This is a genomic window from Clostridium guangxiense, from assembly GCF_021043395.1.
Lineage (GTDB): Bacteria > Bacillota > Clostridia > Clostridiales > Clostridiaceae > Clostridium_S > Clostridium_S guangxiense.
On record NZ_JAJNKE010000017.1, the window covers coordinates 1 to 57,671 of the forward strand.

The window sequence follows — 57,671 nt, forward strand, 5'->3', positions numbered from 1 at the left end:
TAATTATAACTTATCTAGGCTATTTTTCATACATTCTTATATGATCATTTTCCTACAATCTTATGTTAGCATTTATAATGAACTTCCCAATAATTCATGCTGTCGGTGTATATAGTTGGAAGTTCCATACTAAAGATGATGGTGAATGTATTATAAAAATATTATGGAAGGAAAAATATGTAGAAAAATATATTTTAGATGAATATAGTTTGTATGAAGTGCTTTGAGCTATAGATTAATTTATAATTTAAAATTCAATTTTTTATAAAGATTAATATCAAGAATATTAATTTGTTGCAAAGACTTACTTATAAAATTAAGATGTTATCCAAATTTAAATACATTGTAGTTTTTATTTTAATCTTATTAAAAATGCATAGCAAGATATAAATTAGGATTTAGTCATGTGGTAATATTTAAGATATACTTTCTCATTAAAGACAAGATACGTTAAATATAATAAATTTATTTTTGTGGAGTTGTCTTTTTATATGCTTGTGCGTCTTAATGAAAAAATTTTATCAAATTGAATGTAACTTTATGGTTATCAATACAAAAAAGGCGTATCTCATACAATATCTTATTTTAGTATATTATTAATCCACATTTTTGATTTATTGTGCATCATAACTATTAGAGAAATAGTTAAAGACTAATGTTTTTACATTAGTCTTTTTTATAAGGACAACTTTCTGCATCTGCTCCATCAGGACAATAACAATCACCAGTTAATGGACAGGACTCAACAACATCTTTTTTCTTAGGACACCAAAACATAATATTACCTCCTAAACGATTTTAAATGTATTTATAAAGTAAATTATATTCTATATAATAATACATATTGCATATTAATACAAACTTGTTTGGAACTATAGCTATAATGCATATACTATTTTAGGTGAGATCTTATTGGTTTGAACCTCAAAACAGTGATTTTTAACTCTTTTTATTTTCTTTGATCTACAATATTGCTTTTAGCTGTTTAAAATACGATAAAATGCAATTTGAAATAAAAATTGTATATTATGAACTACATTTTTATAAAACTTATATAAACAGACAATTTAGCTTAACAAAAATACGGTTTATAATATGATTTGTATCTATTTAGGGAAATGTATAGCAATACATATTTAAGGTGTTGGTAATACACAATATAGCTTCTTTATTGAGCAGATCATTAAATAAAATGTAAGTATAGTAACGATTAACTAAGATGCTCAAAAGAGAGGTAAATAGATATGTTGAATGACAATGATATAAATAGAATTGTTAATACAATTGTAACTAATATTAACCCAAATAAAATAATATTGTTTGGTTCTTATGCTTATGGAAAACCTAATGAGGACAGTGATTTAGACCTATTAATTATCAAGGATATGCTTATGGAAAAACATAAAAGAGGCAGAGAAATAAGAAAGTTTTTAAGGAGGATGAAAATTCCTATTGATTTATTGATATATACTAATAGTGAAATTGAAGTGTTAAAAAATCATAAATCTACATTTATATCTGAGATATTAGAGAATGGTAGGGTTTTGTACAATAAGCATAATTATTAAGATTTCAATTTAAAAATCATCATATTAGTCTAAAGTACAGCTTTCTTATATATGAATGCGAATTGTCAGAATATTCACCACATGGTCTAAAACATAAACCTATATATAGCATATAAAAGCTTTGATTTTAAATGGTAAATGTGATATAAAAATAACAATTATATGCAACGTGATACTATTAGTATATTAAGATTTAAGGGATATGTAATGTTAAAATTAAAGTTAATTACTGGTAAAACGTTATAGAACAGTTTAACTATATTTTTCTTCTTCTAATGTTTGTATAATGTAAAAAATACAAAAGAAGAAGGAGAAAATAAAAGTGGCATTAATATCAAAAGATAAAATAGATGAAGCGAGAAGTATAGACTTTAAAGAATTCTTAGAAAGAGAAGAAGGATTTAATTTCATTAAAGAAGGTACAAATTATTATAGGTGTAGAGAACATAGTTCACTAATTTTAAAATATAAAAATGGAATATTAACTTATTGTTGGACATCAATGCTACAAAAAGGTGATATTATACAATATGTTAAAGAAAACATTACAAATAATAACTTTAGAAAAGCTGTTGAGTATTTGTTAAATGGTTATTTTAAAGAGGCAAATTCTACAGAATATAAGCCTAAAATTATTAAAGGTGAAAAAAGTAATATAGAAATATGTTATGCCTGTAATATGAAAAGAGCATACGCCTATCTATGTAAAACAAGAGGAATAAATCCAAGCATTGTTAATGAACTAATAAGAAAGAAGCTTATTAGTCAGGATAATAGAAATAACTTGATTTTTAAATATCTTGATGAGAAAGGTACTGTTGTCGGAGCAGAACTGGTAGGAACTAATACTTTTAGGAGTTTTAAATCTGTTGAGAAGAATTCAGACGAAAACTATGGATTTAGTCTAAACAATGGTGATAGAATAGAAAAATTAATAGTTTTTGAAGCATCAATTGACCTTTTATCATTTCTTCAGATTAATTATGAGAGTATACAAGAGTCTCTGTTATTGGGGCTTGGTGGAGCTGAAAAAATCAAGAAAATTGATACCTATATAAAGCAGTATAAAGATATAAGAGAAATTATAATTTGTACAGATAATGATAGTGCTGGAGATAAGGCTTTTCATAAAATTAAAATGATTTATAGTAATAATTATAATATTGTAGATGGTAGAAGTTCGTTGAAAACTACCAATACAAAAGATTTCAATGAATTATTATTACAAAAGGCAATTTTGGCATAAGGAAAAGAAAATTAATAAAATGACTCAGTTCTAATAAGATAGACACTGGGTCTTTTTTATTTAAACAAAATAGCTTTTAAGCAGTAATAAAAAGTGATTGCCTATAAATTAATGCATTGGTAAATACCACTTTGTATTATTATAAGCATGTATTTATAAGCTGTTTTATTTTTTTCTTTTCTTATGCTTTTAAATTAATTTTTTATTATATAAAATGACTCAAACCTTATAGAGCATCTAAACTGTATAAACATTTTTAATTGAAATCTATAATTAAGTAAAAGTATCAATAATGATTTAACCGATGCGTTATAATACAAAAGTTTGAAATTATAAAAAACAAATATCTAAAGGTAATCGTTCGGTTTAGAAAGTTTGAGGAAGTTTATGAATAGTGATATTAAATATAATATAAAAAAAGCGCAAGAAACTATTGGAGTGGAAAACAGATATAAGCAATACTTTATTAATAATAAAGATAGTATAAGAGGCATGATGACTATTAATAGAGATGTTGATACTATAGATGAGGCTATAGAACTTATTAATAAAGTTGATTTTAGAAAAATTTTTGGATTAGATGTTTTATTAGAAGAGAGATTTATATGTGAATTTTTTTATATGGAGCATAAAATTTACATGGCTTTTAATTCAGAGTTTGAGGCAGATGAAGCAGTGAAAATAGAGGCTGAGAGATATTATGGTAGAGAAGTAAGTGTATCATCTTTTAATCGCTTTAATATGTTTGTTAGAGAAATTTTAATAAAGACTGAAAAAAGAGATGCATGGATAAGATACAATGATAGAAAAAATAAATATGTATATGTGATAGATAGCAAGATTAAAAATAATTATGTCATTTTTGATGTATTTGATTTGTATCAGATATTTATGCAGTGTGATATTAAGAGAGCTGTACAAGAATTATCTAATTTATTAGGAGTGAGAATTAAAAAAATTAATCAAAATAAAAAGAAATATGAAAAATGTAAGCAATTTATTATGAATTCTGAAACTAAAAATAGTTTCTCGGCAGTATATGAGCTTATAGGTGAGCATATTCCTAAATTAGTAGCGGTATTAGATGAAGGTATAGAGAAAATTTATTATCACTTAGAAAGTAAAGAAAATATGGTGTTCTCTTGTTCGATGCAATACCTTGCAGGTAGTATGAATAAAAGTAAAAGTACTATAAGCCCCATAATTAATACATTTGTTTTGCTTCATTTATTAGAGAAACAAGACATAAATAATGAAACATATTCAAAATGGAATAGAAATGATATAACGTATTTTTATATACCTCAATATAATGATGACTTGTTTGAAATTGCAAATAAATTGGCAGAAATAATGCTATATAGAGGAATGCGCATTACAGCAAGCTCTTTCTCATATAAAACATGTATAGAGAAATTTGGAGTGGAAGTAGCAAGTTCAATTTTTAAAGATAAAGTAATAAAAGCAAAATCAAATTAATATTGTTGGATTTTTTAATAGGTATCTCAAACTGAATAGAACACGTTAGTTATATTAAAAATGTTCATGATATGAGATGATTAAATTAATACTAAGTAAGAGGAGAAAATGAATTATATGGAAAAGAAACTTAATGATAAAAGATTAGAAATTAAAATAAAGCTAATATATGAATTTAATCTTGATAAAGAAATTGCAGATGAATTGATTAGAGATTATGGCATGAAAGTAGCAAATGTTATTATAAGTAAGCCATATATACTCGGTCGTTATTTAATTTCTATGAACTTAATAAAAGAGATAATAGAAAATAATAGTATAGATAAGAATGAGGATTATAAAAATATGATTATTATAGCGGCCGCAATCCTTTATGCAGTTGAGGATATAGTTCGTTTTGAAGGACATGTGTTTATTTATAAAAGTGATTTGAAAAGTAAATTTAAAGAATTAAATGAAGAGGTAGATGAGCAAAAATTAGAAAAGGCTTTAAATTTTTTAGAGACTAATAATGAAATTGTAAGAGAAACTGACAATGTTGGAAGGGAATGTGTATATCTTACAAGATTGTATAAGGCGGAAGTAGAACTTGCAGATATAATATTGGGTTTGGTGAAAAAAGGTAAATGTAAAAATAGTGCAACAGATAATGATAAAATTGAAAAATTTATTAGTATGTGTAATAGTTCGGTTATAAAGCTTAATAATAATCAAATTAAGGCTGTTCATACAGCTCTAAATAGTAGAATTAGTATAGTTTCAGGTATGGCTGGAACAGGGAAAAGTACAATTATAAAAACAATAATTGATGGATTTAAATATATGTTAAATTTATCAGAAAAACAGATATCTATTGTTTCTTATACGGGAAAATCTGTAAATGAAATAACTAAGAAAACAGGAATTAAAGGTAAAACTGTACATAGATTTTTGGGGATAGATTTGAATAATAAATATCATAGTATAAAAAAGGATGTACTTATTATTGATGAGTGTGGGCTAATTGGGCTTGAATTAATGACACAGTTGCTCTATAATGCTGTCAAAGAAAATCCAAATGTGAGAATTGTTATTATAGGAGATCCGTTCCAGCTTAGATCAATTGAAGCAGGATGTGTTTTAAAAGAATTACTAAAAAGTAAAGTTATCAAGGTGACGGAGTTAAAAGATGTTATTCGTCAAAGAAAAGATAGCTTGATAATTAATAATGCGTGTAAAGTAATCCATGGAATTCAGATAGATGGAAGAAAAAGTGGGATATGGCTTGATGAAAATGAGTTTCAGTTTTTAGAAGTAGGTAGAAGCAATATAAAGGCTAAAGTAATAGAAGTAGTAGATAAGTTACTTAGTAAAAGTATAAGTATTTGTGATATTCAGATTATATCCCCTACTAAAAAGGGCATCAATGGAATAGAGGAATTAAACAAGGAAATAGCCAATAGTGTTAATGGTATTTCTGGAAGAGATATTTATAAGTTTGGAATATTAGATATGGTAATGGTGACTGAGAATGATTATTCTAAAGAAGTATTTAATGGCCAAAAAGGAATTATTAAAAGAGTAGAAATAAATAATAATAGGATTGAGAATGTAACAGTTGATTTCAATGGTAAAGAAGCATTATTTGTAAATGATGAAATTTCATGTATAGAACTTGCATATGTTTTAACTGTACATAAAATGCAAGGAAGTGAGTCCAAAGTAGTAATAATTGTAGTAGATGAAGAACAGGAAATGATGTTGACAAGGGAATTATTGTATGTTGCAGTTACGCGTGGAATTGAACGTGTAATAATTATTGGAAACAAGAAAGCCTTTAATGAAGGGGTTAGAAGAGTAACAATGGAACGACAGTCATTGCTGGCAGAAAGAATAATAGAGATGAGTAATATAAATTAGAAAACACATTTAGAATAAGGTTATCTAATATTGATAGCCTTTGTTTTTGTGAATTTTTGCAGTATTGGACTGGTATACGATATGTGTAAAATAATGACACAGATAATAAGAAAAACTCTTTTTATGATGTATTTATGATATAATATAAAATGTATTTTTATAGTATTTTATGATAAAGGTGTGGTAAGCCACTATGAAAAATGAACTTAAATATAGTGCATCTTTAACAAGCGATGCATTTTTATACTATGAATTAAAGCAAGTGTTAAGATTAAAAAATGATGGCCTTTCAGATAGTGAAATAAGGAGTAAGATACTGGATGAAAATATCTTTCAGTATAAGTCAAAGGAGAGTTCTAAAAGGCTTGTTTCTTCGATTTTTAAAAGGGTAAAGGTATTGGATGATACACTTATAAAGATGCTTTTAGAAGAACCTATGGATACAGGTAAAATTATTAATTTATATGCAATTATGAAGACCAGTAGATTGTTTTATGATTTTATGAATGAAGTCGTAAGAGAAAAATTAGAATTTAATTATGAAATTTTAGAAAAGAAAGATATAAATATATTTTTTATAGGTAAAGCGGAACAAGATGAAATTGTTGCTGGATGGTCAGATACAACGACAAAGAAATTAAAACAAGTAATTTTAAAGATATTGTCAGAGACGGGATTATTAGAGGATATAAAAACTTGTAGACTTAATAGATTGATAATACCTACAGAGCTTAAGGCGTATATTATTGGAATAGGTGATAAGGAATATATTGAGGCTATGGGGGAACATGTACAGTAAGGAAGTGAAAAAGTTATGAATAAAGTATATGATAGACTTCAAAAGATTGTAGATAAAATAAAGTCAGAAAAGTTTATCAAGGGAAGTGGTCTTGGAAATGAAATTAGTTATTACATATTTGATTATGACCCTAAAGAAGAATTAGCAGTTAGACAATATATTAAGTATATTAAGAAAGAGCTAAATAAAGTAGATTCAAATAGAAAGGTTATTGAATTTGATTTATATAAGCTATTTATTGAGATTTTAAAAGAAGAAGATATTTTTGAACAAATTATTGACTTGGAAGAAAATGAAGGAAAAGATTATGTGATTAATGCAGTAACTCCATTTGTTACTGCTGAAATGTATGTCCAAAAGATAACAGAAAAATCTAAAGAATATGATGTTATCTTCTTAACAGGTATAGGAAAGATATATCCATTTATGCGTTCACATAATATTTTGAATAGCTTACAACAATTTTTAAGTAAAAAGCCAATAGTAGTATTTTATCCTGGGAAATATAGTGGACAGGATTTAACCTTATTTGGAAAATTTAAAGATGAAAACTATTATAGAGCATTTCCTTTAGTTTCAGATTAGTAAATTAATGGCGGGATGTCATAATCAACTCAAGTAGAGTTTTACATATATATGGAGGGGTTAGTATGAATGTTAGAGATATGTTTGTTAGAGACATTGAACGTGAAATTAGCGGAGTAGTTAAAGTAGCACAAACAGATGAAAATAAAATTTACCAAGAGTTAGATGAATATGTTGTTACGAAAGAAATATCAAGGCACTTGTCTAAATTTTATGATAATTACGGTAAAAGTATTGATGGTACTACAGATAAAATGGGGGTCTGGATTTCAGGATTTTTTGGGAGTGGTAAATCTCATTTACTTAAGATATTATCATATGCGTTAGATAATCAAAAGGTAAATGGAAAATATGCAATTGATTACTTCAATAATAAAGTAAACGACCCTATGTTACTTGCAGAAATGCAAAGGGATGCAAAGGTTGCTACAGAAACGATTCTTTTTAATATAGATTCTAAAAATCCAGTTAACAATAAAAGCAAAGAAGATGCTATTCTCAGAATATTTATAAAAGTATTTAATGAACATAGAGGGTTATGTGATGAAATTCCTGGAGTTGCAAATATGGAGCAACAATTAATGAAAGATGGAGTATATGAAGAATTTAAGCAGGAATTTTGTAAGTTAAGAGGTAAAGAGTGGTTACATAGAAGAAATGCATTCTTTTTAGATAGGGATTATGTAGCAAAGTCTATTTCAGCTGTCCTTAATATATCACTTGAGAGTGCTAATGAGTATGTAACAAAAGGTGTTACAGAGTACGAAGTCAGCATAGAAAAATTTGCTAAAGAGGTAAAAGAATATGTAGATAAAAAGGGAAATAACTTTCATTTGATTTTTCTTGTAGATGAAATTGGTCAGTATATTGGTGATAATTCTACATTGATGCTAAACCTTCAAACAGTCGCTGAGGACTTAGGCACATATTGTAACGGGAAAGTATGGATAATGGTAACTTCACAGGAAAGTATAGACTCATTATTTGATGTTAAAGGAAATGATTTTTCAAAAATACAAGGCAGGTTTGATACAAGATTAAGCTTATCATCAATCTCTGTTGATGAAGTAATCAAGAAACGTATTCTTGATAAAAAGCAAGATGTAATATATCTTCTAAAGGATTTATATAGAGAAAAAAGTGCTATACTTAAAAATCTTATAAGCTTTGATAGTGCAAGAAAAGATTTACTTGGTTATTCTGATGAAAAGGAATTTGCTGAGGTATATCCCTTTGTTCCTTATCAATTTAAGATTCTTCAAAATGTATTTGAAGAGGTAAGAAAGCATGGAAGCTCAGGAAAACATTTATCAGAAGGCGAAAGGTCAATGATTTCTGCCTATAAGGAATCTGTACTTAAATATGCTGATTATAGAGATGGAATTTTAATTCCTTTTCATGCTTTTTATGATACTATAGAAGAATTTTTAAATCCATCCATTTCAAGAGTTATAGAAAGAGCTTCGGAGAACCCAGCACTTAAAGAAAACCCTATTAATTTACAAATATTGAAAATATTATTCATGATTAAATATTTAAGTGATGAGATACCAGGCAATTTAGAAAATATTGCGACATTGATGGTAAATAGCATAGATGAAGATAAATTAGATTTAAAAGAAAAAATAAAGGAATCTTTAAGAAAACTTCAATCACAAACGCTTATTCAAAAGAATGGGGATAGTTATGTATTTCTTACCGATGATGAACAGGATATTAATAGGGAAATTAAGGAAGAAAAAATAGATGAAGATGCTCAAAAAAAAGAATTAGCAAGTTATATTTTTGGAGATTTATATGAAGAGACAAAATATAGATATTCAAAGGAATATTTATTTCCATTTAATAAAATTATGGATGATAAGCCATATAGTAATCAAACGAGTAATATGGGAATAAATATTCTTAGTCCATTATCAGATGACTTTTATAAGAGCGATAGTGAGCTTATTTCTATGTCATATTTAAATAAACAAATGATTATTAAACTTGGTGGTAGTGATAATTATATTAAAGAATTGATTGAAGTAATGCAAATAGAGTCTTATATTAAAAAGAAGAATGTAAGTTCTCTTACTGAAAATATACAAATTATTATTACAGCGAAGCAAGGAGAAATAAGATTAAGAAAATCAAGAATTAAAGAGCTATTAGAAGGTGCAATCTTACAAGCCATATTTTATGTTAATGGAGAAAAAGTTGATATAAAAGGTGCTTCTGCAAAGAATAAAATAAATTCTGGATTTAATGTACTTGTCAAAAGCGTGTTTAGTAAACTTGGATATATTAAATTTAATCTATCAAGTGAAAGTGAAATAGTATTATTGTTAAAAGATAACGTTGAACAATTAGGTTTTGATGCAGTAGAGCAATATAACAATGAATTAGCTGAGAAAGAAGTATTTGATTTTATATGTCTTCAAGAAGATAATCTTCAACAAATTAGAATGAAGATAATATTAAATAGATTTAAAGATACACCATATGGTTGGAATGAAATAGATATTTCTGGAGTAGTAGCAAAGTTATTTAAAGAGCAGAAGATAAAGTTAAGATTAAATGGAGAATTTTTAGAAATAGATAATCCTAATAAAATAGCTGATGCATTAACAAAAACAACAGAAATTGATAGAGTTATAATTAATAAAAAAATAAAGGTTGATGATACCCTTATTAGGATAGTTAAGAATATATGTTTAGATGTGTTTGGAAAAATTAATTTGCCTGATGATGAAGATGGATTAGCAAAATCTATTAAGGATAAGATAAATGAAAAAATCCATGAATTAAAATTATATATTAGCAAGTATGGGGATAAAAAATATCCAGGTAAAAGTTTGTTTGAAAAGGGTATTAAAGCATTTAATGAGATTATGGATAATAAAGACAACTTAAGTTTTTTTACAGCATTAAAAAACAGAGAAGATGAACTGCTTGATTGGGTAGAAGATGTTGCTTATGCTTATGCTTTCTTTGAAAATCAAATAAATATATTTGACAAAGGATTGGAAGTTTCTAATAGATGTCATGAAAATAAAGATTATCTTAATGAATATGTTGTACAAGAATTAAAAAGTTTGGATGATATTTTAAATAATCCTATACCATATAAGAAAATAAGAAATATTGTAGAGATAGCCGAAAATATAGAAAAAGGATTCAATATAATAATTGAAGAAAAGAAAGAAAATGCTGAGACAAAAATAAACACTGATTTTGAATATTGCTCATTAAAGTCAAGCCAATACGGGGTTAGTAATAGCACGGTAGAGAAAATTAAAACATTTTACGACAATTTACTTTTAAGAGTAAATGAATATGCTGATATATTTAAAATAGATGCATCTGTAACTCAAAGTAATAATAAAAAAGAGTATTATGAGAAACTTATAAATAAAGAGATAGAAGAATTTAAAAAGAAAGAAGAAGAGGAAACAAAAAAAGGTAATGTAGTAAATGAACCTCCAGCAGTAAAACATACACCAATACAAAAGCAAGTTGAAAAGATTAGAGTGTCAAAATTAGTTGATATTAGATTACTAAAAACTGAAAATGATGTTGAAATTTATATTAGAGAATTAAAAAATAAACTTAAAAAGATTATAGATGAAAATAAAGAAATTGAAATTGAATAGTTTATTTTAGTGTGAGGTTTAATATCTCCTACTAATTTATTTAATACAAAGAAGATAAATAGCATTAAATTTTATGTACATATTATAGGAGGCCAAGATGAATAAGGGCAAGTTGGAAAAATTTGCAGTTGATTCCAGAAGAGAATTAATTGCAAAAATAAAAATAAAAGCGATGCAGTATGGTATAGAAGAAGATAAAATTAAAAAATTTCAAGTTGTTAGTAATGATTCTATAATTATTAATGGTAAACCTTTAAGTAATGAAGAAAAAACGCAAAGAGAACAACTTTTACAAAAAATAAGTTATCTAAATGAAAAAGGAGAAGATGGGTACGAACAAATTGTAGAAGAAGTAACATATACTTGGTTTAATAGGTTTACGGCTCTTAGATTTATGGAGGTTAATAATTACCTTCCTACAAGAGTGAGAGCTTTATCTTCAGAAACTCCAGGAAATGTTGAGCCAGATTTAATTAAAGAAGCAAATAATGTAGACCTTCCAGTAGATAATCAAAAGATTTATGATATGAAATTAAATAATGATATTGAAGGACTATTTAAATATTTAATAATAGCTCAATGTAATGCTTTAAATAAATCTTTACCATTTATGTTTGAAAAAATAGGACATTATACAGAACTTTTATTCCCTGATGGATTATTAAATGATAATGCATTTATTAGAAATCTTACAAATACAGATATTATACCAGAAGAAGATTGGCAACAAGTTGAAATTATAGGCTGGTTGTATCAATATTATAATTCTGAGGAAAAAGATAGAGTTATTAAAGCAAAAAAGAAGTATAAAAAAGAGGAAATTCCTTTTGCAACTCAGCTATTTACGCCTGATTGGATAGTTAGATATATGGTTCAAAACACCTTGGGAAGGTATTGGATAGAGTCACATCCAGAGCATATTGATTTAAAGAAAAACTGGGAGTTCTATCTTGAAAATCCTAATTCAGAACCAGATTTTGAAGACAAGTTAGCACCGTATATAAATAAAGAACTAAAAGTTGAAGAAATAAAGTGCTTTGACCCTGCAATGGGTAGTGGGCACATACTTGTATATATGTTTGATGTTTTATATGAGATATATGAAAGATGTGGATATATGAGCAAAGAAATACCACAACTAATTATAGAGAATAATCTATATGGATTAGATATTGATGATAGAGCTTACCAACTTGCTTGTTTTGCAGTAATTATGAAAGGAATGAAGTACAATAATAGGTTGTTGAGAAGTATTCAGAGAGAAGCAGAAAGAACAGGTGGTGAAGGAATTAAACTTAATTTAGCTTCTATTCAGGAAACGAATAATTTAAATGATATGGATATAAAGTATATAGCAGGGAAGTCTTCAGGTGAGAATTATGATAAAGTAAAAGCCTTTATAGAACAGTTTAGAGATGCTAAGATTTATGGCTCATTGATAGAAGTAGAAGGATTTGATGAAGGATTTTTAAAGAATAGGTTAGATTATATAAAAAATAACCCTGTTGAAACGTTAGAAGATGAACCAATAAGGCTTAAAGTGAAAGAAATATTAGCTAAAATAATAAATCAAGCTAATATTATGATGAATATATATGACGTATTAGTTACAAATCCACCGTACATAGGGATAAAATACATGGATGATAATTTAAAAGAATTTGTTGGGAACAAATATACTCTTGCAAAATATGATTTGTTTTCCGTTTTTATGGAATACAGTTTTAATAAAACTAAAAAAACAGGGCAAGTGGGAATGATGACACCTTTTGTATGGATGTTTACTTTTTCATATAATGAATTAAGAAAATATATTATTGATAAAAAAGGCATAACATCTTTGGTTCAATTAGAATTTAACGCTTTTCCAGAAGCATGTGTGCAGGTATGCACTTTTACAATGAGAAATTATATTTTAGGAGGAACGGGAGAATATATAAGATTATCAAATTTTACTGGAAGTGATAATCAGCCTATAAAAACTTTAGAAGCAATTAAAAATCCAGCAGTGGATTATAGATATAGTGTTTATAATCAGCAATTTAAAAGAATTGAAGGAAATCCAATAGGATATTGGTTAAGTGAGAATGAAATAAAAGCATTTGAAGAAGGGATAAAATTAGAAGAAATAGGTGAACCAAAATCTGGACTAATGACAGGAAATAATGATGAATTTTTAAGACTTTGGTATGAAGTAGATTATAATAAAATAGGTTTTAACATGGAAAAGTTCGAGGATATAAATATTTATGCGAAAAAATGGTTTCCATATCATAAGGGTGGAGAATTTAGAAAGTGGTATGGTAATATTGAGTATTTAATAAATATGGAGAATGAAGGGTATGATATTAAACATTCAAAAAAGAATACTAATTATAGATTAAGGGATAAAAAACTGTATTTTAAAGAAGGATTAACTTGGTCAGATGTTAATTCAAGTTATTTTGGCGTAAGATACTCACCGAAGGGATTTCTTTTTGATATGAAAGGCTCCATGATATTTGTTGATAAAGACTATAATATTAAAGTCTTAATAGGTATATTATGTAGTAAAATAATTGCTGTATTAATTAAGGTATTAAATCCTACAATAAGTTTTCAAGTAAATGATATAAAAAGACTTCCAATTCTGAGATTAAAAGAAGATGTGGAAAAAGAAGTAGAAGAGTTAGTGAATAAAAATATTATGATAAGTAAAGATGATTGGGATTCATATGAAACATCATGGGATTTTAATTGTCATCCAATCATGAAAGCTTTTAACAGTTATAAGGAATGTAAATTAAGAAAATTAGTAGAAGTATGCCTTGGTAAGTTTGATTCAGACTTTAAGAATTTAAAGTTAAGTGAAGAAAGACTAAATGAGATATTTATAGAATTGTATGGATTGAAAAATGAAATAACACCAAATGTTGAAGATGAGTATATAACATTAAAAAGCAAATCTATAGAACAATTAATAAAAACATTTGTATCTTATGCAGTAGGGTGTATTTTTGGAAGATACTCTTTGAACCAAGATGGTCTCGTATATGCTGGAGGCAAGTTTGATACTTCAAAATATACTACATTTAAAGTTGATGAAGATAATATTATACCAATACTTTCAGATAGTTATTTTGAAGAAGACATAGTAACTAAATTTGTAGAATTTGTGAAGGTTACCTTTGGAGAAGAAACATTATCTGAAAATCTTGAATATATAGCAGAAACACTTGGAAAGAAGAGTAATGAAACTGCTAAAGAAACTATAAGAAGGTATTTCTTAACTGACTTCTATAAAGAACACTTGCAAACATATAAAAATAGACCAATATATTGGATGTTTACATCAGGAAAGCAAAGAGCTTTCAATTGTTTAATTTATATGCATAGATATGATAAAACTACTTTATCAAGAATTAGGACAGATTATTTACATGAACTACAAGATAGATTGGATACAGAGAAAAAGGCTTTAGTTGATGTTGTAGAGAGTAACTATTCTACTAAGGAAAAGCGTGAGGCAAAGAAAAAGCTTAATTCAATTGATAAGCAGATAGAAGAACTTAAGAAGTACGATGAAGTTCTTCACCATATGGCTGATATGCAGATTGAAATAGATTTAGATGATGGGGTAAAAGCTAATTATGAGAAGTTTAAAGGATTATTAGCAAAGATTAAATAATAGGCTATTTGTACCTACTATCTTAAATGATGGTAGGTATTTAACTTTGTTTAAAAAATAAAAAAATGATAATAATATTAATGTTACATTTACTATTGAGCATGAATATATTATAATGTACAGAGAGAGTAAACAATATGTTTACGAGGAGGTTTGATTATGAGTTTTTTTGAATCAGTAGGAAATAATATATTGGAAATATTAGAAGAAAAGAATATGACACAAAAACAATTGGCAGATGATATAGGAATATCAAAGCAAGTTATGACTAAGATAGTTAAAGGCCAAAAGGCTATTAATGCACTTGAAATAAAGAAAATTGCAGAAGTATTGAATGTTACAGTTGATAGACTTGTAACAGAGAAAGAAGCAGAAGTAAAAGAGCCAGTATTGATGTTTATGGGAAGCATAAATGATAACAATAAGGAGCAGTTTAAATTCTTAAATTCTGTTATTGGAGAAATAATCAGAATGGAGGAAGCATTAGATGAGTGCTAATAAAAATATTCTTGGAACGCTTGAAAAAGAGGAAATTGAAGATGTCCAAAGAATAGTTAATAGTAAATTAGGAGAATACAAGAAAACTAATCAAATAATAAAGGAAGATATATTCAAAATCCTTGAAATGAATTGCAAGGTTATATATTATCCTATAGAAGATGATGAAATATGTGGGTTTGTATATAATTTTAAGAATCATAAATTTGTATATATAAATTCCTATATCCCTTATGAAAAACAAATCTTTACGGCCGCACATGAGCTTTATCATATATGGTATTCAGATATAAGGGCAGGCGAATTGCTAAAAAGTGTAGTTCTTGAAGAAACAATAAATTTTAGAGATATAAAAATTGAAGATTTAAAGGCAAACAGATTTGGTGCTGAATTTTTAGTTCCTAAAGACGTTTTATTAAATGAATTGCAAATTAGAAAAATTGGTAAAAATCTTATAGGCTTAAGGGAAATAATAGAGCTTATGGATGTTTTTTTAGTTCCATACAAAACTTTAGTAAGAAGATTGTATGAGATAGAATATTTAACTAAAGATAAGTGCCTTGAGCTATTGAAAGAAGAAGATAGAAAAGAAGATGCAGGAGTTATATTATGGCAGAAAAGACTAAAATTATGTAAAAGGAATAATGAAAGAACTAAGGAAATAAAATTTGATGATATGCTTGATATGGCTTTAAGACTTTATGAAAAAAAACAGATTACTTATGACAAATTAAAATATATATTATCTTTATCAAACTGTACTCCAGAGGAATTTAATATTAGAGAAGAGAAAATTATATTGCCTTCAGAGGAAGAAATACTAAAAATTCTGGAGGAGGAATAATGAAAATTAAAAAGTTAATTATTGATGCAGATATATGTATTAAGATTGGGTGGATTAAAAATATTCCATTAATTGAAATGCTTATTCCAGCAATTGCAGAGAAGGCTTATATGCATAGATATGTGTATGAAGACGAAATTTTAACTCCTAAAAATGCAAAAATGCAAATTAATAATTTGATAAACGTAGGAATCATAGAAATTTTAGATGAAGAATGCTTAGGTGTTCTTGATAGAAAAATATATGAAGATACTAAAAATATTTTAAAATGGGCAATGATAGGTACGAAAGAAAAAGGCAAGAATTGGGGAGAAGTTCTTTCTCTTTCAATGGCAAAAGTGTTTGGAATACCTTATTTTATGTCTGACGAGAGAGAGCTTCAAGGAATTATTGATAGTTACCTTAGTACAGGAAGCAACGATGATATAAAGGTGATTAGAGTTAAAGATTTAATTGTTTGGATAAAAGATAATCCTGAGTGTGGTTTAAACAGAAAGTTAGCTAAAGTTCTATGGATAGGAACAGGAAAGAATAAGAAAGAGTTTGATGATTTCATTTGGAATACGCAGGTATAAATAATAAATCCAGATGTTTTAAGGAGATGAAAACATTATGGTAGATATAGATATTCTTAATTTACTAAAAAGTGAATTTAATAAACCATTGAAAAATGGAGAAAAGAGAAAAATTGTTTTTTGGAATGATTATGAAAAAGAATTTGAAGATACAATTAGTGAAATTAATATAGATGGAGTTAAAATACATAAATTAACAAATACAAACAATTTTGCGACTAAGTATCTTATAGAGGAAGAAGATACTGAATCTAATTTTTTAATATATAATACTTCAAAAGTTGAAGATGATAGAAAAAACTGGCTCTTAGACATAGCTTTATATTCAGAACAATTTTATGCAGATAGGGCTTCTTTAATAATGAAGGAGCTTGAAATAGATGTTAATTTAAGAAATACATTTAATGAGTATAAAGATTTTTTTAATGCAATAGAAAGAAGAAAAAAAATTGGTAAATTTGAGTTTAATATTGATACAGAAGAAAAATTAGAATTAGCTATTATGGGAGCATTATGCAATTCAAAAACTATAGAATTTGAAGAGATATTAAAGATTATATTGATGGAGTCTTTAGACGAGGATGAAAATAAATACTATATTAATTTTCAAAAATACAATATTGATAAAGCTTTTTGGAAATATGCAAAGATAAAGTATGGCTTTGATAAGGAAAATAAGACATTAAAAAAGCTACTGATTTATTTAATATCAACAGTGTTAGGAAGCTACATAAGTGAAGATAAACTAAGAAGAATAAGTGAATTTATTGGAAAGAACAAACCTAATTGTGTTATTTTCATAGACCATTTTGAAAATCACAGAACTGATTCTGCTAAATATGATTTGCTTTCAGAGGTTTATGAGAAGGAAGTTAATGTTACACAAATCATAGAGGACTTAGATATTGAAGACTTTAAAGATATAGATATACTAAAAATCTTTGATAGGGCAATAATTAAATATATAGTGAATAGTTTGGAAAATAAGATTGAGGATTATGATAGATTTATTGAAATTATAAGAGGAAGAAGAACCAAGCATTTTTATGAGCAATATGAGGGCGTTTATGAAGCCTTATTTAATGTTGTTGAAATGTATAAATTTTACAAGAAGTATAATAGCGGGATACCTCAAAGGGATAATGAAAAGTTATTTAAAGATTATATAGAGGAATACTATAAAATGGATACATTTTATAGAAAATTCTATTATTACTATGATATACAGCCCGAAAGTAATACAATTAATAAACTTAAACAGTTAGCTGAAAATATATATGTAAATTGGTATTTAGCTGAAGTTGGTACCAATTGGACTTATGCAATAGATGATGAGATGAAAAATGATTGGAGAATACCTGGAGTAGTAAATCAAAGGGATTTCTATAATACATATGTTAATCCAATGGTTTCTAAAGGTGAAAGGATTTTTGTAATTATATCTGATGCACTTAGATATGAAGTGGGAAATGAAATAGCTGAAAGACTTAATGAAGAAGTAATAAATTCTACTAATATAAATGCCATGTTATCTACTGTACCTTCAATTACTAAATTAGGAATGGCTTCATTACTTCCACATAATACAATAAGTTTAAGGGAAGATGGAAGAGTATTTATAGATGGTAAAGATAGCAGTGGAATAGATAATAGAAATACAATTTTAAACGATAATTTTGAAAACAGTAAAGCTTTTGATTATCAAAAACTTCCTAAGAGTAGTACTGAATTTCTTGAAGGATTAAAAGGATATAAGCTTATATATATATATCATAATACTATTGATGCTACAGCAGATAAAGGTGCTACTGAAATACAAACTTTTGAAGTGGTTCAAAAGGCAATTGATGAAATATTAGATTTAATACGCAAAATCAAGGATTGGTTAGGCGGTATTAACGTTATAGTCACATCTGACCATGGTTTTATATATCAAAGAGGGGACTTAGAAGAAAGTGATAAAATAACAAAAGAAGCAGTCCATGCAATTGATAAAAACAGAAGAAGTTTTATAACTAAAGAAAGTAAAGAAAGTGATAGTCTAATAAAAGTAGACATGAATTATATATTAAAGGATAGTAAATTTAATGCATATATGCCGAAGTCTAATATAAGATTTAAAGTTCAAGGAGAGGGTGCTAAATTTGTCCATGGAGGAACTACACTTCAAGAAACTGTAGTTCCAGTAGTATTGTTCAAAAATATTAGAAGTTCATACAAAAATAGTATTAAGGCTGATAAGGTTAAAGTTAAGTTAACTAATGAAGTTAAAAAAATAACAAATAGTTTATTTACTCTGAATTTCTTCCAAACAGAAAGAATTAGCGGAAAGATAATACCTGTAACCTTAGATATTTATATGATAGATGAGAATAAGAATATTATTTCAAATATAGAAACAATATTGGCGGATTTAAAAAGTGATAGACCAGAAGAACGAATGTTTAAAATTAGGCTAACATTAAAAGCTATGAATTATGATAAAAATAAGAAATATTATTTGATAGTTAAAGATAAGGAATCAGGAGATATCTTAGAAGAAATACCTTTTATTATTAGTTTGGGAATAGCAAATGATTTCGATTTTTAAATGAACAATTAAGATGTAATTGGGGAGGATATAAATGGATTCTGAAAGATCAAGTATTGATTTAGATAAAAAGCTTAATGAAGTCTTTCCAGGCAGAGTTGTTAGAAAAGATTTGACAAAATCAATTAAAGAAGGGGCTAATGTTCCTGTATATGTACTTGAATATCTACTTGGAATGTATTGTGCCACTGATGATGAAGAAAGCATTAATGAAGGAGTGGAAAGGGTAAAAAATATACTTGCTCAAAATTATGTAAGACCAGATGAAGCGGAAAAAGTTAAGTCAAGAATTAGAGAACTTGGTCAATATACGATAATTGATAAGATTAATGTAAAGCTGAACGAAAAAATTGATATATATGAAGCGGAATTTTCTAATCTTGGACTAAAGGGCGTTCCTATATCGCCTAATTATGTTAAAGAATTTGATAAACTTCTTCAAGGTGGAATATGGTGTATTTTAAAAATGAATTATTATTTTGATGAAGAAGTAAGAAATTCAAATCCTTTTAGCATTTCAAATTTGAAACCTATTCAAATGCCTAATATGGATATTAATGAAATATTTGATGGAAGAGAAAGTTTTACAAAGGAAGAATGGATAGATGTATTAATACGTTCTACAGGAATGGAATGTACACAGCTTGATAATAGTGTAAAATGGCATTTACTTGAAAGGCTTGTTCCATTAGTTGAGAATAATTATAATGTTTGTGAACTTGGACCAAGAGGAACAGGTAAGTCACATATATATAAAGAAATATCTCCGAACAGTATTCTTGTTTCTGGAGGTCAAACTACTGTTGCTAATCTTTTTTATAATATGTCATCGAGGAAAATTGGTTTAGTAGGTCTTTGGGATGCAGTTGTTTTTGATGAAGTAGCTGGAATAAAATTTAAGGATAAAGACGGAATACAGATGATGAAAGATTATATGGCTTCAGGATCCTTTGCAAGGGGCAAGGAAGAAAAAACTGCTTCAGCTTCTATGGTATTTGAAGGTAATATTAATCAAAGCTTAGATTCACTTATTAAAACTTCTCACCTTTTTGCACCGTTTCCAGAAGAAATGGCTAATGATTCAGCCTTCTTCGATAGAATGCATTTTTATATACCAGGCTGGGAAATCCCTAAAATGCGACCAGAATTTTTAACTGATAATTATGGATTTATTGTTGATTACATGGCAGAATTTTTTAGGGAAATGAGAAAACGCTCATTTTCGGATGCTATAGATAAATACTTTAAGCTTGGAAACAATCTAAATCAGAGAGATGTTATAGCTGTAAGAAAGACAGTATCAGGCCTCATAAAGCTTATATATCCTAATGGTCAGTTTACAAAAGAAGATTTAGAAGAGATATTAAAATATGCACTTGTAGGAAGAAGGAGAGTAAAGGAACAGCTTAAAAAAATAGGTGGTATGGAGTTTTATGATGTTCATTTCTCGTATATTGATAAAGAAAAAATGAATGAAGAGTTTGTATCTGTTCCAGAACAAGGTGGGGGCAAACTTATACCAGAAGGTTTTGGAAAGTCAGGACATGTATATGTTGTAGGTCATAGTGCTTCAGGGATGATTGGGGTATTTAAACTTGAAAATCAAGTGGTAAGTGGAAGTGGAAAGTTTGAAAAGTCAGGAGTAGGTTCTAATAGAGATGTAAAGGAAAGTTTAGATACTGCTTTTAGATATTTTACATCAAATTCTAAAAGTATTAGTAGCTCTATAAGTACAAAAACAAAGGATTATCTTATGCATATTAGTGATTTACAAGGCATAGGGGTAACTGATGAAATTGCTATTGCTGAACTTATAGGATTATGCTCAGGAGCTTTAGAAAAACCTGTTCAAGAAAGTCTTGCTGTATTAGGTAATATGACAGTGGGAGGTACTATAAGTAAAATAGAAGACTTTGCTAACTGTCTACAAGTTTGCGTTGATGCAGGAGCAAAAAGGGTACTTATACCAGCATCTTCTGTTGCTGATTTTCAAACAGTGCCATCAGATTTACTAATAAAAGTACAACCTATATTTTATTCTGATCCAATTGATGCTGTGTTTAAGGCATTGGGAGTAAATTAAATAAGGACGAGACTGTTACGTTAATAGTATAGGTTCTAATATAATACATTATTTTGATTGTTGAATAATGCATTATAGATAGCTTATTTTATGCAACAGTCTTATTGCTTTTTAATTAAAATAGCTCTTTAATTAATGAAATATCATCTTTTGTAAGTGCATTTTGTTTAACAGTTGAGGTATTATTTTCACTTTGAGTTTCAATAATTAATTGCTTGTCTTTTAATATATCATCAATAATCTTTTCAATTTCACTTCTAAGATCTTGACATTTAGTATTTGTATCAGTCATTTGGGTTTTTACAAGTTCACATATAAAATTACTTATATTGGGCTTGCTTTTCAAGTAATTATATACATCAGAATAATATTCACAAAAGCTAATAGATATTTTATTAGTTGCCATATTTTATCTCCAAAATATTTAAAAATGACAGGCAATTAGAGAATTGACTATCTTGCTCTATTATGGCAAGAGGATACTGCTTAAGTATATATTGTTTCAATAATAGTGATCCACCGCCAATAAATACTAATTTTGTATTGTTGAAGGTTAAGCCTCTGCTTCGAGCATAGTTAAATATTTCAGTTACATGCTTATTAATTAATTTTTCAATAATTTCTTTACTTTCTACTTTTTTTATGCCACACATATAAAGATCACCATTGTTTTTAAATACTTCTTCTACATCTGCATCTGTTATAAGAACGCCATATATAGATGTTAATGTTTCTGCAATTTTGGAACGTAAAACATTAATTCCTAAGTTTGCAACGTTCATTGTGTCGAGTTCTGGAACTAATCTATTAAACGTACAAAAGTTTACATTTAAAGAACCTATGTCTACAATGGTTGCTTTTTTTGTTCGAAAATCATCTGTTCTAATATATAAAGGACCTGTAGCCTCGGGAAGAATAAGGAGTGAGTTTATTTTAAATGCATATGCTGTCCCATTTATTTTTATGGAAACTGTTTCTCCATTATTTTGAATGAATTTTTTGTAATTTTCTTTTAGTATATTATTTTTGTACACATTTAAGGGCGCATTTATAGCTAAATTTATATTAGGTAAACCATGCATTAAGGCGTTAGTCTTATCTATGAATTGGCATATCGTATTGTATATGGACAATTTATGTTGAATTGTAGTCTTTGTTATTTGAAAATCACAAGAAGTTTCTGACACCATGTCTCCTATCAAGTATGATTTGCCTTTGAATTCTATTATGTATGTGTTTTTCGTTATATCTACACCTAAATCATCAATTTCTTGAATTTTTGTTCTAAAAATAACTTTTTCTATTTTTTCTCCTATTTTTATTATTCCTTTTGTTGAAGATTTTCCTGAGTCTATAGCTATATTCGTTAATATTTCTTTCATCATTTGTTTCCTCCATATATTATTATATTTAAGTATTTTTATATAATATACAGTAGCAATAAGAAATATTACGAAAATATAGTATTAAACATGTTTGAGGAAGGCGAAGAAGTAGGAAAAAGTAAGAGTTACTACTTAGAATTACGATTAATTGTATTGCTTATGTTGGATGAGTAAATATGTAACTATTTATAGTTTAAAACATGAAAAGTTTATATATGTTTTAAACTAAGCTTTTTTATTCTTCATAAAGTCAATTAAACTCTATGAAATTTGCAGTTAAAGTCATAGAGTTTAATTTAGCTATTTAAAATTATTTTGCTGAGAAATTATCGCTCATGAATACAATTGGCGAGATATTATAATATTCACACAAAGTTTTTACTGTTGCAAAGCTTGGATTTGTGCGTTCGCCATTTTCTAATCGGTTAATGTAAGAAGTTGATAAGTTAGTATCATTTTCAACTTTTTTTAAAGTTAAGCCATTTTTAATGCGTAGTTTTTTGATTTTTTCACCAAATGTTATTTTAGACACGTCCTTTCTGATTAAATTCTTTTAGAATACCTAATTTTTAAGTTATTTATATATTATATGTGCTTGATTATAATTTTTTCAAACTATAAAGTTAAAGAGCTGTTGTAAATTATAATTTACAAATAGTTATATATAAAACTATAATTAATGAATTATAAAATTTTCAATATATATTATTTAACGAAAGTTGTAAAATATAATTTACAGCATAAGTAATTTAATGATAATGCAGGAATAAAAATTACATAATATCCAATTATTCCATAGTTTATTAAAAAAATATATTGAGAAAATATCATTAAACATAAATAAGAAAGGAAGAGTTTTAAATGAAACTTGCAAAAGAATTAAAGAATACTATGGAATGTGATTATTTGGATAAGGAAGGGGGATTGCGTAATCTGTTAACGATATTAAATAGAGATTATAAATTTTCTGATAATCAATTAGCACTAATTACTAAAATGGATTATAATGATATATATAAATTAAGAACTGGTAAGTTGCAGGACGTTTATCCACAAATTATAAAAAAGATATCACATAATTTAAATATTAATGTTGAACTTTTACTAAGCAATTCAGATTATTACAATAAAATGAAACATATATGCAGAGTTATTTTCGCTTCATCTGGTCAATTTGAATACATATGTGAATTTGCTGAAGGAGAACAGTTATGGAGAGACAATAAATGTGGCTTTTGTTTTATTAGAAAGGCAAAATATTTTAGATTAGACAATTGTGAAAATTTTTGTAAGGCATGTAACATAATGTCCTCGAATAAAAGTTGTGAAGCTGATTTTCTTGACAGTATAAAAGGATTAACAACTAAATTTTCTAACGTATATTTTGTAGTACAGTCTACACATCCAGAACTAAGAAGCCAGAAAACAGAACCTGGAAAAAAATCTAAAAAACTTATTACTGATATGGAAGTATATATAAAAATACAAAGAAATTTTATACCTATAATTGCAATTGAGACTAATGAGAATAACCATACCAGTTATTTTGCCAATCAGGATAATTTATACGACAATTACAAAAGAAAAAGAGAGTTTTTTAATAATTTAAAAGTTACTTTCTTGGAGATCCCTTATGTATATAATAAAGGAAGTTTGCCTTTAACTAATTTTAGACCAGAAGTTTTAGAAAATATAATTTTTAAAGAATTGAAAATTCATGGTTTAAACGCTTAAGGTTTTTGTGATGTTAAAGTTGTATATAAAGCTGGCAAAATTGGGTGTTGATATTTTTTAATATATCAATTAAAAAAATAGATATATAAAACAAACTGAATATTATTTTGAATTGAAGGAAACTATTGTATTAAATAATATATGTAATATTTAATACAATAGTTCCAAATGAATAAAATGTACAATGAATACAGAGCAGTTTTATATAAGATTAGCAATTTCATCAGTATCATTAAAATTTAAATGGGTATATTGTTCTAAAACCTCTAAGCTTATTCCAACATATCTTTGAATTTTACTTAGTGATACATTGTTTCTAATCATATTGGTTATAAAAGTATGTCTAAAACTATGACCTGTTATTTGTTTTCCAGTTTCGGAGAGAAGACCATAAGTGTATTTGTTTATTATTTTGTTATAGGGAGTTGTTGATATACTAAATACTTTGTCATTTAAGCTGTTAGAAAATGAGGAAATTCTAAAATGTTGTTCTAACGCCTTTACAGCATTATCGCTTATTCTAACTGTGTCAAAGTTACAGTTTTTAGGTCTCCAAATATTCATAGTTTTGTTAGAAAAATTAAAGTCGCTCCATTTTAAATATAAAACTTCACTCCTGCGAAGACCGTGATTTAGTATATGAATTAAAGCTATATCTCTATATTTATTTTTACTCTTATCGTTTTCAACTCTTTGTAAGATCAAGTTTTTTACTTCCTGTGATATAACCCCATTTCTAATTTCAGATATTTTTAATTTTTTTTCTCTTCGTTGATTTCCGAATTTATCGGTATTAAGTTTTTTGATTATATCCTCATTTATATAATCAAATCGGTGCATTATCCTAAGATAAGTTCTTAGGCAATTATATTTTCTACATGTAGAGCTGAAACAATAGTTTTTATTAAGATATTCTTTAAATAGTTCTAAATGAAAGTATCTTATATCGCTGACATATCTTATTTTATTACTTAGTTCTTGTTGTATAAATTTATAAAATATTTTAATATCAGTTGAATAGCTTACTATTGTTTGTTTAGCTTTACCCTCTACTTGTAAGCTTTTTATAAAAATATCTATACTTTGTTTTATCGTAATGCTAAAATTTTTAGTCAAAATTATTCCTCCTTATTAAAGCATAATTTTTATATTTTAACTATGCTTTAGAGGAGCAACATACATTAAATCGATAAAGTGTGTGTGTTCTCAAAAATAAAATAAAAATTTATAGTTTTCATAACTGCTTCTGTAGATAATTGTACTATTTAATTCTAACATATTGATGTAATAACATAAATACGAGTTAATTGGAATGTTTTACATGATAAGTAAAAAATGAATTATATAGTTACTGAGTAATAAGTATATTTTTATCTGAGAGATAATTTAGGCTGTATTTTTGATATAATTATCACGTTATAAGTTATTAGAGGTGATATAATTTGTTTTATGATAAAATTTTAAGAAAATGGATTGAAAGTGATAATGTAGAAGATTTGCTGAATAAATTTTTACCTAAATTTGTGTACTGTTCTTTAAGATTGGATAATATTAATACAACATTTGAAAATATTAAGATTAATAAGGTGGATAAAGCTGTTAAAAGTTACATGGATTTTTGCAGTAGTGTTTTAAAATTAGATTCTAATATAGAAGTTAATGCTAATGATGCTTTGCAGTCGGTTAGTCGTTTCTATTGTTCATCGTATTATTTTTTAGGTGGGCGAATATCAAGGATGTTAGTTAATCATGCTCTTATAGCTAATAATCTTCCACCAATTATATTTTTTTATAATGATAAAGAAGAGCATGATTTATCATTACATAACATTGAGAAAATGGTTGGATTTTTGGATAAGCAAGCATATAAAACATGGGTGAAGGATTATAATATGAAGTCAAAAACTTTAAATTATTTTTTGGATAAGTAATTAAAAAAGTAAAACGTTTAATTTTAGAAAAAATAGATCTATATAGAGGAATTTTTAAACAAATATAGAATAAATAATTTTAAGTATATAATTGGGGTGTTAATATATTATTGAAAAAGAAATATAGAATAATATATTTATGATTAGTACAATTATTGATTTATAGTAGATTTAAAAGAAGTTAGAGTGATAAAAAGGTGTCTGAAGGTGAAGAAGTGTGAAGTTTAATATGCTTGAAAATGCAATGGACTCTTTAAATGAAGCCATTGACTATTATAAAAATGGTATAGATAACAATGATGAAAGATGTTTTAAGTTTTGTATATTATTATTAAGTCATAGTGCAGAATTAATTTTGAAGGAAATATTGTATACTCAACATGAAATTTTGATATATGAAGATATTGATAGGGTTAAAAATGAAAATGATAAAACGGTAGGATTTAAATTGGCTTTACATAGAATTAAAAATATATACAAAGTTGATTTAGGTAGATACAATAACTATCTTCTTGAATTATCTGATGTAAGAAATAATATTCAACATTATAAGTTTTCTATATCGTCAGAAATGTGTACTAATATTATTACATCATCTTTCTCAGCTATCGAATATATAATATATAATGTATTACATAGAACATTTAATGATTTTGAGGATATAATTACTGAGGAACAGATTGAATTTTTGCATGATGATAAAAAGATGTATAACAAAAAGAAAAAAGATATAGCGCAAGATATATTAGACCATAATATGGTAAAGATTGGTGTAGAGTATATAAAAAATAAATTTATTTATATACCATGTCCGCATTGTTCGGAAGAGACTTTGGTAAATGAGGGTGATATTATTGAATGTAAGTTTTGTGGAAGAAAATTTAATTCAATTGAGGACATGTATAATGAAGACTTTAATTGTGTTATATCAACACATATGTGTAGGGAAATAGGGAGAAGAAAAGATGTTTTAAGAAATATTTATGAATGTGAAAATTGTAATAATGATACTCTTATTTATAGTGAAGTTTTGGGTGAGTGGATATGTCTATCTTGCGGAACTCATATCTCATCTATTACATGTGATGATTGTGGAGATGAAGTCCCAAATTGTGAGTATAACTATACATTTGCACAGTCATATACGGATACTGAAGATTATATGTACTTATGTAATAGTTGTGGTAAGAAACTAAAAGATAGCGAATATGGCTATTGTGAATATGAAATAAGGTAGTTGGAAATATTATTAATTATAAACAAAGGGTTTTTTAAACCCTTTGTTTATAATATTTTGTTTATATCTTTTACTAAACCAATGTCTTTAATTTTATTGTTAAGATCACTTGAGACCATATGAACATAAACTTTTGTAGTATTTAAGTCTTCATGACCTAAGATTTGTGCAATAGTCAAACTGTCAATATTTTCCATTGCTAAGTTTGTGGCAAATGCGTGACGGCATTTATGCAATGTATAGCCTTTGCCATCAAGATTGTTCTTTCTTATATATTTTCTAAAAATAGTTTCTGCTGTGGTTTCACTCATATGATTATATGCATTTGAAAACATAACATAATCATGCGTATCACATTTTCGCTCTGCTAATAGAGCTTGTAGGTATGTTGGCAGAGGGGGAAGAAGTGGTATTTGTCTACTTTTTTTACCTTTAGATTTTATAATGTTTATAGTTAAATCTTTGAAGCTAATATCTTTCCATCGTAAATTAATTAGTTCTTGTCTCCGCATACCTGTTAAAAACAGCAATAAAAACATGCATTTATCTCTTAAGATAAAATTACCACCAAATTTATCTATAGAGTTTAAAATTTTTTCAGTATCTTCCCTTGTAACGTATATAGGTAATTCTCTTGGAAGCTTTGGAGCCTTTATACTTGCCATATAGTTTCGAGAAATAAATTCTTCCTGATATAGATATTTAAAAAAACTACTAAGACAGTGTATTTTTCTTCGCATTGTAGCTGTTGCATAGTTTTTTTCAAATTTTAAATATTGAAAAAATTTTTTTAATAAGTTTTTGTTCATTTCATTAACTGTTGCTTTTATTCCTTGTTCCATGAGAAAATTTAAAAATATTTTAAAGTCCGAGCTGTAATTTGCTTTTGTATGTTTAGATATGTCCTTTTCTACAATTTGATTATTAATAAAATCATCAAATAATTCATCTAAAAAAAGTTCTTTCATTGGTTTATTTTCACTCCTTGCATTGAAATAAATAATTAGTATTTCTAATAGTTATAGACTTATGTAGTTTAGTTACAATAATTCTGTGCCTATAAAAATACAATAATTAATTATTGTACTATTGTTAGCAAACCCAAGATTTAACAAGGCCTACACCTCCCCCAAAAATGTGGATTTAGGTGCTGGAGTGAAAAATAAGCATAGTTCTCGGCTTATAGGTTTACTCGCCCATTGATAACACTAGGTTTGATGCCTGGTGTTTTTTATTTTTTAAATCATGATTTTTAAGTATTGGTTAATTTAAGTATGTATTCATATTGAAAGATAGTTTAAAATAGAGGATTAAAAAATGCTTTTTAGAAAGACGTGTAAAGAATGAATGTTTTCCCAAAATATGTTATTATATATTTGATAATATATTTTAGGAGTGATAGGAATGGAAGTCAGCTACATATTTACGATTGTATGCATATTTTTTATATTTGCTATGGCGTACTTTTTTGCTGAAAGGCCTAAAAACATGAATAGACTGGAAGTTGCTATTTTTTGTTTGTTCGGATTTTTTACCTATGGTTTACTTGATATATTTTGTTTTTCAGAAGAGAATGGCCTTGTTGCAATATTTGGATTAGTTAGTTTAGCATTTTTATTTTCTGGTATTTTTTTAATATCAGAAAAAAAATTATTTCCAGAAATATGGTCAATATGCAGCATATGCTTTTTAGGAACTGCAATTTATGCTGTATTGAGTTTTTTAAATTTTAAATAAAGCTTTGTTTTAAATAAATATAAAAAATTAACAATCAAAACTAAAATTAAGGAGTGAAACGTAATACAAATGGCTAATATTATGGAACCTATAAAGGTTAAAAATGTGGAATTTAAAAATAGAATTGTAATGGCTCCTATGGTACGTTTTGGATGGCCATCTTTAAATGGAATTATGGGACAAAAGCTTGTAAATCATTATAAGGAGGCAGCTGATAAAGAGATAGCGCTTATTATAACACAGGCACTTTCGGTGTCAGAGGAAAGAAATGGAAGAGGCAGACCTGGAGTCTTTTTAGATGCTCATATAGATTATTTAAAAGAAATACATGAAGAATGTATTAAAAATGATACTAGATTATTTGCACAGTTATCTTATCCTACTTCTGGTTATGGTTCAAATGATTATATCGATGTAAATAAATTGCCCAAAGAAAAATTAATTGATATAAGAGATTTATTTATAAGAGCAGCTGAAAGATGTGAAAAGGCGGGGCTTGAAGGAATAGAGCTTCACGGAGCTCATAAGTTTTTTCTAAATATGATTACGTCTCATATATCTAATAAACGTGAAGATAGATACGGTGGAGACTTAAATGGAAGAATAGCTTTGGTGAAAGAAATTGTTGAAAGTATAAAAAGCTATGTAAAGGATGACTTTATAGTATCATATAGAATGGGTTGGAATGAAAATTTGGATGCAGATATAAATACTGCAAAAGCTATAGAGAGTATTGGAATAGATATGCTGCATAGTTCTAGTGGGATAACTGACAGAAAAGACATAAAAGTTCCAGAGGATTTTCCTTATAATGAAATAGTTTATGTAGGAACTCAGCTTAAGAAAAACTTAAGTATACCCGTTATTGTAGTAAATAATATAAGAACTTTAAATAGAGGTAATTACTTGGTCGAAGAGAATTTATGTGATTTTGTGGCCTATGGCAAACCGTTTTTAGCAGATGTAAACTTTGTTAAAAAATCTCTAAGAAATTCAAACTATGAAGCTTGCTTCAAATGCAATGAGTGTAAATGGTTTATAGATGGAGATAAATGCCCATCACAAGTAAAACTTAATAGAAGCAAATAGTCACTAAAATAAAATTCAAGCTGTACATGATAAATGAAAATTTATTATGTGCAGTTTTTTATTATATAAATTTCCATAAACTCCATTGACAGAATATAATAAATGTTTTATCATATATTTATTAATACCAATAATTATTATCAAGTAATAAAAATTTTCTGATATGGAATATATAATAAATAGAATTAAGGAGGAGTAATTTATGGAAAGATTGGTTGGAAAAAATGCACCTGGTTTTAAGCTTAATGCAGTTTTGGGAGATGGAAGTGATTTTAAGGAGATTAAGCTTAGCGATTATAAAGGAAAGTGGTTAGTAATGTTTTTCTATCCACTAGATTTTACTTTTGTATGCCCGACAGAGATAACTGGGTTTAGTAATCGATATGGTGAATTTAAAGCAGCTAATGCTGAAATTTTAGCTGTAAGTTGTGATAGTGAATATTCTCATCAGGCATGGATAAAACAGGAGATTGAAAAGGGAGGGCTAGGAAAAATTAATTTTCCAATAGCTTCTGATAAAACATATAATACGGCTAAAAATTATGGCGTATTTATAGAAGAAGAAGGTGTATCCCTAAGAGGTCTATTTATTATAGATCCTGAAGGAGTTATAAGATGCTCAATAATTCATGATTTGAATGTTGGAAGAAGCGTAAGTGAAACTTTAAGAGTGCTTAAAGCTTTTCAAACTGGAGGTATGTGCGCAGTAGATTGGGGAGAAGGGGATGCAAACCTTTAATACTAAATTTTTTATATGTAAGCTTAAAAGTTAAAATATCAATGTTATTGTAAATATTTTTAAAGGCTATGTTTTAAATAAGTATAAAAATGAAAATCTATTTAAAACATAGCTTTTTAAAGTATATTGTACAATATAAATATTTTGTTTAAATAAATTATAGCATATATATATAAGTTAAAGCATAGTTATAATTTTATAATAAAAAATTAGTATAGTTACTTGTGGCTTATACATATGTATTAACAGGTTCATTAATTTCATTGTACATAGAGGATATAGTATCAATTTCACTTTGACTAGCAGGAATTAAAGGATAATATCCCTTTTTAACCATCCACTGCCATACATCATATGCGTGGTTACAGCACATTGTAAATGCATCTTTTAAAAATTCTCTTATTTTAGGATTGCTCATTTCCATGGCACTCCAAGCATACTCTTTGCCTGCTCTTTTTAAGGTTAAAAGGTATGCTGTAGCTATTTCTCTATCAGTCATCTTTTGTGCATTTGTATTTGGTGTTATTGATGAGAAGTTGCTAACAGGCGATGTGGTAAAATCCTTAAGCATTACATTTAAGTTTGGAACATTTAATTTTTGCTGAGATCCACTAGCTCTTTTAACAAATTCAACCTTCATATTGTAGTCTTGAATGTGAGCAGGAAAATGAGTTTCAAGTATATTTTTTAATTCCTGGTCTTGAACCATGTTTTTAAACATAGCCATGTTAGTTATTGAATTTACACAACTAACTATAAGTTCATGTAAATCATGTAGCTCGTGTGAAGCTAACTGCATATTAATTCCTCCCTAAGTCTTTTAATAAATAGTTTTCCTCTAAAACTTACTTTTTATACGCTCATTTAAAGTAACAAAATTCAAAAATTATGAATATTATATAATCGTAAGTTAAAATTCAGGAGGAAACTAACAAATGTTTCAAGACGATATGTACGAAAGTATCCCAGATGTGGACTATTCAAGAAAAACTTGTATTCCACAAGAAACTATAATAACAAATGTAAGGTTGGCATCAGCCTATGTTCCTTTTCAAAGAATGTGCAGTAATCTTCCACCAGTAGAGGCTCTAAAGAAAGGAACTATTTTTCCTGAGCTTTATAGCCCGTATAGCAGTAAAAAAAGATCTGAAAATTATTTAGATGAATAAAGGAGATACTCACATGAAAATGGATAAAATGGAACTTTTAAAAGAAATTATGGCTGTAGATTTTACTATAATAGATCTAAGTTTATATCTTAATACTCATCCAACTGATAAAGATGCTATTGCTAAACACAATTCTTTTGTAGCTCAATCACATATGCTAAAAGGTAAATATGAAAGATATTTTGGGATGCTAACTGCTACTAATAGCTGCAGCCCTTATCCTTGGCAGTGGATAGATGAACCATGGCCTTGGGAATATGATGCAAATTTTAAGCTTTAGAATTAAAAAGAGGAGAGATAATATAAAATGTGGCTCTATGAAAAAAAACTAGAACATCCAGTAAAAATTAAAAATCCTAATGCCGGACTAGCAAAAGTAATCATAACCCAATATGGAGGTCCTGATGGGGAATTGGCTGCATCTATAAGATACTTAAGTCAAAGATTTTCTATGATTACACCTCAAGCCATAGCAACATTAAATGATATTGGTACAGAGGAATTAGCACATCTTGAAATTGTAGGCGCTATAGTTCGTCAACTATCAAAAAATGTTAGTGTTGAAGAACTTAAAAAAAGTGGATTAGATGCTTATTTTGCAGATCATGATTCTGGTATATATCCAGCAAGTGCAGCAGGAAATCCATTTACAGCTGCGTACATTCAATCAAAAGGAGATCCAATAACAGATCTTTATGAAGATTTGGCAGCAGAGCAAAAGGCAAGATCAACTTATGAATATCTTATTACACTTACTGATGATCCAGATGTATTGGAACCACTTAAGTTTCTTAGGGAGAGAGAGGTAGTTCATTTTCAAAGATTTGGAGAAGCTTTAAGAATTGTTCAGGATTATTTGAAAGAACCTAAATTATCTGTGATTCCAAAACCTGATTGTATGAAATAGTTTGGTATTGCCTTATTAAAAGTGTCTGCATTCAAGATTATTTTGAGTGCAGACATTTTATTTATAAAGCTATTTACAAATGAAATAAAATATGTAAAAATATTACTATTAGTGCAACTCGCATAGTGTATTTGAATATACTTACTATATATAATTCTCTACAAATTGGAGAGGAAGTTGATTTTATTTGGGTATACAGGTATATCAAAGAAATCAGTATAAAATATACAGAGTTGGCGATAATTTTATAGTTCACAATAGTAAATATAAATTTTCAGATAAACATACTCATCTTAAAAATTTTAAACAGGCAAAAAATCTTATTTATTTTGTATTAAATAAAAAGGTACCTAGATGGGTATCTTTTTACTATTTGAAAAGTTTGATTAGGGTATCAGATGATGATGAGTATATAAGAAAAGTTAATAAACTAATAGAAGTAAAAAAAAGAAAAACAGAAATAGATATTAAATGTTGGAACTATAAAAATTACTAAATGAACGGAGGGGTTTTATGAAAATAACATTTTTACTATGCATTACAATATTTTTTATAATAATTTTATTATTCAGTATATTGTTTTGTTTTTCTTCTGTTAGAAAATCTAATGAATGGTTAGATGAAATTATAGAAAAAGAATATAAGAAGTTAAGTAAATAAAGTTATATATAATGCTAATAACATTAAGATTGTAAGAGATAATTTTTGTTGTATAATATTTATAAAATATACTTTATATATTCACTACATAAAGTATATTTTATAAATAATTTTGTAAATATTTCGGCTATAATCTTTTAAAGTAAATATGTTAATAGGTTATACTCAAAATCAAATGATTAAATAATAGGGAGGTATTATAAGCTTGAAGGAAAAAATAATTGGTATGTTGAAATGCAGCAATAACAATTTTATATCTGGGCAAAGTATAAGCGAAAAGCTTGGCATAACAAGAGCTGCTGTATGGAAGTATATAAATAAATTAAAAGAGGATGGATATGTAATAGAATCCGGTTCGAAAAAAGGATATAGATTAATATCATGTCCTGACATACTTACGACTGTGGAAATTGATGATACGCTTAAAACAAAGTACATTGGAAGAAATATAATTCATTTTGACTCAATTGAATGTACTAATGATTTAGCTAAAGAATTGGCTGAAAAGGGCGCTGAAGAAGGTACCGTTGTTATTGCGGAGGAGCAAACATCTGGAAGGGGAAGATTTAGGCGTGAATGGGTAGCAGCTAAATATAAATCCATAATGATGTCAATTATACTAAAACCAAATACTAGTTCTACTTGTATATATCAAATCACGCAAATTGCTGCGGCAGCTATTGGAAAGGCAATTGAAGAATTAAATATAGACGTGGGAATAAAATGGCCTAATGACATAATAGTGAATTGGAGAAAAGTATGTGGAATATTAACTGAGGCGAGTGGGGAAATAGATAAGATAAATTATGTAGTTGTTGGTATAGGAATCAATGTTAATCAGGAAAACTCTGATTTCCCTGAAGCTGTTTTAAATAAAGCTACGTCTCTTAGAATTGAAAAAAATGAGTACATATCTAGAAAATTATTATTATGTAGTTTCTTTGAAAAATTTGAAACGCTATATGATGAATTTAGATATAATGAAAATGCCAGTAGCTCAATAAAATATTGCAGGGAAAAATCTATTTTAGTAGGTAAAAAAATAGAAGTGGAGCGAAAAAAGCAGATTATTATTGCTGAAGTTTTAGAAATTGCTTCAGATGGAAGCTTAATTGTTAAATATGAAAATGGTATAAAAGATAGGCTTATTTCTGGAGAGGTTTCTCTTCATAGAATGTATGAGTAGCGACTTTATGTAAAGTATAGAATTGAATATCATTAGTTTAAAAGCACATTGATTAGTAAATAATTAAAATAAATGTGCTTTTTTTGATGAATTATCAAAAAATATATTGAATCTTTAAAAACATTATGATATATTCTACATAATGACAGTAATGTAAATATATTTTTTTATTTAAAAGGTACATTATAAAATAAAAGTAAAGGTGGGTTAGTCATGAAAATTAATATAATTGATACAACTTTAAGTGAGTGTAATAAGGAATTTATGAATTTAAACGCATACGAAAAAATTGAAGTTGTAAAGTTTATCAGTTCTATGGGAGCATTTCAGATAGAAGTTAAATTTAACTTGTTAGATCAAAACTTGAGAAAAGATATAATGGATATTACAAACTTAGACCTAAAAAGCAAAGTATCAGTATATAATAGACTAAACCTGGAGGACATAAAAAATTCTATTAATTATGGTGCAGATGTGATTCATATATCAGTTCCAATATGCAGCAGTGAAGATAATAAAAATATTATTAAAGAAAACGTTAAAAGGTGCGTAAATTATTGCATAGAATCAAATTGTGAGATTACCATGGGATTAGAAGATGCTTCAAGAGCTGATATAAATTTTATTATAGAACTTTCAAAGCTAGGTGTTTATGAAGGAGTTAAAAGGATAAGATATTGTGATTCAGTGGGAATTTTATATCCTAAAAGGATACTTCATCAAATAAAAACTATTAAAGAAATTGTAGATATTCCTATTGAGATATTTGCAAAAGATGATTTTGGAATGGGTATAGTTAACTCTATTGGTGCCATTAAGGCAGGAGCGGAATATGTAGTTTCTTCTATGGTATCAAAGACTAAAGAATCAAATAGCTGTAATTATTTTAAGCTTATAAAAGCTTTATACAAAGCCGAAGATAATGAAGTTTCTTTAGATAAGTTTAAAAATATTTATGAGTTAAATAAATACGAAAATAAATTCAAAGAACTAATGAATATGGCATTGTAGTAGTTCATATGCAATAGAAAGTAAACGCCTTAAATGTAAAATATATACGTTTATTGGGCAATATGGAATTATGCTAAGAAAAAACAATATATGATACAAATAATAGCTATATTTGATAACAAATTATCAAATATAGCTATTGATTTTTAAATATATTATGGTATTATTAATTATAAATTAATTATTTAATAAATATTAACGATGCAAAGTAACAAATTAATAATTTGAAGGTGAAAGGCGAATGAAAAAACTAGAAATAATTATACGACCTGAGAAGCTTGAGGAGCTTAAAAAGACGTTAAATGAGCTTAACGTTAAAGGAATGAGTGTATCAACCATAGTAGGATGCGGCAACCAAAAAGGTTCAAAGCAATTTTATAGAGGGGCAGAAATGGAGATAACTCTGCTTCATAAGCTTAAGGTTGAAGTGGTAGTTAGTGATGGAATAGTTGACGATATAGTAAATAAAGTCAGCGATTCAGTTAGAACAGGTAATGTCGGAGATGGAAAAATATTTGTTTACAATGTAGAAGAAGCAGTAAGAATTAGAACTGGAGAAAAAGGAGATACTGCAATTTAAAATTAAGGTTATATAGGGGGGCTATAATTATGAAAAAAATTTCTAAAATATCTATTGGCATAATATTAATAATTTTATTAACTGGTATATTCAGTATGACCGCTTTTGCAAAAAGTTCTGCAGCAGTAAATGATCCATCTGGTACTAAAATAGGAACATCAGCGGATATTAGTGCTGCTAAACCAGGCAAGCCTACAGCAGAGGAAGTTGCAAATCAAGTTGGAAAGAATACACTTGGAATAAACTATGTATGGGTAATGCTTACAGGCTGCTTAATATTTTTCTTTCAGGCAGGATTTGCAATGGTTGAAACAGGATTTGTAAGGGCGAAAAATGCCATGCATACTATGGCAATGAACTTAATGGTATTTCTTGTTGGTACTATAGGATTTTATCTTACAGGATTTGCATTTATGTTCGGAGGTGTAGGAAGTTGGAGTACACTAGGAAGTGGTACTCAAGCACTTAATCATGAATTCGGGAATATAATTGGACTTAAAGGTTTTATGTTAAGTGGTTCAACTTATGATGTTGGAATATTTGCATTGTTCTTCTTCCAGATGGTGTTTATGGATACCACATGCACTATACCAACAGGAGCTATGGCAGAGAGAGTGAAATATTCCGCTGTAGTAATAAGTTCATTCTTTATATCACTTTTATATTATCCTTTATTCGGAAATTGGATGTGGGGAGGCGGATGGCTTTCTCAAATAGGTAAAACTTTAGGATTAGGTCATGGAGCTTTGGATTTTGCCGGTTCTTCTGTTGTTCATGGTATGGGCGGAATGATTGCTTTAACTGGAGCTATAGTAATAGGACCACGTATTGGTAAGTTTACAAAGGAAGGAAAATCTGTTGCAATAGCTGGACATCACATTCCTATGGCTGTAATTGGAACAATAATACTATTCTTTGGATGGTTTGCATTTAATGCAGGCAGTACTACTAATGGTGATGATTTTAGAATTGCAGTTGTTGCAGTTAATACAATGATAGCTGGTGCTGTTGGTGGTTTTGTAGCTATGGTGTATATGTGGATTAAATATGGTAAGCCAGATCCGGCTATGACGTGTAATGGTGCGTTAGCAGGGCTTGTTGCCATAACTGCACCGTGTGCCTTTGTTAATAGTGTAGCAGCATTTATAATTGGATGTGTATCTGGAGTTTTGGTTTGCCTAGCAGTTCGTGTAGTTGAAGATAAATTTAAGATTGATGATCCAGTTGGAGCTGTTTCGGTACATGGTGTAAATGGAATATGGGGAATGATTGCCCTTGGATTATTTGCAGATGGAAGTTATGGAAATGGGCTTAATGGCGTTGCAGGAACGGTAAAAGGTTTATTTTATGGAGATCCTAGTCAATTAGGAGCGCAACTTGTAGCTGTAATTACTTTAATGGCTTGGGGACTTGGATCATCATTTATATTCTGGAAGATACTTGATAAAACTTTGGGAATTAGAGTTAAACCTGAGGATGAAATTGCTGGATTAGATATACCGGAAATGGGAATGCTTGCTTATTCTGATTTTGCATTGTTAAGTTCAGCAGAAGCTAAAAAGTAAATATTAATAAATAAACGGGGCTGTCGAAATTTTTTAGTGTGACGGCCCCTTGTTTATATAAATTAAGTATGAATTGGCATAATGCGAAGGTTCTATCGAAATTACTTAACCTTGTTCGTATTCTATGAAAACGTATAAATTTAAAATATTGTAGCAATTAAAATAAGATTTTGAATTTTTAGCTGTGTAAATTAAAAAATAAATATTTTATGTTGCAAATTTTTGATAATTATATTATTATAGTAGTATCAGCGATATGAAATTATAATATTAAAAGTTAAGCTTTTATTTAAGCTTTAAATTGAAATAATTATTTTTGGAAGGGGATAAAAAATGAAAAAGTTAGACAAGATATTTGGTTCAAATGTATTTAATGAATCAGTTATGAAGGAACGCCTTACAAAACCTGCTTTTAAAGCATTAAAAAACACTATGGAAAAAGGGCTTCCATTAGATATTTCTGTAGCAGATGAAGTTGCAAATGCTATGAAAGATTGGGCTGTTGAACAAGGGGTCACTCATTATACACATTGGTTTCAACCTTTAACTGAAACAACTGCTGAAAAGCACGATGGATTTGTTTCACTTCCAACTGAAGGAAAAACTATTCTTAAATTTTCAGGAAAAGAATTGATAAAGGGAGAGCCTGATGCATCATCATTCCCTTCAGGTGGATTGAGAGCTACTTGTGCAGCTAGAGGATATACTATATGGGATGCTACTTCACCAGCATTTATAAAAAACAATACATTGTGCATACCAACTGTATTTTGCTCATATACAGGTGAATCTCTAGATAAGAAAGCTCCTCTTTTACGTTCAAGTGAAGCATTATCAAGACAAGCAATGCGTGTGTTAAAAGCACTTGGAAATACATCATCAAAGAGAGTTTTAACAACAGTTGGACCTGAACAGGAATACTTTATAGTTGATAAAAAGACTTATGATGAAAGAGAAGATTTAATATTTACAGGAAGAACATTGTTTGGTGCAATGCCTCCAAAGGGACAAGAACTTGATGATCATTATTTTGGAGTTATAAAAGAAAGAGTTGCAGCATTCATGAGTGATGTTGATGAGGAACTTTGGAAACTTGGAATTACTGCTAAAACAAAGCATAATGAAGTTGCTCCAGCACAGCACGAATTAGCAACTATATTTTCAGATGCTAATTTAGCTGCAGATAATAACCAACTTGTTATGGAAACATTAAAGAAAACTGCATTAAAACATGGTCTTGTTTGCTTACTTCATGAAAAACCATTTGCAGGAGTAAATGGATCTGGAAAGCATAATAACTGGTCAATGGCTACAGATGATGGAATGAACTTATTAGATCCAACAGATACTCCACATGACAATAAACAGTTTTTATTGTTCTTCAGTGCTGTAATAAAGGCAGTAAATGAACATGCTGATTTACTTAGATATTCAGCTGCTAATGCAGGAAACGACCACCGTTTAGGTGCAAATGAAGCTCCTCCAGCAATAATATCAATCTTCGTAGGTGAACAACTTGAAGATGTATTAGAGCAAGTCGAAAAAGGTGCTTTAACAGGATCAAAGAGCGGAAGCAAACTTGATTTAGGAATTACAACAATACCTGTTGTTACAAAAGATGCAACAGATAGAAATAGAACATCACCATTCGCATTTACAGGAAATAAATTTGAATTTAGAATGCCACCATCATCAGCACCAGTTTCAGGTGTTAACTGCATTTTGAACTCAATAGTTGCTGAAGTTTTATCACAAGTAGCTGATAGACTTGAGGGTGCAGCAGATGTAGATGCAGAAGTTTCAAAAATCGTTACTGAGTTCGTTAAAGAAAACAGGAGAGTTGTATTTAACGGAAATGGATACTCAGATGAATGGGTTACTGAAGCTGAAAAGAGAGGTCTTCCAAATATAAAGACTACTGTAGAAGCTACAAAAGCACTTATAGACGAAAAGAATATAGCTCTTATGGAAAAGCTTGGAGTAATGAGTAAAGTTGAAATGGAATCACGTTATGAAGTTTCACTTGAAAACTACTCAAAGACTATAAATATTGAAGCACTTACAATGATAGATATGGCTTCAAAGAAAATACTTCCAGCTGTTATAAAATATGCAACTGATGCAGCTGCATCTATAAATACTATAAAAGCAGCAGTACCTAGTGCAGATGTTTCAGTTCAAACTGAAATAGTAACAGAAGTTTCATCACTTACAGCAGAACTTAGCAAAGGCATTGCAGCACTTAAAGCTTCAACTGAAGGAGCAGCATCTAAAACTGATGGATATGAACAAGCTTATGCTTATAAATTTGACGTTTTTGAAAAAATGTCTGCTTTAAGAGAAGTTGCTGATAAACTTGAAGTTATAGTTGCAAAAGAAGCATGGCCATTCCCAACTTATTCAGATTTATTATTTAACGTATAAAATAAATTGTACTACAAAAATAAAAGGATTTTCTCTGTATGAGAAAATCCTTTTATTTTTGTTATATGTATTACTTAGAAATTTAACTATATTTAAGTTTTTATGGATAATCAAAAACAAATGAATTATTATATATTTATAAAATACAAATATATGGAGGTGAAATTTATGAAGGGAATAATAATATTTTTTTCGGGTACAGGCAATACAGAGTATATGGTGAAACTCATTTGTGGCGAGTTTCAAAAAAGAAATATTCAATGTGATTTGTTTAATATAGAAAATAATGAGACTTTAAAAGATGAGTATGATTTCTATGTTTTTGCATCACCTATTCATGTTGAGATTTTTCCTAATATTTTTGTGGATTGGTTATCAAAAAAATTGCCTGAGGCGGACAATAAAAGATGCATTGTTTTATCAACTCAAGCATCAGCAGTTGGATATGGTGGAAGGCAAATAAGCAAGCTGCTAGAGAAAAAAGGATATAACATAGTGTACGTAAGATCGATTCCAATGCCGAATAACTATTATTTAGGTAAGTTTAAAGCAACTACTGAAGATAAAAAAATAGAGATGAAAAATGAGGCTCAAAACGAAGCTCAAGCGGCAGTAGAAAGTTTTCTTAGAGATGATGTGTATATAGAAAAAGAGTCGCTTTATATAACTGAGCTGTGCAAATTAGTGTATAAGCTATATAAGCCAGTTCTAAATAACTTTGCTAAAAAAAATCTCACTGTTGACTATGATGTATGCATAAAATGTAAGAAATGTGAGAAAGGATGTCCGGTAAATAACATCAAGTTTGATGAAAAAATACATTTTGATAAAAATTGTATAGCCTGTCAAAGATGTGTGCAAAAGTGCCCAGTTAACGCTTTTAAATATCAAGGAGAGCACTTCAATCAACTAAAACTTTAGAGGAAATGGTATTAATTAGAGTATAATTGACAGAGTACAGAGTACAGTGGAGGCGGATTTACCTTTCGCTTCTCTTAGGTAAATCCGCCTCCACTGTACTCTGTTTTTAAGCAGTTTCTCTTGATTTTTTTACTTTCTGAAATATTTTATATAATATGAATAGCACTATAGCGCCGGCAACTATGTAATCTGCTATGTGAAAATATGGACGAATCATTTGCCAGTTATTTCCCATTACGTATCCAACGTAGCCTAAAACTACACTCCAAAGAGTGGAACCTAAAGAAGTATATAGTACAAATTTAGTGAAATTCATTTTTGCAATTCCAGCTGGAAGAGATATGAAAGTTCTTATTATAGGTAAAAGCCTTGAAAAGAAAACTATTTTATCGCCATATTTTGCAAAAACAGCATCACTTTTAGCTATTTTTTCTTTAGATAAATGAAGTTTGTCAGCATATTTTTCAACAAGAGTTCTTCCACCTCTAGCCCCTATTTCGTAAGTTGCTATTGAACCTAATATACCACCTAATGTTCCGGATATTATCATTAAAACTAAGTTTAACTTTTGATGAGTTGGTGCGGAAGGAGAACTTAAATATCCACCAAAAGGTAGTATTGCTTCACTTGGAATAGGGATACACGCACTTTCAAAAAACATACCAAGAAAAGTTCCTGCATAACCTAATTTGCCAAGTATAATAATTATTATATCTATAATTTTTTCGACCAAAATTATCCCTACTTTCAATTGTATTAGAGATAAATCACATTGAAACTTGAAGCGGTTTATCTATATAATTGAAATTATATCATAAAAATGAGAGTTTAGGTGATTCAATAATAAGGGTTTACTCAATATTAATATTTTGAAAAAGAAACTGTCACAAAGGCAATGTTTTTATTGACAAATGACTATCAAAATGTTAGTATGAACTAAGAATATGGAACCTTTAATGCTAGTCCTGTGAGGCTGGGAAGGTATGTATAGAATGTTAGTCTATATTGGTGTATTATACCTTCCTGTAAAAGGGAAGGTTTTTTTATTGCAGATTTTTTACAAAATACCTTTAAATTTAGTTCAGAGAAACTAAGAAGGAGGAAAGTTTATGCTAAAAGGTAGAAGTTTAATAGACCCAATGGATTTTTCAAAAGAAGAAATAGAGGAGATTTTTGCGCTGGCAAGTAAGATAATAGAGAATCCTCAAGAATATTCACATGCAGCAGATGGTAAAATATTAGCTACATTATTTTATGAACCAAGTACAAGAACAAGATTTAGCTTTGAAGCTGCAATGCTTAGACTTGGTGGTAAGGTTATAGGTTTCTCGGAGCCTAATTCAACTTCAGTATCAAAAGGAGAAACTATTGCAGATACAATAAGGATAGTATCCTGTTATGCAGATATTGTAGCAATGAGACATCCTAAAGAAGGAGCACCTAAAATCGCTTCTATGTATTCAGAAATTCCTGTCATTAATGCCGGAGATGGTGGTCATCAACATCCAACTCAAACACTTACAGATCTTTTAACCATGAGCAAAATTAAAGGGAAGCTTTCAAATTTAACCATAGGAATGTGTGGGGATTTAAAATTTGGAAGAACAGTTCATTCACTTATAAAAGCTTTATCAAGATATGAAAATAATAAAATAATTCTTATATCTCCAGACGAACTTAAAGTTCCTAATTATATAAAGAAGGAGATACTGGATAAAAATAATATAGAGTACGAAGAAGTTAAGAGAATAGAGGACGTAATTGATTCTTTAGATGTACTTTATATGACAAGAGTTCAAAAAGAAAGATTTTTTAATGAGGAAGATTATATAAGACTTAAGGATAGTTATATATTGGATAAAAATAAGCTTTTAAAGGCTAAGGATGATATGATAATACTTCATCCACTCCCAAGAGTTAATGAAATATCCTATGATATTGATAACGATAAAAGAGCTTGCTATTTTAAGCAAGCTAAATTTGGAATGTACGTTAGAATGGCTTTAATGGCTAAATTAATGGGGGTGTTATAGTATGCTTACAATTAACAGCATAAAAAATGGCATAGTAATAGACCACATAAAACCAGGACACGGAATAAAAATTTATAAATATCTTAAGCTTGATGAGGCCGATTTCCCTACAGCACTTATAATGAATGCTTCTAGTCGTAAAAATGTCGAAAAAGATATGATTAAAATAGAAAATGTTATGGATTTGGATTTAGCGGTGCTTGGATTTTTAGATCCTAATATTACAATTAATATAATTGAAGATGAAAAAATAAAAGAAAAGATACAGTTGAAATTACCTGAGGAAGTTGAAAATGTGATAGAGTGTAAGAATCCTAGATGTGTTACATCTTTAGAGAAGTATATTCCTCATAAATTTAAACTTGTGGATGAAAAAACCGGAGAATATAAGTGCGAATACTGTGACGAAATATACAAAATAAATATCCTATAGGAGGCTTTGATAATGGATCTTTTAATAAAAAATGCTCAAATTATAGATTTTTCTAAAAATTTTGTGGGTGATATCTATATTAAGAATGGCATAATAGAAAAAATAGGAAAGAATCTAAAGGAATACTGTGAAGTTTTAGATTTAAAAGGATATGTGGTTATGCCATCTTTTGTAGATTTACACAGCCATTTTAGAGATCCAGGTCTTACCTATAAGGAAGATATTGAAAGCGGAAGCAGAGCAGCAGTGAGAGGCGGATATACGGCTGTAAATCTTATGGCAAATACAAAGCCAGTATGCAGCGACATGAAGGTGGTAAATTATGTTAAAAACAAAGTTAAACAAATAGGTTTAATAGATGTAAGTCAGGCAGTAAGCTTAACTAAAGATATGCAGGGAGAAGATGTATCCCATCTTGATTTATTAGAAGATGGAGTTAAGGTGATTTCAGAGGACGGAAAAGGTGTAGCTAGCAGTAAAGTAATGTTTGAAGCTATGAAGAAGATAAAAGAAAAAGGCTTCGTGTTAATGGATCACGAAGATGATAAAGAAATTTTTGCTACTGATTCAAGGCTTGGAGAAAATCTAGCAACATTTAGAGATGTGGAGCTTGCAAAAACTATTAGATGCAATTTGCATGTATGTCATGTGAGTACGAAAGAAGCACTTTCCTGTATTATAAATGCCAAAAAAGAAGGCTTTAGTAATATAACTTGTGAAGTAACACCGCATCACATAGCTCTTACAAATGAAATTGATTATAGAGTAAATCCACCTTTAAGAGAAAAAGGTGATGTAAACTTTATAATAAAAGCAATAAAAGAAGGATTTGTAGATGCAATAGGCACAGATCATGCTCCTCATTCAGAAGAGGATAAGAAAAATGGAGCACCTGGAATGTCTGGAATAGAAACTTCATTTTCTATATGCTACACGAAACTTGTTAAAGAAAATAATATTGCGCTAAACAAACTTTCAGAGATAATGTCAAAAAATCCTTCTGATATTCTTGGATTTAATAAGGGTAGAATCGATATAGGTTTTGAAGGAGATTTAGTTGTACTGGATTTAAATAAGAAATACGAAATAGATTCAAGCAAATTTGAATCAAAGGGCAAAAACACACCTTTTAATGGAATGGAAGTGTACGGAGAAATTTTAAGAACATTGAAAGGTGGAAGAACCGTCTATAGAAAATATTAAAATAGACTACATTGAAGTTTTAAATTAGCTAAAAGATTTTTGATGGAATTTGTTAGAATAAACCTGGAACTTATAATTTTCAAGTTTCACGTTGTTTATCTATAATAAGTGTGAGGTGTATATTTTGATTATTGATAAACTTTATAATAGTGTTAAGGAAAAAGGACATGTGTGTCTTGGGTTGGATACAGATTTAAGCTATATACCAGAAAAATTTTTCGATAAGTATGAAAATATAGAAGATGCATTATTTAATTTTAATAAAAAAATAATAGATGAGACCATAGATGTTGTTTCTTGCTATAAAGTTCAAATTGCATATTACGAGGCATATGGTATTGCAGGACTTAAAGCGTATAAAAATACTTTGAGATATCTTAAAAATGAAAATGCCATTTCTATTGCAGACATAAAAAGAGGGGATATAGCCAAAACTGCTGAAATGTATGCAAAAGCTCATTTTACAGGAGATTTTGAAAGCGACATTGTAACTTTAAATCCATACATGGGAATGGATAGTATTGAGCCATATATACCTTATATTAGAGATAATGAAAAAGGTGCCTTTGTGCTTTTGAGAACATCAAATAAGGGAGCAGAGGATATTGAATATATAGAAACTTCAAACGGAAAGAGAGTGTACGATGAGGTTGGAGAAAAAATATATTCTATGGGAGAGAAGCTTAAAGGAAAATGCGGATATTCTTCTATTGGAGCGGTAGTTGGATGTACTCATGTAGATGAAGGAATAAAGATAAGAAATAATTTTAAAAATATGTTTTTCTTAATTCCAGGATATGGTGCACAAGGTGGCACTGCAAAAGATGTAAGTTTGTATTTAACAGAAGGTAATGGTGGAGTTATAAATTCTTCAAGAGGAATACTTTTAGCATATAGAAAAAAAGATGGTGGAGAAGAAAAGTTTGAGGCATGTGCAAGAGAAGAAGCAATAAATATGAGAAATAAAATACGAGAGGCCATAAAATAAAAGATTGCAAATTAGATTTTAGGGTTTTTAGGTTATTTCACTATATTATATAAGGAAAAGTTGAGGGAAAAGCCATGAAAGAAAAATATACTGTAGAAAAGGTATATGAAAATATAAAAATAGAAGACGGAATATATAAATTAACAATAAAAGGAAAGTTTAATGTAAAACCAGGTCAGTTTTATCTTCTAAGGGCATGGGATGTGGAGCCTGTACTTTCAAGACCTATAAGTGTGCATTTTGCCAGCGATGAAGAAATATCATTTTTATATGCAGTAGTTGGAAAAGGAACAAAAATATTATCACAATTAAAAACTAATGATGAAATAAAGATAACAGGTCCTTTAGGAAATGGATTTGATGTAGATAAGGTAAGTGGAAAAGTAGCTATAGTCTGCGGTGGAATAGGAATAGCTCCTATGGTTTACTTAGCAAGTCAATTAAAAAAATGTGATGTAGATTTTTATGCAGGCTTTAAAACGATGAGTAAAACTGTGGATAATGTGGAAAAATATGTTAATAACTTAAAGTTATCCACAGAAGATGGAAGTATTGGACATAAAGGGTATGTTACTGACTTATTAAATCCGGAAAATTATGATATGGTTTTGTGCTGTGGACCTGAAGTTATGATGTATAAAGTTATAAAAATGTGTCAAGCATCAAAAACTCCTGTATATGTATCTATGGAGAAAAAAATGGCATGTGGTATAGGAGCTTGTTTGGTATGTACATGTAAAACAAAGAGCGGTAGGAAGAGAACTTGTAAAGAAGGACCAGTATTTTTAGGAAGCGAGTTGATTTTAAATGACTAATGTAAACATATGTGGAGTTAAATTTAAAAATCCTGTTATTTCTGCTTCTGGAACCTTTGGCTTTGGGGAAGAGTATTCAAACTACTACGATGTATCAAAGCTTGGAGGAATATGTTCTAAGGGACTTACAATAAACCCCAAGGAAGGAAATAATGGAGATAGAATATTTGAAACAGCTAGTGGAATAATGAACAGCGTTGGACTTCAAAATCCTGGTGTAAGGCATTTTATAGAAAATGAACTTCCTAAAATGAAGGAATTTGATACAGTTTGTATTGCTAATTTAGGCGGCGGCTGTGAAGAAGATTATATTAAAGGAATAAAGCTTTTAAATGAAACCTCATGTGATATTATTGAGCTTAATATATCCTGCCCAAATGTTAAACATGGCGGTATGGCGTTTGGTATAAAGTCTGATGTAGCTTATAACGTTGTAGCTGAAGTTAAAAAAGTTTGTACTAAACCTTTAATGGTTAAATTATCGCCTAATGCAGAAGATATTGTAGATATGGCTGTTAAATGTGAAGAAGCTGGTGCTGATGCAATATCTCTTGTCAATACTTTTAAGGGTATGGCAATAGATATAAAAAGAAGAAAACTTGTATTTAATAATGTTACAGCAGGACTCTCTGGTGCCTGCATTAAGCCAATAGCTCTTAGAATGGTCTATGAAGTTTCTAAGGAAGTTAAAGTGCCTGTTGTAGGTATGGGTGGAATATACAGCGCAGAGGATGCTGTTGAGTTTATAATGGCTGGGGCTCATGCGGTTCAGGTTGGAACAGCTAATTTTATAAAGCCTGATATTTGCCTTGATATAATAGCTGGAATAGAAGAATTTATGAAAAAAGAAGGAATAAAAGACTTAAAAGAAATCAGAGGAATAATATAGATAGAACCTTGAATGCTTAAAATTATAAATGACAAGTATGTACTGATAAACTGGAAGTTGACTCAGTTCACAATTCACAATGCACAGTTCACAATGAATGATGATTTTTCTCAGCTATGCTTCGAAAAATCTAGAAACTTAATGCACGCAAAGCGCTTAAAATATAGTGCTCAGCGTAGCTGACACTATTAAGTTCTAAGATTTACCTGAGAGAAACGAAAGGTAAATCCACCTTCACTGTACTCTGTACTTTGTACTCTGTGCTCTGAATCAACTTCCAGTTTATATGGATAAAATTGAAATTTAGAATTTTTAAGCTTTTTTATTTTTTGCCACATAGTAGTATAATCATATTAGAGGTGATTTACTATGGTTAAAGCTTTATTAAGTATAGATTGGGATTATTTTATACCTATAAAGAGAGAATGGTGCGGCTCGTATTTTGAAAGCAAAAAAAATGTACAAGCATTGTGGTATAAAAGATATTTTAATTGTAAAGCAAAGGGAGAAGATATAGTAGATAAAGTTAAAGTTGGTATTGATTTAAATGAATTTTGGAAAAGAGCAAAAGAGGTATTTAACTTTGACAAAAATATTAAAATTTTTATAACAGATTCTCATAAGTGGTCTTATAATATTGCTAAGGATAATAAATGTAATACTGTTTTTAACATAGATGCGCACTCTGATCTTGGATATGAGGGGATTGATTCACTTTTATTTGAAGTCAATTGTTCAAATTGGCTTGGCAAATTATTTGGTGATAACATCATAGATAAAGGGCATATAATATATAGTCCATATACTTATGAAAATAAGAATGAATTTAAAGAACTTAACAATAAATTTGCAATTAACTATTGTAATATTAAAAAATTAAGCAGTAAAATAGATATTAATGCAATTCATATATGTAGGTCTGGTATGTGGACTCCGCCATGGCTTGATAATAAATTCTATGAATTTTGTTACGGAGTAATAGGAAACCATATAATTAAGTATTGTTCTAAGAGGAATTGGAACATAAAAAATATGACATTGTCAGAAAAACTAGATTATTTATATTGTTCTTAGCTATTAAAAAGTCGTATAATAATCAAGTAAATATATTTGATTATATATATACCACTTCAATTAATAAAATTTATGTGCACCAAAATCTCAGAACACAGCATTTTTAGTACAAATAAATTTTAAGTTTTAAATGGTGTATATTAGTAAAGGGTGAATTTTATTGGAAAAAAATCAGAAAAAAAGTAAAGGTAGAGCAGCAGAAATAAGAGATTACGCAATATCTATAGGAATTGCAATTGCAATAGCATTTTTGTTTAGAAGTTATGTATTTGCTAGAGCAAATGTAGATGGACCTTCTATGATGTCTACTCTTAAAGATAAAGATGTAATATTCGTTGAAAAACTATCTCTGTATTCTAAAAGTATAAAAAGGGGTGAAATAGTAACTTTTGATTCAGGGAATCCTACTCATGATACTTATGTAAAGAGAGTAATAGGGATTGCTGGAGATAATCTAGAAATAAAAGATGGTAATGTTTATAGAAATGGAGAAAAGCTTAAGGAATCTTATTTGAATCCCGGCATGAAAACTTTAGGAGGAAGCTTTCTTGGTGTAAATAAAAAATATAAAGTTCCAGAAGGATACATATTTGTCATGGGAGACAATAGGACGGTAAGCTTGGATAGCAGATATTTAGGTCCAATTTCACTTAAGGCACTGAATGGTCATGTTATTTTAAGAGCATATCCTTTTAATACTATGAAGATATTCTAATAATAAAATTTTAAATATTATTGACATAAGTATTAAATAATGATATCATATATAAAAGTAAGAAAAAATTTAATACCTTTAATGATTGGTCCAGAGAGGCTAAGAAGGATTTGAAATTAGTTTAAAATTTTGCTTAAAGTGTATACTTTTGTACGTTAAGCCTTCTTTCTGGAGAAGGCTTTTTATTATACATTTTTATTGCAGAGATAGGAAATAATGGGTTACGTTCCAATATATTTTTGTGGAATGTTTAGTTGTTCAAACCTTCTTAGTTATATTAAGAAGGTTTTTATTTTATACATTGTTGCATAAATATGAGTAGAGAAATTAATAAGCAGTAATGCGTAACATGGCTTAAATATTGCAAAAAAGCATTGACAGTAATTTAAAATGTGAGATAATATATGTATAAATATAAGAATAAACGTATATTTTATTAAAGAAATTAATTGTAAGTTTAAATATAAAGAAGAGGTGTATTCAATGAAAGGTATATTATACTTAGAAGATGGAACTGCTTTCGAGGGAAATGGATTTGGAATGGTTGGAACAGAAATTGGAGAACTAGTTTTTAATACTTCTATGACAGGATATCAAGAGATATTAACAGACCCATCCTATGCAGGACAAATAGTAAATATGACTTATCCGCTTATAGGCAACTATGGAGTAAGCAGCTTTGAAAATCAATCCGAGAAAGTTTATGCAAAAGGATTTGTAGCAAAGACAATATGCAAGACGCCATCAAATTATAAGAGTGAGAAAAGTATAGATGAAATGTTAAAGGATATGGAGGTAGTTGGAGTTTATGGAGTAGATACAAGAAGTATTACTAAAAAAATTAGAAATACTGGAGTTATGAAATGCGTGATTTCTAATGAAATTTTTGACTTAAACGAACTTAAGAAAATCATGGCTTCAACTGAAATTGTAGATAAGTATGTTTCAGAAGTAAGTACTAAAGAAATTTTGCATATAAGTGGCAATGGATATAAAATTGCCGTTATGGACTTTGGTATAAAAAGTGATATAATAGAAAATCTTAAGGCAAAAGATTTCGATATAACAGTATTTCCATATGATGCTAGTCCAGAAGAAATTTTAAGTATTAATCCAGATGGATTGTTTTTAAGCAATGGACCTGGAGATCCTAAATCAATTCCAGAGACAGTTAAAAATGTAAAGAAACTTATAAAACATTTACCTACCTTTGGGATATGCCTTGGACATCAAATAATTGCACTTGCAGTTGGTGGAGATACTTATAAACTTAAATTTGGTCATAGAGGTGGAAATCATGGTATCTATGATATTGAAAGAGATAAGGCGTATATAACAGCACAAAATCATGGATACGCAGTAGAGGAAAAAAGTGTTATGGAAAAAGGCATGATAATTACGCATAGAAATTTAAATGACGGTACGGTAGAAGGAATGAAACACAGTAAACTTCCAATTTTCTCAGTTCAATTTCATCCTGAAGGTGCTCCAGGACCTACTGATACGACATATCTTTTCGATAAGTTTAAGAAAAATATAAAAAATAGTAAGATAAATGAAGTGAAATGTAAGCTTCAAATAGACTCATGTTTGGAAAAAGTGGCATATTAATTAAGAAGTTTATATAAAACATTCAAATTTTTAAGCATTAAGAGGAGGATAACTATGCCTTTAGATAAGACAATAAAAAAAGTACTAATAATAGGTTCAGGACCTATAATAATAGGTCAGGCAGCAGAATTCGATTACTCGGGAACACAGGCTTGTAAGGCTGTAAGAGAAGAGGGAATAGAGACAATTCTTGTAAACAGCAATCCTGCAACTATAATGACCGATTCACATATTGCAGATAAAGTTTATATTGAGCCTCTTACTGTAGAATCAGTAGGCGAGATAATAAAAAATGAAAAGCCTGATGGCATATTAGCTGGATTTGGAGGTCAGACTGCTTTAAATCTTGCTATGCAGTTAAAAGACGATGGAGTACTTGAAAAATATAATGTAAAACTTCTCGGAATAAATAGTGAGGCTATAAAAAAGGCAGAAGATAGAGAAGAATTTAAGGAACTCATGGAAAGAATAGATGAACCAGTTCCTAAAAGTATTATAGCAACACATGTAGATGAATGTGTTGATTTCGTAAATAAATATGGTCTTCCAGTTATAATAAGACCAGCATATACATTAGGTGGAACAGGCGGCGGAATAGCAACAACCATGGAAGAACTTCATGAAATATGTGCAAGAGGAATAATGCTTAGTCCTATTGGTCAGATACTCTTAGAGCAAAGTGTTGCGGGATGGAAAGAACTTGAGTATGAGGTTATGAGAGATAAAAAAGATAACTGTATTATAGTATGTAATATGGAAAACTTGGACCCAGTTGGAGTGCATACTGGAGATAGCATAGTTACAGCACCATCGCAGACGCTTAGAGATAAAGAATATCACATGCTTAGAAATTCAGCACTTAAAATAATAAGAAATCTTCAAATAGAAGGTGGATGTAATATACAGTTTGCCCTTGATCCAAAGAGCAGCAGATATATAGTAATAGAGGTTAATCCAAGAGTTAGTCGTTCAAGTGCGCTTGCTTCAAAGGCAGCAGGCTATCCTATAGCAAAAATTGCAGCAAAAATTGCCATAGGATATAGTTTAGATGAACTTAAAAATTATGTAACTAAAAACTCAAGTGCATGTTTTGAACCAGCACTAGACTATGTTGTTGTAAAAATACCTAAGTGGCCTTTTGAGAAGTTTAATACAGCAGAAAGAAAGCTTGGAACTCAGATGAAAGCTACTGGAGAGGTAATGGCAATAGACAGAACTTTTGAAAATGCACTTTTAAAAGCTGTAACCTCAATTGAAGGTAAAATGACAGGTCTTAGACTTGAAAAGTTCAGATATACTACAGTTAGAGAACTTATTGAAAAAATAAAAAAGCAGGATGATGAGAGAATATTTGCTATAGCTGAGGCTTTTAGAAGAGGTGTTGAAATAAGCAAGATACACGATGTGACTCAAATAGATAACTGGTATTTAAATGGAATTAACAATATAGTTAACATGGAAAAAGAACTTGAAGATGAAGAAAATAAAAATAAATCTGAAGCTATAATAAAGGCTAAAAAGATGGGATTTACGGTTAAAGAAATAGCAAGACTTACTGAACTCTCTGAAGGGGAGATTTATGCCATAGTTAAAGTTGTAAAACCAGTATATAAAATGGTTGATACCTGTAGTGGTGAATTTGAAGCTAAAACTCCTTATTACTACTCATGCTATGAGAATGAAGATGAAGATGAAGTTACAAATGATAAAAAGATAATAGTTATTGGATCAGGTCCTATAAGAATAGGACAGGGAATAGAGTTTGACTACTGCTGCGTTCATGGAGTATGGGCAATAAAGGAAGCTGGCTATAAATCAATAACTATAAACAACAATCCTGAAACTGTAAGTACGGATTTTGATACTGCTGATAAGCTTTATTTTGAATCACTTTATATAGATAACGTAATGGATATAGTAGAGAAGGAGAAACCAGAAGGTGTTATAGTTCAGCTTGGTGGTCAAACAGCTATAAATCTTTCGGGAAAGCTTGCTGAAAGAGGCGTTAAAATACTTGGAACCTCCTTTGAATCTATAGATCTCGCAGAGGATAGAGAAAAATTCAGTGAGCTTTTAAAGAAGCTTGATATACCTCAAGCAGAAGGAACTGCTGTAACAAGCATGGAAGAAGCTTATGATGCAATTGAAAAGTTAGGATATCCCGTTATAGTAAGACCATCTTATGTAATAGGGGGACGTGCAATGCAAGTTGTATATGATCTTGCAGGTCTTCAAAAATATATGAGAGAGGCAGTTACGCTTTCAACTGAACATCCTGTACTTATTGACAGATATATAAAGGGTACAGAAATAGAAGTAGATACAATATCAGATGGTGAAAATATTCTTATGCCAGGAATTATGGAACACATAGAAAGAACAGGAGTGCATTCAGGTGATAGTATAACTATGTATCCTTACCATACCCTTCCAGAGAAAGTGGTTGATACACTTGTAAAATATACTAAAAAGCTTGCAAAAGCACTTGATGTTAAGGGACTTATGAATATACAGTATGTGTACGATGGAGACAGTGTGTATGTAATAGAAGTAAATCCTAGAGCCTCTAGAACAGTGCCAATATTAAGTAAGGTTACTGGAGTACCAATGGTTAAGTTAGCCATTGAAATTGCTACAGGTAAAAAACTTAAAGATTTAGGCTACGGAGTTGATTTAAAAAGAGATAATAAACTTTATGCGATTAAAGTACCTGTATTTTCAAATGAAAAGCTTGCAAATGTAGATACATACCTTGGACCTGAAATGCGTTCAACGGGTGAAGTTATGGGTGTGGATAAAGATTTCGATATAGCAATATATAAAGGTTTTAGAGCAGCAGGATATAGTATACCTACTAAGGGGAATTTATATGTATCAGTTAAAGATGTAGATAAGAAAGAAAGCGTAGCACTAGTTAAAGAGTATAGTGAAATTGGATATAAAATTTTTGCTTCAGGTGGAACAGGAAAATATTTAATTAAAAACGGAATAGATTGTGAAATAATAAGCTATAATGAGCTTATGCAGCTTATAGATGACAGTAAGATAAATCTTATAATAAATGCACCTACAAAAGGTAACGTAGTTGGAACTACAGGATTTAAGATAAGAAGAAAAGCAGCAGTATATAGAGTGCCTGTATTTACTTGTATAGATACAGCTAAGGCTTTTATAACTGCAATTAAGGTAAAAAAAGAAAACAGAGAAATAAATTATTTACCAATGAAAGAGTACTTTAAATAAATATGTAGGTAAAGAAACTTGAGAACTTAAATGTTGGCAAGTTTCTTTTACTTTACTATACTTATAAAAAATACTTAAATTCATAAAAAATTATTACTAAATTGGGTCAATTTGCGTTATAATAAAATTGATAATTACTTAGGAGGTTTGAAAATTGGCTAGACCTAGTATTTTTAGTAATCAGTATGACAGGCAAGTAAGAAGAAGAAAGCGAAGAAAAAAGATAATAGTTTTTTTGGTTTGTTGTTTAGGGATTTATTTAGTTGTAAAAATATATCTAGGAATTAACTTTAATGGGGTTAGCTTTAAAAATATTGCAACTAAGCTTGAACAAGAACAAAATAAGAAAGAGGCTGCTAATAAGAAATCATCTGAGAGGGTTAGTAAAACTACTAAGGGTAATTCAACGACGAAACCTAATAAAAATGAAAGTAAAGATCAAGTGGTTAATGCTAAATTGGCTGACGGGAAGCAGGTGATTGTGACTTATAATATTAGTGGAAATGTCAGAAAAATAAAATCTGTTAATTTAAATGGAGTCGATGGAGAATACAACATAAGCCCTTCATCACAAAATTTAATTATATATGAAAAGGCTGGACAAAATATGTATTATGTTGATGCTAATGGAAATGTTTCAGATATAACATATAAAACATATACGTCTACTAGTGGTACCACTTTTTCTAAAGATAATATTATTCAAAGTAACCAGAATTATATTTGGTGTGCTTCACCTAAGTTTATAGATGATAATACAGTGGTTTATATATCTCAGCTTCCTTGGTTTGATAATAGAACTGATAAATATGTATGGAGAACTACAATCAAAGATAAAGCTTATGCTAACACTAATATACATGGTAATGATGTGAAGATTAATGGTATGACAGATAAAGGCATAGAAATAGTGACAGATACCACTACACAGTATATGAAGGCAGATGGAACAACTACAAATTAGTCAGGAGTTGAAAGGACTTGAAAATAGGATTATCATCAGCAGTTTTTTATCCTTATGTAGATACTGAAGATTCACTTGAAATTATAAATAGTCTTGGGTTTGAATGTGCTGAAATTTTTTTAAACAGCTTTTCAGAGTATTCTGATGATTTTATAGATAAACTTATTCAAGAAAAAAATAATTATAATATAAGTATAAATTCAGTTCATGCTTTTTCTTCTTCCTTCGAACCATATATTTTTGATGCTTATAGAAGAAGAAGAAAGGATATGATTGAAAGTTTTAAAAAAGTATGCAAGGCTGGCAGCAGGCTTGGAGCAATGTGTTATACTTTTCATGGAATGAGATATCAAGATATGGCGACTATTAACAAAAAATTAATTATTGATATTTATAACGAACTTACATATATAGCTCTTGAAAATGGTATAAAACTTGCACAGGAAAATGTGTCGTGGTGTATGTCTCAAAGTCTGGATTTTCTAAAGTTTTTAAAAGAGAATTGCAAATATGATTTATTTTTTACCTTTGATATAAAGCAAGCTTATAGAGCTAATACGGAACCTTATAGGTATATAGATATAATGGGTGAAAAGTTAATAAATTTTCACATAAATGATAGAAGCAAAGAAGAAACGTGTTTACTCCCAGGGAAGGGAGAGGTTAATTATTTAGATATAATTAGTCTTCTTAAAGAAAACAATTATTGTGGAAATGGAATAGTAGAAATTTATAGAGAAAACTACACATCCTATGATGAACTTAAAGAATGTAAGAAAAAACTAGAAAAGTTTTTAAAATAATATAAATTATGTTATAATGTATTAATGTGAATTAAAAATTTAATTGTAAATAACTATTTGCATATGTTATAATGTTTAAGTTATTAAGTAAGGTACTTTAATTAGGAGGAATATTCATTATGAACGTTAATGTGGAAAAATCAGAGAAAAATATTGTTAAATTCGATATAACAGTTGAAGCAGAAAAATTTAAAGAATTTGTTATGAAAGCATATAATAAAAATCGCGGAAAGTACAATATACCTGGATTTAGAAAAGGAAAGGCACCATTTCAAATAATAAAACAATATTATGGAATTGGTGTATTTTATGAAGATGCAGTTAATTATTGTATAGATGCTACATATCCTAAAGTAGTGGAAGAAAATAATATAGATCCTGTAGCTTATCCAGAAATAGATATTGTTACTTTAGAAGAAGAAAAAGATTTTGTATATACTGCAAAAGTTACTGTTAAACCTGAAGTTGAACTTGGAGAATACAAGGGCGTAGAGGTTAAAAAGGTTGATCACGAAGTAAAAGATGAGGATATACAAAACGAATTAAAGAAAATGCAGGAAAAGAACGCAAGAATTGAAACAAAAGAAGATAACGAAGCAATAGAAAAAGGAAATTTAGCAGTTATCGATTTCAAAGGATATGTAGAAGATAAGGCTTTTGAAGGTGGAGAAGGAACTGATTTTTCACTTGAAATAGGAAGTGGTACTTTTATAGACAACTTTGAAGAACAACTTATTGGTGCTAAAAAAGGCGATCATGTAACTGTTAATGTAACCTTTCCAGAAGAATATGGTAAAGAAGAATTAAATGGCAAACAAGCTAGATTCGAAGTTGATATAAAAGAGATAAAAATAAAGGAAATACCTGCTCTTGATGATGAATTTGCAAAAGAAATTTCAGAATTTGACACTTTAGAAGAAGTAAAAGCTGATATCAAAAAGAAAATTGAAGAAGCTAATGCTGAAAGAGCAAAGACTGAATTTGAAGATAGTGTTGTTGATGCAGCAACTGAAAATGCCAAAATTGACATTCCAGAAGTAATGATAAAAAATGAAACTGATAGCATGCTTAAGGAATTAGAATCAAGATTAAAATATCAAGGATTGGATCTTAATTCTTATTATCAATTTACAAATAGTTCAGAAGAAAAAGTTAGA

General features: G+C 28.8%; 51 protein-coding genes (1 of these 51 running past the window's edge). 44 read left to right on the plus strand and 7 right to left on the minus strand.

Annotated features, from left to right (window positions below):
* The first annotated feature begins 62 nt into the window (after nt 1-62).
* From LQK79_RS11160 to brxL, 14 genes are all read left to right on the plus strand, one after another.
* Nucleotides 63-227: a hypothetical protein gene (locus tag LQK79_RS11160; protein ID WP_231016607.1), complete on the plus strand. Its 165-nt coding sequence runs from the start codon at nt 63-65 to the stop codon at nt 225-227.
* Between the two features lie 1,017 nt (nt 228-1,244).
* A complete protein-coding gene (locus LQK79_RS11165) occupies nt 1,245-1,568 on the plus strand; it encodes a nucleotidyltransferase domain-containing protein (protein WP_231016608.1) in 324 nt (107 codons plus the stop codon).
* A gap of 322 nt (nt 1,569-1,890) precedes the next feature.
* Nucleotides 1,891-2,814 carry a DUF3991 and TOPRIM domain-containing protein gene (locus LQK79_RS21075; RefSeq protein WP_231016609.1) on the plus strand — a complete coding sequence of 308 codons (924 nt, stop codon included), beginning with the start codon at nt 1,891-1,893 and terminating at the stop codon, nt 2,812-2,814.
* Between the two features lie 387 nt (nt 2,815-3,201).
* A complete protein-coding gene (locus LQK79_RS11175) occupies nt 3,202-4,293 on the plus strand; it encodes a hypothetical protein (protein WP_231016610.1) in 1,092 nt (363 codons plus the stop codon).
* Nucleotides 4,294-4,410: 117 nt separating this feature from the next.
* Nucleotides 4,411-6,192 carry an ATP-dependent DNA helicase gene (locus LQK79_RS11180; protein ID WP_231016611.1) on the plus strand — a complete coding sequence of 594 codons (1,782 nt, stop codon included), beginning with the start codon at nt 4,411-4,413 and terminating at the stop codon, nt 6,190-6,192.
* Between the two features lie 193 nt (nt 6,193-6,385).
* Entirely contained in the window at nt 6,386-6,991 is a 606-nt protein-coding gene (locus LQK79_RS11185; RefSeq protein ID WP_231016612.1) for a DUF1819 family protein, read from the plus strand.
* 15 nt (nt 6,992-7,006) lie between these two features.
* Nucleotides 7,007-7,576, plus strand: a complete 570-nt coding sequence (locus LQK79_RS11190; protein WP_231016613.1) for a DUF1788 domain-containing protein — start codon at nt 7,007-7,009, stop codon at nt 7,574-7,576.
* Nucleotides 7,577-7,641: 65 nt separating this feature from the next.
* Nucleotides 7,642-11,211: a BREX system P-loop protein BrxC gene (gene brxC / locus LQK79_RS11195; protein WP_231016614.1), complete on the plus strand. Its 3,570-nt coding sequence runs from the start codon at nt 7,642-7,644 to the stop codon at nt 11,209-11,211.
* A 97-nt stretch (nt 11,212-11,308) separates the two neighbouring features.
* The gene (gene pglX, locus LQK79_RS11200) at nt 11,309-14,878 is read left to right on the plus strand and encodes a BREX-1 system adenine-specific DNA-methyltransferase PglX (protein WP_231016615.1); all 3,570 of its coding nucleotides are present in this window, start codon (nt 11,309-11,311) and stop codon (nt 14,876-14,878) included.
* A gap of 159 nt (nt 14,879-15,037) precedes the next feature.
* Nucleotides 15,038-15,376 (plus strand): helix-turn-helix domain-containing protein, encoded by a 339-nt coding sequence (locus LQK79_RS11205; RefSeq protein WP_231016616.1) that lies wholly within the window; start codon nt 15,038-15,040, stop codon nt 15,374-15,376.
* A complete protein-coding gene (locus LQK79_RS11210; protein ID WP_231016617.1) occupies nt 15,366-16,220 on the plus strand; it encodes an ImmA/IrrE family metallo-endopeptidase in 855 nt (284 codons plus the stop codon). The genes LQK79_RS11205 and LQK79_RS11210 overlap by 11 nt, the downstream gene beginning before the upstream one ends.
* Entirely contained in the window at nt 16,220-16,795 is a 576-nt protein-coding gene (locus LQK79_RS11215) for a hypothetical protein (protein ID WP_231016618.1), read from the plus strand. Before LQK79_RS11210 ends, LQK79_RS11215 begins: the two co-directional genes overlap by 1 nt.
* Before the next feature lie 37 nt (nt 16,796-16,832).
* Nucleotides 16,833-19,385, plus strand: coding sequence for a BREX-1 system phosphatase PglZ type A (gene pglZ / locus LQK79_RS11220; RefSeq protein ID WP_231016619.1), 2,553 nt, complete (start codon nt 16,833-16,835; stop codon nt 19,383-19,385).
* A gap of 34 nt (nt 19,386-19,419) precedes the next feature.
* On the plus strand, nt 19,420-21,468 hold the full coding sequence (gene brxL / locus LQK79_RS11225; protein WP_231016620.1) for a protease Lon-related BREX system protein BrxL: 2,049 nt from the start codon (nt 19,420-19,422) through the stop codon (nt 21,466-21,468).
* A 115-nt stretch (nt 21,469-21,583) separates the two neighbouring features.
* On the opposite strand, the gene LQK79_RS11230 is transcribed toward brxL, so the two are convergent.
* The 3 genes from LQK79_RS11230 to LQK79_RS11240 form a co-directional block, all read right to left on the minus strand.
* A complete protein-coding gene (locus LQK79_RS11230) occupies nt 21,584-21,874 on the minus strand; it encodes a hypothetical protein (RefSeq protein WP_231016621.1) in 291 nt (96 codons plus the stop codon).
* Nucleotides 21,864-22,850: a ParM/StbA family protein gene (locus tag LQK79_RS11235; protein WP_231016622.1), complete on the minus strand. Its 987-nt coding sequence runs from the start codon at nt 22,848-22,850 to the stop codon at nt 21,864-21,866. The genes LQK79_RS11230 and LQK79_RS11235 overlap by 11 nt, the downstream gene beginning before the upstream one ends.
* A 313-nt stretch (nt 22,851-23,163) precedes the next feature.
* A complete protein-coding gene (locus LQK79_RS11240; RefSeq protein ID WP_231016623.1) occupies nt 23,164-23,385 on the minus strand; it encodes a helix-turn-helix domain-containing protein in 222 nt (73 codons plus the stop codon).
* Between the two features lie 329 nt (nt 23,386-23,714).
* Between LQK79_RS11240 and LQK79_RS11245 the strand changes: the two genes are divergently transcribed.
* Nucleotides 23,715-24,587: a hypothetical protein gene (locus tag LQK79_RS11245; protein ID WP_231016624.1), complete on the plus strand. Its 873-nt coding sequence runs from the start codon at nt 23,715-23,717 to the stop codon at nt 24,585-24,587.
* A gap of 201 nt (nt 24,588-24,788) precedes the next feature.
* Here LQK79_RS11245 and LQK79_RS11250 read toward each other — a convergent pair whose 3' ends face one another.
* Nucleotides 24,789-25,703, minus strand: a complete 915-nt coding sequence (locus LQK79_RS11250; protein ID WP_231016625.1) for a tyrosine-type recombinase/integrase — start codon at nt 25,701-25,703, stop codon at nt 24,789-24,791.
* A 326-nt stretch (nt 25,704-26,029) separates the two neighbouring features.
* Here LQK79_RS11250 and LQK79_RS11255 point away from each other — a divergent pair, with 326 nt between their 5' ends.
* Complete coding sequence (locus tag LQK79_RS11255) at nt 26,030-26,518, plus strand: hypothetical protein (protein ID WP_231016626.1); 489 nt, start codon at nt 26,030-26,032, stop codon at nt 26,516-26,518.
* A gap of 217 nt (nt 26,519-26,735) precedes the next feature.
* Nucleotides 26,736-27,755 (plus strand): hypothetical protein, encoded by a 1,020-nt coding sequence (locus LQK79_RS11260; protein WP_231016627.1) that lies wholly within the window; start codon nt 26,736-26,738, stop codon nt 27,753-27,755.
* Nucleotides 27,756-27,802: 47 nt separating this feature from the next.
* Here LQK79_RS11260 and LQK79_RS11265 read toward each other — a convergent pair whose 3' ends face one another.
* Nucleotides 27,803-28,723, minus strand: a complete 921-nt coding sequence (locus tag LQK79_RS11265; RefSeq protein WP_231016628.1) for a tyrosine-type recombinase/integrase — start codon at nt 28,721-28,723, stop codon at nt 27,803-27,805.
* Nucleotides 28,724-29,159: 436 nt separating this feature from the next.
* Between LQK79_RS11265 and LQK79_RS11270 the strand changes: the two genes are divergently transcribed.
* From LQK79_RS11270 to LQK79_RS11280, 3 genes are all read left to right on the plus strand, one after another.
* On the plus strand, nt 29,160-29,492 hold the full coding sequence (locus LQK79_RS11270) for a hypothetical protein (RefSeq protein WP_231016629.1): 333 nt from the start codon (nt 29,160-29,162) through the stop codon (nt 29,490-29,492).
* A 69-nt stretch (nt 29,493-29,561) separates the two neighbouring features.
* Nucleotides 29,562-30,581, plus strand: a complete 1,020-nt coding sequence (locus tag LQK79_RS11275) for an oxidoreductase (protein WP_231016630.1) — start codon at nt 29,562-29,564, stop codon at nt 30,579-30,581.
* 202 nt (nt 30,582-30,783) lie between these two features.
* Nucleotides 30,784-31,320 carry a peroxiredoxin gene (locus LQK79_RS11280; protein ID WP_053243143.1) on the plus strand — a complete coding sequence of 179 codons (537 nt, stop codon included), beginning with the start codon at nt 30,784-30,786 and terminating at the stop codon, nt 31,318-31,320.
* Between the two features lie 229 nt (nt 31,321-31,549).
* Here LQK79_RS11280 and LQK79_RS11285 read toward each other — a convergent pair whose 3' ends face one another.
* A complete protein-coding gene (locus LQK79_RS11285) occupies nt 31,550-32,119 on the minus strand; it encodes a spore coat protein (protein WP_053243144.1) in 570 nt (189 codons plus the stop codon).
* 136 nt (nt 32,120-32,255) lie between these two features.
* Here LQK79_RS11285 and LQK79_RS11290 point away from each other — a divergent pair, with 136 nt between their 5' ends.
* The 11 genes from LQK79_RS11290 to LQK79_RS11340 all read left to right on the plus strand — a co-directional run bounded on the left by LQK79_RS11290 (nt 32,256) and on the right by LQK79_RS11340 (nt 41,743).
* On the plus strand, nt 32,256-32,489 hold the full coding sequence (locus tag LQK79_RS11290; protein WP_231016631.1) for a spore coat associated protein CotJA: 234 nt from the start codon (nt 32,256-32,258) through the stop codon (nt 32,487-32,489).
* 13 nt (nt 32,490-32,502) lie between these two features.
* A complete protein-coding gene (locus LQK79_RS11295; protein ID WP_053243145.1) occupies nt 32,503-32,769 on the plus strand; it encodes a spore coat protein CotJB in 267 nt (88 codons plus the stop codon).
* 27 nt (nt 32,770-32,796) lie between these two features.
* On the plus strand, nt 32,797-33,396 hold the full coding sequence (locus LQK79_RS11300) for a manganese catalase family protein (protein WP_053243146.1): 600 nt from the start codon (nt 32,797-32,799) through the stop codon (nt 33,394-33,396).
* 187 nt (nt 33,397-33,583) lie between these two features.
* Complete coding sequence (locus tag LQK79_RS11305) at nt 33,584-33,892, plus strand: hypothetical protein (RefSeq protein WP_231016632.1); 309 nt, start codon at nt 33,584-33,586, stop codon at nt 33,890-33,892.
* Nucleotides 33,893-33,909: 17 nt separating this feature from the next.
* Nucleotides 33,910-34,056: a hypothetical protein gene (locus LQK79_RS11310; RefSeq protein ID WP_157055794.1), complete on the plus strand. Its 147-nt coding sequence runs from the start codon at nt 33,910-33,912 to the stop codon at nt 34,054-34,056.
* Between the two features lie 205 nt (nt 34,057-34,261).
* Entirely contained in the window at nt 34,262-35,242 is a 981-nt protein-coding gene (locus LQK79_RS11315; RefSeq protein WP_053243148.1) for a biotin--[acetyl-CoA-carboxylase] ligase, read from the plus strand.
* Nucleotides 35,243-35,455: 213 nt separating this feature from the next.
* Nucleotides 35,456-36,253 (plus strand): beta/alpha barrel domain-containing protein, encoded by a 798-nt coding sequence (locus LQK79_RS11320; protein ID WP_053243149.1) that lies wholly within the window; start codon nt 35,456-35,458, stop codon nt 36,251-36,253.
* A 241-nt stretch (nt 36,254-36,494) separates the two neighbouring features.
* Nucleotides 36,495-36,833 carry a P-II family nitrogen regulator gene (locus tag LQK79_RS11325; RefSeq protein WP_053243109.1) on the plus strand — a complete coding sequence of 113 codons (339 nt, stop codon included), beginning with the start codon at nt 36,495-36,497 and terminating at the stop codon, nt 36,831-36,833.
* Nucleotides 36,834-36,862: 29 nt separating this feature from the next.
* Nucleotides 36,863-38,398, plus strand: coding sequence for an ammonium transporter (locus LQK79_RS11330; protein ID WP_231016633.1), 1,536 nt, complete (start codon nt 36,863-36,865; stop codon nt 38,396-38,398).
* 333 nt (nt 38,399-38,731) lie between these two features.
* Nucleotides 38,732-40,822: a glutamine synthetase III family protein gene (locus LQK79_RS11335; protein ID WP_231016634.1), complete on the plus strand. Its 2,091-nt coding sequence runs from the start codon at nt 38,732-38,734 to the stop codon at nt 40,820-40,822.
* Between the two features lie 168 nt (nt 40,823-40,990).
* Complete coding sequence (locus tag LQK79_RS11340; protein ID WP_231016635.1) at nt 40,991-41,743, plus strand: EFR1 family ferrodoxin; 753 nt, start codon at nt 40,991-40,993, stop codon at nt 41,741-41,743.
* 106 nt (nt 41,744-41,849) lie between these two features.
* Here LQK79_RS11340 and LQK79_RS11345 read toward each other — a convergent pair whose 3' ends face one another.
* Complete coding sequence (locus LQK79_RS11345; RefSeq protein WP_053243114.1) at nt 41,850-42,476, minus strand: DedA family protein; 627 nt, start codon at nt 42,474-42,476, stop codon at nt 41,850-41,852.
* Between the two features lie 376 nt (nt 42,477-42,852).
* Between LQK79_RS11345 and pyrB the strand changes: the two genes are divergently transcribed.
* From pyrB to tig, 13 genes are all read left to right on the plus strand, one after another.
* Nucleotides 42,853-43,776: an aspartate carbamoyltransferase gene (gene pyrB, locus LQK79_RS11350; protein WP_231016636.1), complete on the plus strand. Its 924-nt coding sequence runs from the start codon at nt 42,853-42,855 to the stop codon at nt 43,774-43,776.
* Between the two features lies 1 nt (nt 43,777).
* Nucleotides 43,778-44,209 carry an aspartate carbamoyltransferase regulatory subunit gene (locus tag LQK79_RS11355; RefSeq protein ID WP_053243115.1) on the plus strand — a complete coding sequence of 144 codons (432 nt, stop codon included), beginning with the start codon at nt 43,778-43,780 and terminating at the stop codon, nt 44,207-44,209.
* Nucleotides 44,210-44,221: 12 nt separating this feature from the next.
* A complete protein-coding gene (locus LQK79_RS11360) occupies nt 44,222-45,412 on the plus strand; it encodes a dihydroorotase (RefSeq protein ID WP_231016637.1) in 1,191 nt (396 codons plus the stop codon).
* A 124-nt stretch (nt 45,413-45,536) separates the two neighbouring features.
* On the plus strand, nt 45,537-46,400 hold the full coding sequence (gene pyrF / locus LQK79_RS11365; protein ID WP_231016638.1) for an orotidine-5'-phosphate decarboxylase: 864 nt from the start codon (nt 45,537-45,539) through the stop codon (nt 46,398-46,400).
* Between the two features lie 74 nt (nt 46,401-46,474).
* Nucleotides 46,475-47,215: a dihydroorotate dehydrogenase electron transfer subunit gene (locus LQK79_RS11370; protein ID WP_231016639.1), complete on the plus strand. Its 741-nt coding sequence runs from the start codon at nt 46,475-46,477 to the stop codon at nt 47,213-47,215.
* On the plus strand, nt 47,208-48,104 hold the full coding sequence (locus LQK79_RS11375; RefSeq protein WP_231016640.1) for a dihydroorotate dehydrogenase: 897 nt from the start codon (nt 47,208-47,210) through the stop codon (nt 48,102-48,104). Before LQK79_RS11370 ends, LQK79_RS11375 begins: the two co-directional genes overlap by 8 nt.
* A 369-nt stretch (nt 48,105-48,473) precedes the next feature.
* The gene (locus LQK79_RS11380; protein WP_231016641.1) at nt 48,474-49,178 is read left to right on the plus strand and encodes an arginase; all 705 of its coding nucleotides are present in this window, start codon (nt 48,474-48,476) and stop codon (nt 49,176-49,178) included.
* A 160-nt stretch (nt 49,179-49,338) separates the two neighbouring features.
* Entirely contained in the window at nt 49,339-49,893 is a 555-nt protein-coding gene (gene lepB, locus LQK79_RS11385) for a signal peptidase I (RefSeq protein WP_231016642.1), read from the plus strand.
* Nucleotides 49,894-50,376: 483 nt separating this feature from the next.
* Nucleotides 50,377-51,504, plus strand: coding sequence for a glutamine-hydrolyzing carbamoyl-phosphate synthase small subunit (carA, locus tag LQK79_RS11390; RefSeq protein ID WP_231016643.1), 1,128 nt, complete (start codon nt 50,377-50,379; stop codon nt 51,502-51,504).
* A 54-nt stretch (nt 51,505-51,558) separates the two neighbouring features.
* Nucleotides 51,559-54,747, plus strand: a complete 3,189-nt coding sequence (carB, locus tag LQK79_RS11395; protein WP_231016644.1) for a carbamoyl-phosphate synthase (glutamine-hydrolyzing) large subunit — start codon at nt 51,559-51,561, stop codon at nt 54,745-54,747.
* Nucleotides 54,748-54,901: 154 nt separating this feature from the next.
* Nucleotides 54,902-55,711 carry a hypothetical protein gene (locus LQK79_RS11400; protein WP_231016645.1) on the plus strand — a complete coding sequence of 270 codons (810 nt, stop codon included), beginning with the start codon at nt 54,902-54,904 and terminating at the stop codon, nt 55,709-55,711.
* A 17-nt stretch (nt 55,712-55,728) separates the two neighbouring features.
* Nucleotides 55,729-56,514, plus strand: coding sequence for a sugar phosphate isomerase/epimerase family protein (locus LQK79_RS11405; protein WP_053241232.1), 786 nt, complete (start codon nt 55,729-55,731; stop codon nt 56,512-56,514).
* 119 nt (nt 56,515-56,633) lie between these two features.
* Nucleotides 56,634-57,671, plus strand: partial view of a trigger factor gene (gene tig / locus LQK79_RS11410; RefSeq protein WP_231016646.1) — the 5' portion only. Its footprint extends 258 nt past the window's final position; only the first 1,038 of its 1,296 coding nucleotides appear in the window; its start codon is at nt 56,634-56,636; its stop codon lies off the right edge, out of view.

What these genes read in the sequence shown, in the direction of transcription:
- LQK79_RS11160 (WP_231016607.1), top strand. Translation starts at nt 63, where the DNA reads ATGTTAGCATTTATAATGAACTTCCCAATAATTCATGCTGTCGGTGTA.
- LQK79_RS11165 (WP_231016608.1), top strand. Translation starts at nt 1,245, where the DNA reads ATGTTGAATGACAATGATATAAATAGAATTGTTAATACAATTGTAACT.
- LQK79_RS11175 (WP_231016610.1), top strand. Translation starts at nt 3,202, where the DNA reads ATGAATAGTGATATTAAATATAATATAAAAAAAGCGCAAGAAACTATT.
- LQK79_RS11180 (WP_231016611.1), top strand. Translation starts at nt 4,411, where the DNA reads ATGGAAAAGAAACTTAATGATAAAAGATTAGAAATTAAAATAAAGCTA.
- LQK79_RS11185 (WP_231016612.1), top strand. Translation starts at nt 6,386, where the DNA reads ATGAAAAATGAACTTAAATATAGTGCATCTTTAACAAGCGATGCATTT.
- LQK79_RS11190 (WP_231016613.1), top strand. Translation starts at nt 7,007, where the DNA reads ATGAATAAAGTATATGATAGACTTCAAAAGATTGTAGATAAAATAAAG.
- brxC (WP_231016614.1), top strand. Translation starts at nt 7,642, where the DNA reads ATGAATGTTAGAGATATGTTTGTTAGAGACATTGAACGTGAAATTAGC.
- pglX (WP_231016615.1), top strand. Translation starts at nt 11,309, where the DNA reads ATGAATAAGGGCAAGTTGGAAAAATTTGCAGTTGATTCCAGAAGAGAA.
- LQK79_RS11205 (WP_231016616.1), top strand. Translation starts at nt 15,038, where the DNA reads ATGAGTTTTTTTGAATCAGTAGGAAATAATATATTGGAAATATTAGAA.
- LQK79_RS11210 (WP_231016617.1), top strand. Translation starts at nt 15,366, where the DNA reads ATGAGTGCTAATAAAAATATTCTTGGAACGCTTGAAAAAGAGGAAATT.
- LQK79_RS11215 (WP_231016618.1), top strand. Translation starts at nt 16,220, where the DNA reads ATGAAAATTAAAAAGTTAATTATTGATGCAGATATATGTATTAAGATT.
- pglZ (WP_231016619.1), top strand. Translation starts at nt 16,833, where the DNA reads ATGGTAGATATAGATATTCTTAATTTACTAAAAAGTGAATTTAATAAA.
- brxL (WP_231016620.1), top strand. Translation starts at nt 19,420, where the DNA reads ATGGATTCTGAAAGATCAAGTATTGATTTAGATAAAAAGCTTAATGAA.
- LQK79_RS11230 (WP_231016621.1), bottom strand. Translation starts at nt 21,874, where the DNA reads ATGGCAACTAATAAAATATCTATTAGCTTTTGTGAATATTATTCTGAT.
- LQK79_RS11235 (WP_231016622.1), bottom strand. Translation starts at nt 22,850, where the DNA reads ATGAAAGAAATATTAACGAATATAGCTATAGACTCAGGAAAATCTTCA.
- LQK79_RS11245 (WP_231016624.1), top strand. Translation starts at nt 23,715, where the DNA reads ATGAAACTTGCAAAAGAATTAAAGAATACTATGGAATGTGATTATTTG.
- LQK79_RS11265 (WP_231016628.1), bottom strand. Translation starts at nt 28,723, where the DNA reads ATGAAAGAACTTTTTTTAGATGAATTATTTGATGATTTTATTAATAAT.
- LQK79_RS11270 (WP_231016629.1), top strand. Translation starts at nt 29,160, where the DNA reads ATGGAAGTCAGCTACATATTTACGATTGTATGCATATTTTTTATATTT.
- LQK79_RS11275 (WP_231016630.1), top strand. Translation starts at nt 29,562, where the DNA reads ATGGCTAATATTATGGAACCTATAAAGGTTAAAAATGTGGAATTTAAA.
- LQK79_RS11280 (WP_053243143.1), top strand. Translation starts at nt 30,784, where the DNA reads ATGGAAAGATTGGTTGGAAAAAATGCACCTGGTTTTAAGCTTAATGCA.
- LQK79_RS11285 (WP_053243144.1), bottom strand. Translation starts at nt 32,119, where the DNA reads ATGCAGTTAGCTTCACACGAGCTACATGATTTACATGAACTTATAGTT.
- LQK79_RS11290 (WP_231016631.1), top strand. Translation starts at nt 32,256, where the DNA reads ATGTTTCAAGACGATATGTACGAAAGTATCCCAGATGTGGACTATTCA.
- LQK79_RS11295 (WP_053243145.1), top strand. Translation starts at nt 32,503, where the DNA reads ATGAAAATGGATAAAATGGAACTTTTAAAAGAAATTATGGCTGTAGAT.
- LQK79_RS11300 (WP_053243146.1), top strand. Translation starts at nt 32,797, where the DNA reads ATGTGGCTCTATGAAAAAAAACTAGAACATCCAGTAAAAATTAAAAAT.
- LQK79_RS11310 (WP_157055794.1), top strand. Translation starts at nt 33,910, where the DNA reads ATGAAAATAACATTTTTACTATGCATTACAATATTTTTTATAATAATT.
- LQK79_RS11320 (WP_053243149.1), top strand. Translation starts at nt 35,456, where the DNA reads ATGAAAATTAATATAATTGATACAACTTTAAGTGAGTGTAATAAGGAA.
- LQK79_RS11325 (WP_053243109.1), top strand. Translation starts at nt 36,495, where the DNA reads ATGAAAAAACTAGAAATAATTATACGACCTGAGAAGCTTGAGGAGCTT.
- LQK79_RS11330 (WP_231016633.1), top strand. Translation starts at nt 36,863, where the DNA reads ATGAAAAAAATTTCTAAAATATCTATTGGCATAATATTAATAATTTTA.
- LQK79_RS11335 (WP_231016634.1), top strand. Translation starts at nt 38,732, where the DNA reads ATGAAAAAGTTAGACAAGATATTTGGTTCAAATGTATTTAATGAATCA.
- LQK79_RS11340 (WP_231016635.1), top strand. Translation starts at nt 40,991, where the DNA reads ATGAAGGGAATAATAATATTTTTTTCGGGTACAGGCAATACAGAGTAT.
- pyrB (WP_231016636.1), top strand. Translation starts at nt 42,853, where the DNA reads ATGCTAAAAGGTAGAAGTTTAATAGACCCAATGGATTTTTCAAAAGAA.
- LQK79_RS11355 (WP_053243115.1), top strand. Translation starts at nt 43,778, where the DNA reads ATGCTTACAATTAACAGCATAAAAAATGGCATAGTAATAGACCACATA.
- LQK79_RS11360 (WP_231016637.1), top strand. Translation starts at nt 44,222, where the DNA reads ATGGATCTTTTAATAAAAAATGCTCAAATTATAGATTTTTCTAAAAAT.
- LQK79_RS11370 (WP_231016639.1), top strand. Translation starts at nt 46,475, where the DNA reads ATGAAAGAAAAATATACTGTAGAAAAGGTATATGAAAATATAAAAATA.
- LQK79_RS11375 (WP_231016640.1), top strand. Translation starts at nt 47,208, where the DNA reads ATGACTAATGTAAACATATGTGGAGTTAAATTTAAAAATCCTGTTATT.
- LQK79_RS11380 (WP_231016641.1), top strand. Translation starts at nt 48,474, where the DNA reads ATGGTTAAAGCTTTATTAAGTATAGATTGGGATTATTTTATACCTATA.
- carA (WP_231016643.1), top strand. Translation starts at nt 50,377, where the DNA reads ATGAAAGGTATATTATACTTAGAAGATGGAACTGCTTTCGAGGGAAAT.
- carB (WP_231016644.1), top strand. Translation starts at nt 51,559, where the DNA reads ATGCCTTTAGATAAGACAATAAAAAAAGTACTAATAATAGGTTCAGGA.